This window comes from Streptococcus sp. Marseille-Q0941, from assembly GCF_943736975.1.
Lineage (GTDB): Bacteria > Bacillota > Bacilli > Lactobacillales > Streptococcaceae > Streptococcus.
The window spans coordinates 115,344-166,114 of the sequence record NZ_CALSFO010000007.1 but is presented as its reverse complement, the minus strand read 5'-3'; the positions used below and the strand labels follow the sequence as shown (position 1 = coordinate 166,114).

General features: G+C 37.5%; 47 protein-coding genes, 1 tRNA gene, 1 rRNA gene and 1 other annotated feature (1 of these 50 only partly in view). Of the genes, 3 read left to right on the top strand and 46 right to left on the bottom strand.

Annotation, left to right across the window (positions count from 1 at the left end; genetic code table 11):
- The 34 genes from NGI26_RS08180 to NGI26_RS08015 all read right to left on the bottom strand — a co-directional run.
- Positions 1-79 (bottom strand): 16S ribosomal RNA (locus NGI26_RS08180); the annotation flags it as partial.
- Positions 80-305: 226 nt separating this feature from the next.
- Positions 306-377, bottom strand: a tRNA-Glu gene (locus NGI26_RS08175).
- 110 nt (positions 378-487) lie between these two features.
- A complete protein-coding gene (gene nusG / locus NGI26_RS08170; RefSeq protein WP_016466132.1) occupies positions 488-1,024 on the bottom strand; it encodes a transcription termination/antitermination protein NusG in 537 nt (178 codons plus the stop codon).
- Between the two features lie 49 nt (positions 1,025-1,073).
- The gene (gene secE / locus NGI26_RS08165) at positions 1,074-1,250 is read right to left on the bottom strand and encodes a preprotein translocase subunit SecE (RefSeq protein ID WP_004254104.1); all 177 of its coding nucleotides are present in this window, start codon (positions 1,248-1,250) and stop codon (positions 1,074-1,076) included.
- A gap of 9 nt (positions 1,251-1,259) precedes the next feature.
- Complete coding sequence (rpmG, locus tag NGI26_RS08160) at positions 1,260-1,412, bottom strand: 50S ribosomal protein L33 (protein WP_001809375.1); 153 nt, start codon at positions 1,410-1,412, stop codon at positions 1,260-1,262.
- A gap of 120 nt (positions 1,413-1,532) precedes the next feature.
- Positions 1,533-2,225, bottom strand: coding sequence for a phosphoglycerate mutase (locus NGI26_RS08155; protein ID WP_251938606.1), 693 nt, complete (start codon positions 2,223-2,225; stop codon positions 1,533-1,535).
- A 131-nt stretch (positions 2,226-2,356) separates the two neighbouring features.
- Positions 2,357-2,725, bottom strand: a complete 369-nt coding sequence (locus tag NGI26_RS08150; RefSeq protein ID WP_251938604.1) for a hypothetical protein — start codon at positions 2,723-2,725, stop codon at positions 2,357-2,359.
- Between the two features lie 100 nt (positions 2,726-2,825).
- Positions 2,826-5,618 carry an isoleucine--tRNA ligase gene (gene ileS / locus NGI26_RS08145; RefSeq protein ID WP_251938603.1) on the bottom strand — a complete coding sequence of 931 codons (2,793 nt, stop codon included), beginning with the start codon at positions 5,616-5,618 and terminating at the stop codon, positions 2,826-2,828.
- A gap of 45 nt (positions 5,619-5,663) precedes the next feature.
- Positions 5,664-5,876, bottom strand: a binding site (T-box leader).
- A complete protein-coding gene (locus tag NGI26_RS08140) occupies positions 5,873-6,697 on the bottom strand; it encodes a DivIVA domain-containing protein (protein WP_251938601.1) in 825 nt (274 codons plus the stop codon). It overlaps the preceding feature by 4 nt.
- 16 nt (positions 6,698-6,713) lie before the next feature.
- On the bottom strand, positions 6,714-6,968 hold the full coding sequence (locus NGI26_RS08135) for a DivIVA domain-containing protein (protein WP_251938599.1): 255 nt from the start codon (positions 6,966-6,968) through the stop codon (positions 6,714-6,716).
- A gap of 8 nt (positions 6,969-6,976) precedes the next feature.
- Positions 6,977-7,762 carry a YlmH family RNA-binding protein gene (locus NGI26_RS08130; protein ID WP_251938596.1) on the bottom strand — a complete coding sequence of 262 codons (786 nt, stop codon included), beginning with the start codon at positions 7,760-7,762 and terminating at the stop codon, positions 6,977-6,979.
- Entirely contained in the window at positions 7,759-8,019 is a 261-nt protein-coding gene (locus NGI26_RS08125; protein ID WP_251938594.1) for a YggT family protein, read from the bottom strand. The genes NGI26_RS08130 and NGI26_RS08125 overlap by 4 nt, the downstream gene beginning before the upstream one ends.
- Positions 8,019-8,567 (bottom strand): cell division protein SepF, encoded by a 549-nt coding sequence (locus NGI26_RS08120; RefSeq protein WP_251938592.1) that lies wholly within the window; start codon positions 8,565-8,567, stop codon positions 8,019-8,021. Before NGI26_RS08120 ends, NGI26_RS08125 begins: the two co-directional genes overlap by 1 nt.
- A 9-nt stretch (positions 8,568-8,576) precedes the next feature.
- Positions 8,577-9,248 carry a YggS family pyridoxal phosphate-dependent enzyme gene (locus NGI26_RS08115; RefSeq protein WP_251938590.1) on the bottom strand — a complete coding sequence of 224 codons (672 nt, stop codon included), beginning with the start codon at positions 9,246-9,248 and terminating at the stop codon, positions 8,577-8,579.
- 5 nt (positions 9,249-9,253) lie between these two features.
- Positions 9,254-10,507, bottom strand: coding sequence for a cell division protein FtsZ (ftsZ, locus tag NGI26_RS08110; RefSeq protein ID WP_251938588.1), 1,254 nt, complete (start codon positions 10,505-10,507; stop codon positions 9,254-9,256).
- 16 nt (positions 10,508-10,523) lie between these two features.
- Positions 10,524-11,891, bottom strand: coding sequence for a cell division protein FtsA (gene ftsA, locus NGI26_RS08105; RefSeq protein WP_251938585.1), 1,368 nt, complete (start codon positions 11,889-11,891; stop codon positions 10,524-10,526).
- A 395-nt stretch (positions 11,892-12,286) separates the two neighbouring features.
- Positions 12,287-13,342 (bottom strand): glycosyltransferase, encoded by a 1,056-nt coding sequence (locus NGI26_RS08100; protein ID WP_251938583.1) that lies wholly within the window; start codon positions 13,340-13,342, stop codon positions 12,287-12,289.
- Between the two features lie 15 nt (positions 13,343-13,357).
- Positions 13,358-14,455, bottom strand: coding sequence for a UDP-galactopyranose mutase (gene glf / locus NGI26_RS08095; protein ID WP_251938581.1), 1,098 nt, complete (start codon positions 14,453-14,455; stop codon positions 13,358-13,360).
- A gap of 126 nt (positions 14,456-14,581) precedes the next feature.
- Positions 14,582-15,730: an O-antigen ligase family protein gene (locus NGI26_RS08090; RefSeq protein ID WP_251938579.1), complete on the bottom strand. Its 1,149-nt coding sequence runs from the start codon at positions 15,728-15,730 to the stop codon at positions 14,582-14,584.
- A gap of 217 nt (positions 15,731-15,947) precedes the next feature.
- Positions 15,948-17,363 carry a flippase gene (locus tag NGI26_RS08085; protein ID WP_251938578.1) on the bottom strand — a complete coding sequence of 472 codons (1,416 nt, stop codon included), beginning with the start codon at positions 17,361-17,363 and terminating at the stop codon, positions 15,948-15,950.
- A 6-nt stretch (positions 17,364-17,369) separates the two neighbouring features.
- Complete coding sequence (locus tag NGI26_RS08080; protein WP_251938577.1) at positions 17,370-18,335, bottom strand: glycosyltransferase family 2 protein; 966 nt, start codon at positions 18,333-18,335, stop codon at positions 17,370-17,372.
- Positions 18,336-18,340: 5 nt separating this feature from the next.
- On the bottom strand, positions 18,341-19,429 hold the full coding sequence (wecB, locus tag NGI26_RS08075) for a non-hydrolyzing UDP-N-acetylglucosamine 2-epimerase (protein ID WP_251938575.1): 1,089 nt from the start codon (positions 19,427-19,429) through the stop codon (positions 18,341-18,343).
- A 6-nt stretch (positions 19,430-19,435) separates the two neighbouring features.
- Positions 19,436-20,374, bottom strand: a complete 939-nt coding sequence (locus NGI26_RS08070; RefSeq protein WP_251938573.1) for a glycosyltransferase family 2 protein — start codon at positions 20,372-20,374, stop codon at positions 19,436-19,438.
- A 47-nt stretch (positions 20,375-20,421) separates the two neighbouring features.
- Complete coding sequence (locus NGI26_RS08065) at positions 20,422-21,492, bottom strand: glycosyltransferase family 4 protein (RefSeq protein WP_251938571.1); 1,071 nt, start codon at positions 21,490-21,492, stop codon at positions 20,422-20,424.
- The gene (locus NGI26_RS08060; RefSeq protein ID WP_251938616.1) at positions 21,467-22,189 is read right to left on the bottom strand and encodes a WecB/TagA/CpsF family glycosyltransferase; all 723 of its coding nucleotides are present in this window, start codon (positions 22,187-22,189) and stop codon (positions 21,467-21,469) included. Before NGI26_RS08060 ends, NGI26_RS08065 begins: the two co-directional genes overlap by 26 nt.
- 28 nt (positions 22,190-22,217) lie before the next feature.
- The gene (locus NGI26_RS08055; protein WP_251938569.1) at positions 22,218-22,994 is read right to left on the bottom strand and encodes a LicD family protein; all 777 of its coding nucleotides are present in this window, start codon (positions 22,992-22,994) and stop codon (positions 22,218-22,220) included.
- A gap of 4 nt (positions 22,995-22,998) precedes the next feature.
- Entirely contained in the window at positions 22,999-24,369 is a 1,371-nt protein-coding gene (locus NGI26_RS08050; protein WP_251938567.1) for a sugar transferase, read from the bottom strand.
- A 15-nt stretch (positions 24,370-24,384) separates the two neighbouring features.
- Complete coding sequence (locus NGI26_RS08045) at positions 24,385-25,086, bottom strand: tyrosine-protein kinase (RefSeq protein ID WP_251938566.1); 702 nt, start codon at positions 25,084-25,086, stop codon at positions 24,385-24,387.
- Between the two features lie 10 nt (positions 25,087-25,096).
- A complete protein-coding gene (locus tag NGI26_RS08040; protein WP_251938564.1) occupies positions 25,097-25,789 on the bottom strand; it encodes a CspC family polysaccharide chain length determinant protein in 693 nt (230 codons plus the stop codon).
- Between the two features lie 8 nt (positions 25,790-25,797).
- Positions 25,798-26,529: a capsular polysaccharide biosynthesis protein Cps4B gene (gene cps4B, locus NGI26_RS08035; RefSeq protein ID WP_251938562.1), complete on the bottom strand. Its 732-nt coding sequence runs from the start codon at positions 26,527-26,529 to the stop codon at positions 25,798-25,800.
- A 1-nt stretch (position 26,530) separates the two neighbouring features.
- Positions 26,531-27,979: an LCP family glycopolymer transferase CpsA gene (gene cpsA, locus NGI26_RS08030; protein ID WP_251938560.1), complete on the bottom strand. Its 1,449-nt coding sequence runs from the start codon at positions 27,977-27,979 to the stop codon at positions 26,531-26,533.
- Between the two features lie 195 nt (positions 27,980-28,174).
- On the bottom strand, positions 28,175-30,133 hold the full coding sequence (locus NGI26_RS08025) for a peptide ABC transporter substrate-binding protein (protein WP_251938558.1): 1,959 nt from the start codon (positions 30,131-30,133) through the stop codon (positions 28,175-28,177).
- Positions 30,134-30,293: 160 nt separating this feature from the next.
- Positions 30,294-32,261 carry a peptide ABC transporter substrate-binding protein gene (locus NGI26_RS08020; protein WP_251938556.1) on the bottom strand — a complete coding sequence of 656 codons (1,968 nt, stop codon included), beginning with the start codon at positions 32,259-32,261 and terminating at the stop codon, positions 30,294-30,296.
- 167 nt (positions 32,262-32,428) lie between these two features.
- Complete coding sequence (locus tag NGI26_RS08015; protein WP_251938555.1) at positions 32,429-34,039, bottom strand: glycoside hydrolase family 13 protein; 1,611 nt, start codon at positions 34,037-34,039, stop codon at positions 32,429-32,431.
- Between the two features lie 152 nt (positions 34,040-34,191).
- Here NGI26_RS08015 and NGI26_RS08010 point away from each other — a divergent pair, with 152 nt between their 5' ends.
- Together NGI26_RS08010 and NGI26_RS08005 are read left to right on the top strand one after the other, a co-directional pair.
- Entirely contained in the window at positions 34,192-35,676 is a 1,485-nt protein-coding gene (locus NGI26_RS08010; protein WP_251938553.1) for a DUF1846 domain-containing protein, read from the top strand.
- A gap of 150 nt (positions 35,677-35,826) precedes the next feature.
- Positions 35,827-37,302, top strand: coding sequence for an AcpB/EbpR/MafR family transcriptional regulator (locus tag NGI26_RS08005; RefSeq protein WP_251938551.1), 1,476 nt, complete (start codon positions 35,827-35,829; stop codon positions 37,300-37,302).
- 77 nt (positions 37,303-37,379) lie between these two features.
- On the opposite strand, the gene NGI26_RS08000 is transcribed toward NGI26_RS08005, so the two are convergent.
- The 11 genes from NGI26_RS08000 to pezA form a co-directional block, all read right to left on the bottom strand.
- A complete protein-coding gene (locus NGI26_RS08000; RefSeq protein WP_251938549.1) occupies positions 37,380-37,913 on the bottom strand; it encodes a hypothetical protein in 534 nt (177 codons plus the stop codon).
- A gap of 98 nt (positions 37,914-38,011) precedes the next feature.
- On the bottom strand, positions 38,012-39,820 hold the full coding sequence (gene glmS / locus NGI26_RS07995; RefSeq protein ID WP_251938547.1) for a glutamine--fructose-6-phosphate transaminase (isomerizing): 1,809 nt from the start codon (positions 39,818-39,820) through the stop codon (positions 38,012-38,014).
- Between the two features lie 499 nt (positions 39,821-40,319).
- A complete protein-coding gene (locus NGI26_RS07990) occupies positions 40,320-43,058 on the bottom strand; it encodes an N-6 DNA methylase (protein WP_251938545.1) in 2,739 nt (912 codons plus the stop codon).
- 8 nt (positions 43,059-43,066) lie between these two features.
- Entirely contained in the window at positions 43,067-43,882 is an 816-nt protein-coding gene (locus NGI26_RS07985; protein WP_251938543.1) for a DNA-methyltransferase, read from the bottom strand.
- A 79-nt stretch (positions 43,883-43,961) separates the two neighbouring features.
- On the bottom strand, positions 43,962-44,243 hold the full coding sequence (locus tag NGI26_RS07980) for a DUF5960 family protein (protein WP_251938542.1): 282 nt from the start codon (positions 44,241-44,243) through the stop codon (positions 43,962-43,964).
- Positions 44,236-44,598 (bottom strand): hypothetical protein, encoded by a 363-nt coding sequence (locus NGI26_RS07975; protein WP_251938540.1) that lies wholly within the window; start codon positions 44,596-44,598, stop codon positions 44,236-44,238. The genes NGI26_RS07980 and NGI26_RS07975 overlap by 8 nt, the downstream gene beginning before the upstream one ends.
- The gene (locus tag NGI26_RS07970) at positions 44,595-46,010 is read right to left on the bottom strand and encodes a Y-family DNA polymerase (RefSeq protein WP_251938538.1); all 1,416 of its coding nucleotides are present in this window, start codon (positions 46,008-46,010) and stop codon (positions 44,595-44,597) included. The genes NGI26_RS07975 and NGI26_RS07970 overlap by 4 nt, the downstream gene beginning before the upstream one ends.
- A 3-nt stretch (positions 46,011-46,013) precedes the next feature.
- Positions 46,014-46,700: an XRE family transcriptional regulator gene (locus tag NGI26_RS07965; RefSeq protein WP_251938536.1), complete on the bottom strand. Its 687-nt coding sequence runs from the start codon at positions 46,698-46,700 to the stop codon at positions 46,014-46,016.
- Positions 46,701-46,938: 238 nt separating this feature from the next.
- Positions 46,939-47,511: a DUF6287 domain-containing protein gene (locus NGI26_RS07960; protein WP_251938534.1), complete on the bottom strand. Its 573-nt coding sequence runs from the start codon at positions 47,509-47,511 to the stop codon at positions 46,939-46,941.
- A gap of 526 nt (positions 47,512-48,037) precedes the next feature.
- Complete coding sequence (gene pezT / locus NGI26_RS07955) at positions 48,038-48,805, bottom strand: type II toxin-antitoxin system toxin PezT (protein ID WP_251938532.1); 768 nt, start codon at positions 48,803-48,805, stop codon at positions 48,038-48,040.
- Complete coding sequence (gene pezA / locus NGI26_RS07950; protein ID WP_251938530.1) at positions 48,805-49,281, bottom strand: type II toxin-antitoxin system antitoxin PezA; 477 nt, start codon at positions 49,279-49,281, stop codon at positions 48,805-48,807. Before pezA ends, pezT begins: the two co-directional genes overlap by 1 nt.
- A gap of 240 nt (positions 49,282-49,521) precedes the next feature.
- On the opposite strand from pezA, the gene NGI26_RS07945 reads away from it, so the two are divergent.
- The gene (locus tag NGI26_RS07945) at positions 49,522-50,484 is read left to right on the top strand and encodes a glycosyltransferase family 2 protein (RefSeq protein WP_251938528.1); all 963 of its coding nucleotides are present in this window, start codon (positions 49,522-49,524) and stop codon (positions 50,482-50,484) included.
- Positions 50,485-50,692: 208 nt separating this feature from the next.
- On the opposite strand, the gene NGI26_RS07940 is transcribed toward NGI26_RS07945, so the two are convergent.
- Positions 50,693-50,771 carry the 3' portion of a hypothetical protein gene (locus tag NGI26_RS07940; protein ID WP_251938526.1) on the bottom strand. The gene runs 2,966 nt beyond the window's last position, so only the last 79 of its 3,045 coding nucleotides appear in the window; its start codon lies off the right edge, out of view; its stop codon occupies positions 50,693-50,695.

The window sequence follows — 50,771 nt, the reverse complement described above, 5'->3', positions numbered from 1 at the left end:
CCTTCCTTCAGCGTTCTACTTGCATGTATTAGGCACGCCGCCAGCGTTCGTCCTGAGCCAGGATCAAACTCTCATTAAAAGTTTGAGTTCTCACTCATTTCTGTCACTGACAGATTTATTGTTTTTTCATTGTTCAGTACTACAACCTTAGTTGTAGTGCCCTGCACATTGGTTCGTCTTGTTCAGTTTTCAAAGGTCTTTGTCGCGCTTGCGACAACTATATTAGTATATCACAGTCACTTTTCTCTGTCAACAGGTTTTTTTAACTTTTTTTAATCCTATTTCCATCAACCGCGATACACCCATAGTCCGTACGGGATTCGAACCCGTGTTGCCGCCGTGAAAAGGCGGTGTCTTAACCCCTTGACCAACGGACCTTGAGCTTTTCAACTCTTTCTATTATACCTACTTTTTCTACCTTGTCAACTAGTTTTTTTAAAAATTAGTCAACAGAATTCGAGATTTACAAGTAAATTAGTAACTGCTATTACAATTCAGCAATTTGGTTCAAGTTTACTTCAGCTACAGTATCATTCCCAAACATTGAAATAATCATTTTCACTTTGTTATTATCAATTTCAGTGATTTTTCCAGTGTAATCAGTAAAGGCACCATCAATGATTCGAACTGTTTGACCGACTTCGACATTGATATCAAATTCTTGTACAGTTTGTCCCATTGATACCAAGATATCTCTGATTTCTTGCTCCAAAAGCGGAGTTGGTTTAGATCTGTTACCATGTGACCCAACAAACCCTGTAACGTTTGGTGTATTACGAACTACAAACCAAGCTTCATCAGTCATGACCATTTCTACAAGGACGTAGCCTGGGAAGCGATTTTCTTCAACTTCTTTTTTCTTCCCATTTTTTTCAACTTGTACAGTTTGAGTTGGGATTTCAACACGCAAAATGTTATCTAACATATTGTATGTTTGTGCACGTTGCAAGAGATTTTCTTTAACTTTATTTTCATAACCAGAATATGTTTGTAGGACAAACCATCCTTTATCAAAACTATCCATCTTTTTTCCTTTCTTAACGATAAACTTCTTTCAGCCTATTTATACTATCTTAAAAAATGTTAATGAATCGGATTAATCCGCTAACAATTAATTGGTCAAAGATATAAATGATGACAACAAAGAAGGCAGTGTATTCCATGATAGATTTAAAATCTACCCAACTTTGTTTTCTTGTTGGCCAAGTTGTATCTTTAAGAAGTGTAAAGATATCCTTAATAAAACCCATTCTTTTCTCCTATCTCGTTTCTCTGTGTGTTGTGTATTTACCACAATGTTTACAAAATTTATTTACTTCTAAGCGAGTCGGTTTTGGATTCCCACTAATTTTAATTGAGTAGTTTCTTGAACCACAAACCGCACAGGCTAAACTTGCTTTTTTAAGTGCCATAGCGCCTCCATCTTATCTATTATAACAAGAATCCCTGTCTTTGACAAGTTAAATTACACTCTGTATTTTCCTATTTTTAAAATAAAAAAGCCTAGGAATAATCCTAGACTCTATTTTACATTATTTACCAAGGTAGTATTCTTTCACAACATTCAATTTTTCGTCAAATTCGAATACCAATGGTGGGAAGTTAGGGATTTCAACATTCATGATTTCGTCGTCTGACAAACCTTTGATGTGTTTTACAAGAGCGCGGATTGAGTTACCGTGTGCTCCTACGAATACATTTTTACCGTCTTTAAGTGCTGGAGCGATTTTATCTTCCCAGAATGGAAGGGCACGTTCCAAAGTAACTTTCAAGTTTTCAGCATCTGGAATTACTGAATCGTCAAGTGAAGCATAACGACGGTCAGTGTGAGCTGAGTATTCGTCATCACGAGGCATTGCAGGAGGCAATACATCGTATGAACGACGCCAGATGTGAACTTGCTCATCACCAAATTGTTCAGCAGCTTCAGCCTTGTTTTTACCAGTCAAACCACCGTAGTGACGTTCGTTCAAACGCCATGATTTTTCAACTGGAACCCAAAGTTGGTCAGATGCTTCAAGAGCAAGGTTAGTTGTTTTGATTGCACGTTTCAATACTGAAGTGTAAGCTTGGTCAAATTCAATACCAGCTTCTTTGATCAATTTACCAGCATCGATAGCTTGTTGAGTACCTTTTTCAGAAAGATCTACATCAGCCCAGCCTGTGAAAAGGTTAGCTTTGTTCCATTCAGACTCACCGTGGCGAGCGAAAACCAATTTTACCATTAGTTGGATTCTCCTTTTATTTTTTGAGGTTCCCCTCGTTTATCTATTCTATTTTACACAATTTTTAACAAAAAAGCTAGTTAAAATCAACGAAAAAGAGAAGAGCTATGTGACTCTTCCCAAAAAATATTTTATCCTTCAATTTTGAATTGTTTCAAGCTTGCCAGGTACAAAGCTCCACCGATGACAAGGACGATTCCACCGATCCATCCAAGAAAAGGAATCAAGGCAACTACAGAACCAACAATAAATAGAATTGATGGTGCTAATGAAATACGTTTATCATCCTTATAGTAGACTAGTGAGAGAATCCCAAGAATAAGTGTTGCAATCTTCACCAAAGTGAACACAATGAAAATAATACCCAATACAAATCCTGCTAAATCTTCATCTTCAGAAATGGCTGCAATAAAAAGAATAAAAATTGGCAAGAAAGCCAAAATAGCTCCTGCAATAATACCAATAAAGCCATCTACTTGTGCTAGTGTTTTTGTCTTCATAAATATCTCCTTTTATTTTAATAAGCTATATTATACCATACTTTTATTAAAATTTTTATTTTTTAAAAAATACAGGAGACTCTCCTGTATTTTTGTTCGATTATTTAGCTTCAAATCCTTCTGCTACTGCGTCTGCAAAGTTTTCTTCTACGATGCTTGCACAGTGGTCACAGATAGTTGCATTATAGCTACGTTCTGCTGTACTTGGAACAATACGACGGCAACGATCACAAACTTCACCTGCTGCACGTTCAACTGTAAAGGCTACATCCTCAAAGGCAACTGCACCCTCTGGAGCTGGTCCTTCTGCGATGGTCAATTCTGAGACAATCAAGAGTTGAGCAACATTGCTATCTACTGCCCCAAGAAGGGTCTTCACTACTTCATTTGGATAAACTGTCAAATGAGCTTCAAGAGATTTACCGATCACTTTTTCATTACGAGCTTCTTCCAAGGCTTTTTGAGTTTGACCACGGAATTCCATGAAAGCTGACCAAGTGTCCAAGATTTCTTCTTGGTTAGCAAAAGTTTCTGCTTCTGGCAATTCTGACAATTGAACGAAGTCTTCAGCTTCAAACTCAAGATAGGACCAGATTTCCTCTGCTGTGTGAGGAAGGATTGGTGTCAAGAGTTTGGTGATTTTAACAAGAATGTCATAGAAGACAGTCTGCATTTGACGGCGTTCGAGTGATTTGGCACCTTCAATGTATACAACATCTTTGGCAAAATCTAGGTAGAAGGCTGACAAGTCAACGTTGATAAAGTTCACCAAGGCCTTGTAGATGGTCAAAAATTCAAAGTTAGCATAAGCGTCACGAATGGTCTTGACAAGTTGGTTAAAGCGGATAGTCATGTACTTATCAACAGAACGAAGTTCTGGGTACGCTACAGCATCCTCAACTGGGTTAAAGTCAGATGTATTGGCAATCAAGAAACGAAGGGTGTTACGGATCTTACGGTATGTTTCAGAGACTTGGCTCAAGATATCCATAGAGATACGTACGTCGTTACTTGAGTCTACACTTGTTACCCAGAGGCGCAAGATTTCAGCACCAAATTGTTTTTCAACATCGCTTGGAGCAATGGTATTCCCAAGGGATTTAGACATCTTCTCACCTTTACCATCAAGGGTAAAACCTTGTGACAAGATTTGTTTGTAAGGAGCTACGCCATGGTTAGCAACAGATGTGATCAGTGATGAGTTGAACCAACCACGGTATTGGTCAGAGCCTTCAAGGTAAAGATCTGCTGGGTAAGTCAGATTTGGACGATTGACTAAAACACCATTCCATGATGAACCTGAGTCAAACCAAACGTCCATGATATCTGTTTCTTTCTTAAACTCACCATTTGGAGAACCTGGATGTGTAAATCCTTCTGGCAAGAGGTCTTTGGCATCACGTTCCCACCAGATAAGAGAGCCATGCTCTTCAAAGAGTTGAGCCACATGCTCGATGGTTTCAGCTGTCATGATTGGTGTTCCGTCTTCAGCATAGAAGATTGGAAGTGGAACACCCCAAGCACGTTGACGAGAGATAACCCAGTCGCCACGGTCACGAATCATGTTGTAAAGACGCACTTTACCCCATTCTGTATGGAATTTCACTTTTTCAATTTCGTCCAAGATTTCTTGGCGGAATTTTGATACAGAGGCAAACCATTGTGGAACAGCACGCCAGATGATTGGTTTTTTCGTACGCCAGTCAAATGGATATGAGTGAGAGATTTCTTCTTGAGCAAGGAGCAAATCGCCCAGTTTTTCGATAACAGTGGGTACAACCTTGTCATAGAATTGACCTTCAAAGTCAGAGCCAGCATTGGCCATCATAATACCGCGTTCGTTAACTGTTACAGCAACTTCAAGGCCGTTAGCAACACCGACATTGTAGTCGTCCTCACCAAAACCAGGGGCTGTATGGACGATACCTGTACCAGAGTCAGTCGTAACGTGGTCACCGAGGATCACCAACTCATCTACAGCTGTATCCCATGGGTGAGCTGTCACAATTTTATTCAATTCTTGACCACGGTAGGTCGCCAAGACCTGAACATCAGCCCAGCCAAATTTCTCAGAAAGACTATTCAACAATTCTGCAGCAACCACAAACTTACGAGATTCGCCAGCTGGTTGTACCAATACATAATCAATATCTGCTCCAACTGTCAAACCACGAGAAGCGGTGATGGTGAATGGAGTTGTTGTCCAGACAACGATGTAAGTATCTGTATCTAGTACACCTTTTCCATCTTTGACGCGGTTAGCATAGTAAAGGGAAGTTGAAAGCAAGTCATGGTATTCAATTTCTGCTTCAGCAAGGGCTGACTCAGATGACCATGACCAGTAAACAGGCTTAGCTCCACGGTAGATATAACCTTTATTAGCCATTTCACCGAAGACACGGATTTGGGCTGCTTCATAGTCTGGAGTTAAAGTCACATATAAATTTTCCCAGTCACCTGACATCCCCAAGCGCTTGAAATCATCACGTTGTTTATAAACTTGAGAAAGAGCGTACTCACGGCAAAGTTTTAAGTACTCAACCAAGTCCATTTCTTTGCGCTTAACACCTTGCTTTGCCAAAACTTGCTCGATTGGCAGACCATGAGTATCCCAACCTGGGATATAAGGTGCGTTAAAACCTGACATAGACTTGGAACGAATGATGATATCTTTTGAGATATGATTCATGGCATGTCCAACATGGATATTTCCGTTTGCGTATGGAGGGCCATCATGCAAGATAAAATGCGGTTTCCCTTCATTTAGTTCTTGACGACGTTGATAAAGTTTTGCTTCATCCCACTCTTTTTGCCATACTGGCTCTTTAGTTGGAAGTCCGGCACGCATTGGAAATTCTGTTTTCCCAAGGTTTAGTGTTTCTTTTAGTTTCATGATTACTCCTTAATGTAAATTGACAATATAAAAACCACGACTCGCAAAAAGGACGAAAATCGTGGTACCACCTTTGTTCGGAAAAGGACCTAGTCCTTCTCCCTCTTTTCCCGTAACGTGGGTAACGTCAAATCTTACTCATTTCAGACTTGATACTAAGAGAGGATACATTTACCAACAGGGATTGTAGGACTTCCACCATCTCCTACTCGCTAGAAATATGTTTGATAAACTCTTGTTCTCTAATAAGATTCTTATAAAATTAAAACTGACTCTTGTTGATTGTTTGGATCGTCTTGAGACTCTTCCTCTTGCGCTGGTTCAACAGGAGTTTCAGCAACTGGTTGAACTTCAACTTCAACTTCAGCTTCAGTTTCACTTGACTCTTCAGCAGCTTGTTCAGCCTCTAACAATTCTTTGTTAGCTGCTTCAATACGCGCTTGAAGTTCTGCAACTTCTTCTGGAGAAAATTGACGCGTCATGTCAATTGGCTCTTCTTCCTGGTATGAAGATACATCTTCACCTAGAACCTCTTGGACGACTTCCTTGAATGCTTCGTCGCTAGTTTGCAAATATGTTGCAGTCGGACGCAAAATTTCTTCCCAATCTGATGAATCAACAATAGCCAACTGACTTTCGATTGTTGATTTCAAACGTTGGTGGAAGATGCGGCTCTTATTCTTCAACTCTTCAGTTTCTACAGCAACTTTTTTAGCATTATCTGTAGCTTGACGCAAAATTTCATTGGCTTTATACTTAGCTTCATCAAGTAAGCGTTGGGCATCTTGCTCAGCCTGCTTAATGATATTATTAGAACGGTCATTCGCGGCTTGTTTTACACGTTCAGCTGTGTCTTGGGCAATCAAAACTGACTGACTCAACGAATCTTTGATTTCGTCAAAATAAGATAGACGCTCTTCTAAATTTTTAATGTGCTGTTCTTTTTCATGATTACTACGAACCAAATCTTCATAGTCACGAACAACAATATCTAAAAATTCATCAACTTCTTCACGGTTAAAACCTCTAAACTGAACACCAAAGGTTTTATCCTTAATTTCTAACGATGTAATTGGCATATTTTTCCTCACTTATTTAATAAAAAATAGAATCATTCATTGCTTCTGGTTCTTGCTCGTTTGTTACTGTTCTCTTAGGAATATCATTTGTATAATAGGAAAGACATTCTTCTAGTTTTTTGATATAGAGTTCAGTTTCATCTTTAGATCGAATCATTTCCTCTAATTCAAAATATATCTTATCTAGAAATAGGTCAATTTCTTCCTGATCGTAACCTCTGAATTTTCTTGAGAAAGCTTTATCACTAATTTCTTGTGGTGTAATCGACATATTTTTTCTCACTTGCTTAATAGTAGCCGGACTGTTAGTTTTTTCTTATCCTTTTTGGTTTGACCATTTTCTTTTAGTAAGATGATTCGGCCAAAGCGTCTGACGCTGATTAAATCACCAATTTTTACCGGATAGTCAGATTTTTCAATTATATGATAGTTGACTTGAACCATCTTTTTTTCAACCAGAGCCGAAGTTTGGGAACGAGATAATTTCAAGATACTTGATAAGAAGGTATCCAGACGAAGGCTTGAAACCAAGACTTCTTTTTCCTGATAGTCCTCTTTAGATTCTATCATATCTGAAAAAGGGCGCTCCACTAGATTTACAGGCAACTTGGAAATTTTTTGAATCCCATCCTGAAACAGGGTCGTAAATCTCTGATCGACAATTATTTGAGCTCTCTCATCTGTTACCAAGATGTCGCCAAATAACTTACGATCAATACCCAGTCGATTGAGAACTGTTCCCAATATCTTTGAATGGGTCAATTGCTGAAACTTGCTGGGATACAGAATCTCAAGCAAGGTCATTTCAAAATCTTCCAAATTTGGCGTAAAGTAATCTGGCGCTAAAATCACCCTAGCGTACTCTGAAGAGATATAACTCGTACTAGAGAAGACCTTTATCCCTCTATTGTTTCCCAACGTTTCCAAGATAAATACTTGGTGAGGATTGATAAAAGGAGATAAAATCGGTGCATAGTGCTCCTCGACTTGCCTCAACCATTCCAACCCTTTATCGATGAATGGAATATCCTTAGTTGCGAAATGTTGGTAAAGTTCCTTACTCATAATACGATCAGCAAATTGATGAGATAGCGACTAATCATTCGCAAGAGAATTAGGGCTATCCAAACCGAGAAATCCAAACCAGCGATTTGAAGGGGTAGACGTTTCAAAGGCTCAAGAATTGGTTTACACAAAGTCTCTAAGAACTTCCCCAACTGGGTGTTATAGGCATTGGGAAACCATGATAATAGAGCAAAAGCTACAAGTATCAGCGAATAGATATCTGTAGCATTTTGGATAAAACGAATTATTAGAAACATTAACGTACTCTATTTCTCTTCATGTCAAAGTCGTATTCTTCACTTTGAGCTTCTTCAGGTAAACGAATATCCTCAATGTTGACCACAACACCTACTGGTGTCAAAAGATACATTGTGTTCGCAACTTTTCTTAACTCACCAGCTAGGACATGACGTGCTCCATCCAAGTAGTCCAAACAACGACGAGCTTGAACTTCAGTCATATATTGGAAGTCAATCAAGATACTTTCATTCCCAGCCAACAAATCAACAATATCTGTTGCATCTTCGTAACGGCGTGGGTAACGAACATCAATGGTTACTTTTTCAGTACTACGATGACTTTCCATAGCTAGTTGTTGTTGACGAGTATGAAGCTTAGTAATGTTTTTCTCTTTTGTTTCAACCGGAGAAGATTCTTGAGCAGCGGCTTGCTGTGGTAATTCTCTTTTTTGAGGAACCGAAGCTAGTGAACGTTCAGGTTGTGCAGCTACAACTTCTGAAGCAACTTCATCTCCATCTTCTGTAAAGTAATCTATAAATTTATCAAATTTATCTTTTAATGACATGATTAATTCCTATTTAAAAAATGCTGTACCAATTCGAACAAAAGTCGAGCCAGATTGAATCGCTTCTTTATAGTCACGACTCATTCCCATACTTAGTTCTGTCATTGGCATATTGGGGAGTTGTTGTTCACGAATGTATTGTTGCAACTCTTGCGTTTCTTTAAAAATTTTTTGCAACTCTTCTGTTTGAGCTTCAAACGGAGCCATGGTCATGAGACCAACATACTCTATTTTATCCAAGCTAGACAAATCTTGTAAGACTGTCAATAGTTCTTCTTTTGAAAAACCATGCTTGCTTTCCTCGCCAGAAATATTGACCTGCAAAAAACATTTAACGGTTCGAACGGCACGTTTTTGAATCTCTTGGGCTAATTTCAAAGAATCTAAAGCATGAAAATAATCAACAAAAGGAATGACATCCTTAACTTTTCTTCTTTGTAAGCTACCAATTAAGTGCCAAGTAACATCTTTATCACTTAAAGCATGATACTTTTCAAGAAATTTGTCGACACGGTTTTCACCGATGTGTTTGACTCCTTGGTCAATCAAATTTGCTGCAGTTGCAATATCAACATATTTTGTTACGGCAATTACAGAAACCGAACCGTCTTCACGGCCGGTTTCTTGAACTGCTTTTGTAACCTGTTGAAATACCTGATTTGTATTTTCTTTTAAATCCATTTCTATTAACGGTTTTTGAAGAATGGTGGTGTTTCCAACTCATCTTCGTCAGAAGCTGGCGCTTCGAAACGCCCAACTGGTGATACGACTGATTCACCTTGACGAACAATTGAATCACGTCTCAAGTCCCAGTCACCAAAAGCTGATGCTTTAGGTGCTTCAGTATGACGTTGTGAAGAAGTTGGAAGTTCAGCTGTTTCTGCCAAATCAAAATGACGGTCATAAGTGTGAGTATGACCAGATTTTACTGGTTCACGGAATGACGCTTGTCTTGGTTGTGGCGCTACAACTTTGTCGACTGTATCTTGACGAACTCCAGTAGCAACAACCGTTACACGGATTTCATCTTTCATTGATTCATCAATAGAAGTACCGAGCCAGATGTTTACGCCATGTCCAGCAGCTTGATTGACGATTTCAGAAGCTTCTTCTGCTTCAATCAAAGTCATATCCAAACCACCAGTTACGTTAACGATAACATCTTCTGCTCCATCAATTGTTGTTTCAAGAAGTGGTGAGTAGATAGCTTTACGAGCCGCTTCAATAACGCGCTCTTCTCCACTACCAATACCAATACCCATAAGGGCATTTCCTTTGTTTGCCATTACTGTCTTCACGTCTGCGAAGTCCAAGTTGATCAAACCAGGATTTGTAATCAAATCTGTAATCCCTTGAACACCTTGGCGAAGAACGTTATCTGCTTCAGACAAAGCTTCAAGAAGTGGAGTTTTCTTGTCAACAATTTCTAACAAGTTGTTGTTTGAAATAATCAAGAGAGTATCAACATGCTCGCGAAGTTCGTTGATCCCTTCAACTGCGAATTGACCACGTTTGCTTCCTTCGAAACCAAATGGACGTGTCACAACACCAACAGTCAAAGCACCTAAACCTTTAGCGATACGAGCGATAACTGGTGCAGCACCTGTACCAGAACCACCACCCATACCAGCAGTGATGAAGACCATGTCTGCACCGCTGATAGCTTCAGTTAAAACTTCTTCGCTCTCTTCAGCAGCCTTACGACCAACTTCAGGCTGTCCTCCAGCACCCAGTCCGCGAGTTAATTTTGGACCAAGTTGGATAACTGTTTCAGCTTTTGTACTGCTCAAAGCTTGTACATCTGTGTTGGCTGCGATGAACTCAACACCTGAAACGCCTTCGTCAACCATGCGGTTAATGGCGTTTCCACCACCGCCACCAACACCAATTACTTTAATGATTGCACCTTGTGCTGCTGCTGTATCAAATGAAAATGTCATATTTTATTCCTCTATCCTATTCATCAAACATGCTTCCGATTAAGCTACGGAATCGTTCAGTCAATTTTGGTTTTTCTTCTGATTGATTTAAAGTTGTTGAATCAGCAGTATAAGTTGGTTCTGCTGTTTCAGCTGAAGTTGTACCAAATACTGAACGTTGAGAAGCTGCAGGTTTTTCCTGACTTGAAGTTCTGAAGTCAATTGGTTGATGACGTAATGTTTCATCACCTCTAATAGCACGTTGAGCTAGTACATTTACTTCAGTAAGGCTACCAGCGAATTCTGACAAGCTGATTACATGTGCAAATGCAGGATTGCGGATACCTACTTGGTTTGGAACATAAAGTTTCACACGAACTCCAAGTACTTCTTGGGCAAGCTCAACGATACCTGGTAGAATAGCATTTCCACCAATCAGAGCAATGCCACCTGGTAAGTCCAGCAAATGTCTTCTTTCCAAATCTTGCTTGATTTGTTCAAAGACATGTTTCAATCTAGCTGAAATAATTTGCGCAAGGTAGACTTCACTCACTTCTACTGGTTCAACTTCACCGATAACTTCAACTTGGAACGTTTCTTTGCTTGCAAGTTGTGGGTATGCTTCACCGTAGTTAAGTTTTAAGCTTTCTGCAATTTTCTTAGAAGTTTTAAGAACTTTTGAAATGTCTTTTGTGACGTAGTCGCCACCTTCTTGGTAAACGTTTGTGTATTGAAGCTCTTGATTACGGATAGTTGCTACACTTGTTTGGCCACCACCCATATCAATCACAGTCGCTCCAAATTCACGTTCGCCTTCGTTAAGAACAGAGTTTACAATTGCAAGTGGTGAAATAATCACGTTGTCAACTTGAACTCCGACACGTTCTACAGTTTTACGAAGGTTGTGAAGAATGGTTCTTGGACCTGTATAGAGAAGACCACGCATTTCCAAACGAACACCCATCATACCACGAGGGTCGCGAATGCCTTGGAAACCGTCCACTACAAACTCTTCTGGCACAAAAGTAATTACTTCGCGATCAGGTGTCATGCTCTTTGTCAAAGCCGATTTGACAACATTTTCGACATCTTGATCTGTAATTTCTTTCGTGTCTGATGTTACAGGAATCATCCCTTGAGTTGGTTCAACTTGCAACAAGTTTGCTGGAAGTCCAACGTTTACTGATTTGATTGAAATTCCTGCTTTTTCTTCTGCTTGAGAAATAGCAGATTTGATAGCCGTCGCTGCGGCCTCGATGTCAACGATAATCCCATCCTTGACACCTTTACTTTTGGCGTTACTAACACCGATTACATTTACTTCACCATCTACAAGCTCAGCAACTAACACTTTAATTGAGCTTGTTCCGATATCTAAGCCTGTAAAGAAACCATTTCTAGCCATTACATTGCGTCCTCTCTATCTTCCAAGTTTCACACTTTGATTTTTCAACAGCTACAAGAAGGCATAGCTATTCACAGAATATTATATCACAAAAATCCGATTCGTGCCTAATTTTTTGTGATTTTATCGAAGGTTTTTCATTAAATTTATTTTAATATTCCGTTACAAGTTCATCTTTTTTACTTTTTCTCTGATAAAGAGTGTAAAACAGTCAGAAAATCTTAAAATAGCTATGGAATTCATGTTTTTTTCAAAAATTTTTATGTTAAGCTATTCTCAATTCCACAATTGAATAGAAATCTTAATATTACCCCTAAAAATGAAACATTTATATTCATTTTTTTATACTCGATTTATTGTCTCTTTAACAAAAAAAGAAGTCTACAAAAGACTTCTTATTTCGTTAATTCTTTTAGAGCACTGGTTAGATAAAAACCATCTCTGATTTTCTTACCGATATGTTTGGCATTTTCGACTAAACTTCGATAATCGGATTCTGATAGATTCTCAATCGTAGTTTTTAAATCATGAAGTGACTCTACTGCAATCCCACAGCCATTCTCAAGCACAAAGTGAGACAAGGCTGACTGACTCCAAACTACTAAAGGAAAACCTGACGCCAAGTAAAGTGACGCCTTGTGAGAATTGTTGAAGCGAAGGTACTCACCAAAGACGCCACTACAGGTTTCCGCACTATCTCCGTCCCAGACGAGGCCAAAGCCACCTTCAAGTGCTACAGGAAGCTCATCCGGCAGGAAGGAGCCAAAGTAGGTCTCGTTGGCTAGAGCTCTACTCTCATCAAAACCAACACCATAAAGATTGTAGGTTGGTCTAGCAGGCAATTGATAAAGGTAACCAGCTTTTTCCTGGGCCAAATTACCAGCCACAATGATTGACAGATTCTTCGTCAGCCCTGTCTTCTCTTGGTAGTTTGGAATCAAATAGTCGAAAATGCCTAGGCTAACAATCTTATTTTCCGCAATCCCTTTATCCACTAAAACAGATTTCATGATTGGATTGTGGGCGATGATCCCATCAGCTATCTTCAACAGACTTGATTCTTGAAGATGAACCCGAATCTTATGCTTCAAAGGTACTGTATCCAAATTCGCATAGCGTAAAACTTCCAAATCATGGATAACAAAGTAGACTTTCACCCCTCTCCGCTGGATTTTTTTTACCAAATGAGTAGTAAAGAAGCTATGATGAAGCATAGGAAATTGAATTAACAGTTGATCTCCTGATTTCAACCGCGAAAAAGCTTGTGACAACGCTTTTGCTTTGTGTCGTTGGGCTTTAATCGTACTCATTTTGTACCAGTCCTCAATCGTCAATAACAATGGACTAAAACCCTCTTGTTTTACAATTTCCTCAACATCATTTCTGGCCTTATTACCAGCATTCCTTGCTCCAGAGTCTTTTAGAAACTCTTCTTTCAAATAATATTTCATGGATATCTATTTCTTTCAATCAAATTCATTTGCTACAACTTCTAAAGCACGCTCAATGACCACGTGCATGTCATAGTATTTATAGTCTGCTAGGCGTCCACAGAAGATAACCTTATCATTTTTGGCTGCTTCTTCTTGGTACTTGGCAAACATGGCGTTGTTCTTTTCATCATTGATTGGATAGTAGGGCTCATCCCCACGCTTCCAGTCGGCTGGATATTCACGCGTGATAACTGTCTTTGGCTGCGTTCCATATTCAAAATGTTTGTGTTCGATGATACGAGTATAAGGAATCTCACGCTCTGTATAGTTCACTACAGCATTCCCTTGATAATTTTCCTCGTTTAAAATTTCATGCTCAAAGCGAAGGCTACGATATTCCAATTCCCCATGTTTATAGTCAAAGTATTGGTCAATCATCCCTGTAAAGACAACTTTCTCAGCTGATGCTTCCAACTCTTCACGATTGGCAAAGAAATCAACTCCAAGCTCTACTTCTACATCTCCAAGCATATTTTCGATAATGACATTGTAGCCACCAATTGGAATCCCTTGGTAACGGTCGTTAAAGTAGTTGTTATCAAAGGTCAAACGCACTGGGAGGCGCTTGATGATAAACGGTGGAAGGTCTGTTGCAGAACGTCCCCATTGCTTTTCTGTATAGCCCTTGATCAATTTTTCATAGATGTCCGGACCAATCAACTTGATGGCTTGTTCTTCCAAGTTCTTGGGCTCAACATCTTTCATATCAGCCGTTTGCTGAGCAATCTTGTCCTTGACTTCTTGTGGTGTCTTAGTTCCCCACATAGCGTAGAAGGTGTTCATATTAAAGGGAAGATTGTAGAGATTCCCCTTGTAGTTAGCCACCGGTGAGTTTATATAGTTGTTAAACTCAGCAAACTGGTTGACATAATCCCAGACTTTTTTATTTGAAGTATGGAAAATGTGAGCGCCATACTTGTGGACATTGATGCCCTCAATATTTTCACAGTAGATATTTCCACCAATGTGATCACGCTTGTCAATCACTTTTACTTTTTTTCCACGTTTTGTAGCTTCGTGTGCAAAGATTGCTCCAGACAAACCTGCACCAACGATTAAATAGTCATACATATTAAAACTCCGTTAATAAACTCTACAATTTCTTATTAATGCCGACTTAGAATCAGCAAAAGTTAGTTGCTTTTTTAGAAAGGTACCCTATCATGTATTAGACCCGCCTAAAATTTAGTATTAAAGCTAAGTCTCATTTGGTGCAACAATATCATTTAATTCTTTTTTGCTAAAAGTATTTGTTGTAAATAGTAAAAACATGAATATATTATATGTGGGAACAAACCAAAAGGCTTCAATCATACAGTTAAAAGCAATCAATGATAAAATCGCAACTAATAAATATTGACCATCCTTATACTGTTGCTTTGAGGCGACAACATAAATTATGATCAATAGGACTACAGGCACTATTCCATATGTAAACAACATCTGCACATAAGAGGAATCTACATAGTTATACCCAATTACAGATTCCGTTTTTCCACCTGAGCCGATAAATTGAACGTTTCTTGTCCCAAATAAATGCACTCCAAATGTATCAAATGCATTCCTGCCTAAACCCAGCCTTCCCGTAATTAATTTGTTTATCGATACCAAAAATGGATCAGACCAAGAAAACTTGTATGACAAATAGGTAACAACTGATGCGAATACAACAGCCGAATATGGTAGCAAGGCAAATATTTTTAGTTTTTTCCCATTGCTGTAATAAAAATAAATGAAAATAACTGTCGCTAACAAGATTGACAAAGCATTTAAACGCGCATCACAGTATTTTATAATAAAGGCGGATAGCAGGACACCAAACAGAGTTCTAGTCCATATCAATTTATCTTTTAAAAGATAAGAAATTGCTAAAAACAGATAGAAGCAATGTGATGCAAAGTCCGTAGGATAAATAAACCCAAACGAATTTCGAATAACACCCGCACGATTATATTGCAAGTTAGGAACCATGCCAACCAGCGATAAAAGAAAAACTCCAACTACGAGAATACCAGCTACAATTACATAGTTCCTCAAAACTACTTTCATATCCACATTAACCAAGAGGACTAGTAGCATTGAATAGACTAGAAAATTAAGCCTATTCGTTTGAAAATACACTAAAACCCCCGAAAGCAACAATAGAATAGAAAGTATTAGATATTTGTATGAGACCCGCATTGTATACAAAAAACGAAGTCCTAAAAGCAATACAACTAAAAATAGGAAATTTACTTTGACTTGAAAAAAAGTCCTATCCAGCATCGTAGTTGATATGGTATTAAAAAACACCACTACAGATACAACAATGCTGACTAGTAGGTTTTCAAATTTAATTTTTATCATATTTTTTGAAAAGAATCATACAGGGTGAATTATAAGAAAAAGAAATATGGAATTGAATGAAAAAAAATAATATTCCTTTAATCTTCTAGTTCACTTATACTCTTCTATCCTCCCTTTCCTAACTATTTAATCAACCAAAGCGAATTTAATCTATACAAGAGTTTATTTTACAATAAGGCTATAAGCTACTGAAATTTCTTATTTATTCCATGCAATTTCACTTATTCGATAATTGTTGTTTCAACTCTTTTGGACTAATTACCTTTAAGAATAGTATTTGAGAAATGTAAAGCACCGCTCCTATTGCAGCAAATACCATAACATTTATAACCGGCGTAATATTCACTGTAGTTTTTACAACGAATAGTACACTGTACATGAGAGCTGATGCTCCTATAATTTTAACTGTCGAAGCAAGAAGAGGTACTTCCTTTAAATAGTTTCTTGTAAAATACAGTTGAATAGCCCATACTAAGGCTTCTGTTAATACAGAAACAATGGCTGCTCCGATGTAACCTAGTTTAGGTAGTAATAATAAATTTAAACCGACACTCACAATAGCTGGAATAGTTGTCGAAATCATAAATTCTTTATTTTTATTATGTGGAATCAAGATTTGAATACCCATAATATTTGTCCAGCCAATAAAGAACATTCTAAAAATCATAATTGCTATCGCATACTTAGCATCTTGGAAATCCTGACCTAAGAAAAATTGCACGAAATCATCATTAACAATCAACATCCCTGCAATGATAGGAAATATTACTAAATTGTATATTAAGAAAGACATCTGATGCATTTTGTTTACAGCCTTGTGATCTCCAGTTGATAGGAGATTGGCAACACGAGGAAGCATCACGCTTCCTAACGAAGTCACTAGTGTAAGCAAAATATTGACCAATTTTAAGGCTTGGTCATAAATTCCGACATCTTTAGTTGAGGCTAATGTTCCTAACATAGTACGATCCAAAGTAACATATAGCGAAATAGCAATCTGCGGTAGAAATAGCAAAATCACAGGCTTTAGATGGTACTTTGCGTATGATAAATCAAAATGAGGTTTACCAATAAATTCCCTTGCTGGCAACCACATACTCAACTGCCCCAGCAACTCAAATATAGTCAACAAAAAAACATATAAATATAAATCATTTGCTGATTTAACAAACAAGAAAATCGAAATAACACCAACAAGTTTGACAGTAATATTTCTAACTGTTATCTTGCGAAAATCCTCTAACCCTTGAAATAACCAAGAAATATCCATCCCCTTAGATACCAAACTCAATCCCAATATATAAGCAACAGGATTCTGCATAAATGCAAAGGAAAGACACATGATCATGTATAAGGTGATTGAAAGGATAGTGGCACCAAGTTGCAAGGTATATATGCCCCAAAAGTTTTTCCCGATATCCTTCCTATGGCCTGAAATTTCTTTTGTTCCGTAGTTAGCAACACCTAAAGTAGCTAAAAGAATAAAGTAGGTAACAATGGAATTGAAGTAACCATAAGTTCCTAAATCAGTTGAACTAAATACCCGGGTCACATAAGGTGTGGTTATAATAGGAAGAATTATCACTAGAAGTTGATAGGAAAGATTATACGCATAGTTTTTTAAGACTTTCATAAGTTTCTAACCAATCTTTCCTCTAACTTTTTTATATAATCTTGGTGATAGTAACAATAGCAAATACTTTAGTTTGTTTTTCTTTGTTATATTTGAATTAGGAATAATATCGTTAAAATATCTAATGTATTCTTTTCTGATTTTATTGACATCAGAATACATACCTGAACTAAGCATAGCATGTACAATATGCAGACCATTGAATACATATCGAACATTTAAAGCTCTTCTCATTTCCTGATCATTAGGATAATCTCGTTCGATATAACTTCTATTCCATTCCATGGCCTTATAAAAATCCAAGAGACGATCACTATACTTAGAATTTACAATACTTCCTGGTCTTCGATAGTATTTATAAAGATTTAAATCACTAACAGCAATATTTTCACAGGAAGCAATATGCTCATAAGCAAGAGCTAAATCTTCATACAACATTCCATTAGGATATGGAAACCTTAATAAGATTTCTTTCTTATATAGTTTACCACCTGAATGTGTCCCAACATAATTTCCATAAAACATTTGTTTTAAAGCTGTTCGACGATCTAATTTTCCAGAATATTTCTCTCTGAAATCTCCTAGGAAATCACTATTTTCATAGTTTCTAACTTCAATCACGGGAGTTGCTACAAGATCAACTCTATACTTATCTCTAAGTTCTACTAAATATTCAATGGCTCTATGGTCATAATAATCGTCTGAATCAATGAAAACAATCCAATCTGTTGAAGATTCTTTTACCCCAGTATTGCGGGCATTGGACAAGCCCCCATTTTCTATATGCAGAACTTTTATTCTGTCATCTTCTCGAGCATATTGGTCACAAATTTCTCCAGAACTATCCGTTGAACCATCATCTACTAGGATTATTTCAATACTTTTATAGGTCTGTTGTCGTAGACTATCTACACAATAACTCAGACAGTCTTCAACATTGTATACTGGTACAATAATAGAAACCTTATCCATTATCCCTATCCTTCCAAAATGATATCGACGATTCTTTCACAAGCCTTTCCATCTCCATACGGGTTGCTAGCCTTACTCATCTTGTTATATTCTGTTTCATCTTCCAAAAGCAGTTTAAAATTCCTATAAATATTTTCTTCTTCCGTGCCGACTAATTTTAATGTTCCAGCAGCAATCCCCTCTGGACGCTCTGTTGTGTCACGCATGACCAAAACTGGTTTCCCTAAGGATGGAGCTTCTTCTTGAACTCCACCAGAATCTGTCAAAATCATGTAGCTTTGGTTCATGAAATTATGGAAATCAATAACTTCTAAAGGTTCAATGATTTTCATGCGTTCATTATCCCCAAAGACTTTACTTGCCAATTCACGAACTTTAGGGTTTTTATGAATTGGGTAAACAACTTTTACATCTTCAAATTCATTTAAAATACGATTAACAGCATTAAACATATTTTCCATTGGTTGCCCAAGATTTTCACGTCTGTGAGCTGTCAACATAATTAATTTACTATCCTTAGCCCACTCTAAAATTGGGTGATTGTAATCATCCTGAACAGTTGTCTTCAAAGCATCAATAACCGTATTACCAGTTACAAAAATATTCTTTCTTCCTTCTTTTAAAAGATTTTCTTTGGCTACTTCAGTCGGTGCAAAATGGTAATCTGCTATAATTGAAGTCGTTTGACGGTTAAACTCCTCAGGGAATGGACTTTGAAGGTTGTAGGTTCTTAAACCCGCTTCCACATGTCCAACTTTTATTCCCATGTAAAAAGCTGCCAAGGCCGTTGCGAAAGTTGTCGTCGTGTCTCCGTGAACAAGCACAATATCTGGTTTTTCTTGTTCAAGAACCGCTTGAATTTTGTCTAGAATACTGGTCGTGATTGAAAATAGGGTTTGATTTGCCTTCATAATCCCCAAATCATAATCAGGAACGACTTTAAAGACATCCAAAACTTGCTCAAGCATCTCCTTATGTTGTCCAGTCACGCAGACAAGTGTCTTAATCGAGTCATTTTTCTTCAACTCATTTACTAAAGGACACATTTTTATTGCTTCTGGACGTGTCCCAAAAACCAACATTACTTTTTTCATTACACTTTAGTTCCTAAATACTTGTTTTTTTCTCACAATCCACCCCACTAGATATGGGGAGATAAGTAAAAGCTTAAATTGTATATACTTCATTGTGAATTTTGGTAACACGACGTTAATATATTTTTTGTTTCTTTTTAATTCATCAAGGAAGAATTCTCTTCCATTTGCTTTTTCAGCATATAACTGTCCAAGTAACCAAATCAAATAATTCATTTTTTCTTTTTTAAATTCGTCTTTATAGTTCTTATACAATGGATCAGATATTAATTTATCCCATACAGTTAAACCTGTTATCTTTTTTTCACTATTCCCAAAAGTACTAGTTGTAGGTTCAAAATAATTGTATAGATTTTCTTGGATAATTTTAGCACTATTTACATAATGAGCATACTGTAAATTGAAATATTTATCTTCCATAAACATCACATTATCCAAAAATTTAATATCGTTAGTTTGAATAATTTCTTTCCTATATATCTTATTCCATACATATCCAAAAACATTCAAATCATACAATATTTTATTTATATATGTCTCTTTATTTAATTTTATCTCTCCCCCATTTAATCTTGGATGAATTTTAGACATTACTCCACATACAATAATGTCTACTTCTTTACAATCATCCATCATTACAGCATAAAAATTTTCATTAACTGTATCATCAGAATCAATAAAACTAATCCAATCTCCCTTAGAAATCTGTAACCCCTTGTTGCGTGCTGTAGAAACACCTTTATTTTTTTGGTTTATTATTACTACACTATGATTACACACTGATATTTCTGAAAGAATATCTATAGTTTTGTCAGAAGAACCGTCATTTATAAATATAATTTCATAATTTTCTATAGAACTATGTTTTATAGACTTTATTACTGACTCATAACATTTTACAATCGTTTTTTCGCAATTATAGCACGGTATAATAACCGATAACATTGGACATCCTCCCCTTAAACATAACGGCATCTGTTTATTACTTTTAATTATAATTTCGTATAAAACTGCTTATAATTATTTATAAATGAAGAATAGCTGTATTTCGATTCATAATCTAATCTAGCTTTCTTTGCCAACTTTTCTCTAAATTTGACTTCCCCAGCAAGTTTATCAATTGCTTGTGCCATAGCATTCGGATTTTTAACTGGAACAAGAAGGCCGTTAGTTTCATTGACAATTTCATTGATACCAGGAATGTCTGTTGCAACTATTGTTTTACTATTCAAAAAAGTTTCAATTACACTCAATGCCAAACCTTCATATATAGAGGAGGAAACTAAAAAATCAAAGCTATTGATACACTCTACCACGTCGCTTCGGTAGCCCAAGAAATGAATTCTCTCTTCCAGGCCCAGCTTTTTGGTTTGATCTATCAAATCATTTTTCAATTCTCCATCACCGACAATGAACAAGGATACACTTGGATTTGTCACAAGTGACATGGCTTCAATCAGATAGGTTAGCCCCTTTTGTTCAGATAGCCGAGCAATACAGCCGATTTTTACACCAGGTGTTCGAACAATCTCAGAAACTGTGTCCTGACTTTCTTCCATGAGAACACCGTTATAAATAACCGTCGTGTCTTTTATGCCGACATCTGTTTTTAAATTCTCACTAACGGCTTCGCCAACAGCAATAGCATGAGCCTTCCCTAGGGCAAATTTGTACAGTGGCAATTTGTCTTTAAAAACATTATGGGCTGTATATACATGGATTAATTTCGGATGACGCAGTTGCAACAAACGAATATAGAAAGCAGCCATCCGGTGATGGGTATGGACGAGAGTGATTTCATTCTCTTTGATAATTCTGGAAAGACTAGCAAGAATCTTGAGTACAGTAGCTGGTTGTTTGCTATCAACGTCTAAAATTCGATGGTGTTGAATCCCATTCTCTGCTAGTTTTTCTTCCCACAATCCACCAGTCGAAGCGACATGAACCTGGTCAAATTCATCCTTGAGGTCTGTCGCCAATTGATAGACAATTCGCTCCGCCCCACCAATGTCCATGGTCCGCGAAATGTGAAGAATATTATTTTTTTGCTTTCCGTTTTTCATGTACTACTCTCTTAATAAAAGTGGCATTTCCCACAAAATAGCGTTTAAAGAGCCGTTTTGGTTCATTAGCCACACGAAACAACCATTCTAGATTAGCCTTTTGCATCCACATAGGTGCCCGCTTAATATGCCCTGAGAGGACGTCAAAGCTTCCTCCTACTCCCATAAAGACGGAGTTTACTCCATTGTCCATAAACTTCTGGATCAAGTACTCCTTTTTAGGAGAGGTAATGCCGACAAAAACAAAATCAGAATTTTTCTCCCGAATATCCTCTTGAATAGCCTCCTCCTCTTCAGCAGAGAAATAGCCATTACGATGACCCACTACTCGGAGATTCGGATAATCCTTTTTAAAAATGGCCAGCATATCGCTCAAGACTTCCTCTTTTGCGCCGAAGAAGTAGACAGAGTAGCCTTTTTCATTGGCCAAGCGAAGCAATTCCTGCATCAAATCAATGCCTGCCACGCGCTCCGGTACAGAATAGCCTAAATAGCGCGCAGCAAGAACAACTGAAGCTCCATCTGCGTTAATGATTTCAGAATCATTCACTATCTTTTTAATCGATTCATCTGTTAGACATTGATTAATTTTGTCTGCATTCACTCCCATTAAGTGGAGTGGACGTTGTTCAAGAACAAATTTTTCAACAGCTTGGACAGTTTCGTCCATTGTTAAGGGGTCAATTCTGACCCCCATTAATTCAAAACTATTCAATTTAATCTCCCTAAGCAGTTCCAAAATGACCCTTACGCTCAGCTTCTTTTGGTAGTTGCATGTAATCACCATATATTTTTGTCAAATATTCATCAGGGTTTGCATGACAACTAATTTTTAAGTTTTCAAACTCTAGTAATTGCGGTTCTCCGAACACTTCTTTTCTTGCGAGTTCTCGTTCGCGGTAGGAACCCAAGACATTTCCGACCATGGTACTCGTCTCGTAATCATATTGTTTAATGATACTTTGTAATTTTTTGTTAATTTTTGAAGTGTTTAAGAGTTTATTTAATTTTAAGGCTCTTGAAACTTTCACAATCGCATTTTCGAAAGAGCCTCTATCTCTCTCATGCAAACGATCGATAACAGAAATTTTAGACAAGGCACGATAGAATTTTATTTTATTCGTATGCAACCAGTAATGGATTCCGTCTTCTGGGTAACCATCTAAGGGAAAGATATCAATAAAAGGACTACACCATTCATTGCCAAATTGAATTTGGATTGAAGTATCCATAATCGAAGTATTACCTAGATTATCATCGTGAAGTCTTAAAATAACACTTTCAGGAAGCTCTTTCTCGCAGATTGACAAGAATTTTTCATAATCTTCTCTAGGCATTCCTAAATCCATATCGTCATCCCATGGGATAAATCCTTTATGACGAATGGCACCGAGTAATGTCCCACCCAAGGCGTAATAACGCAAATCATGTCTTTTACAAAGGTCGATATAACTTTCTAAAAGAGTTAACTCTCCTAATTGAATTTCTCTCACTTTATTCATAGAATCATTTTGCTCCATCTCTCATCAGCACTACTTTGATTGTTTTTAATAAAATTTCGAAGTCTTTCCAAATTGTCCAATCATCGATATAAGCGACATCTAGTTTGACAACATCGTCAAAGTTGGTAATGCCACTTCGACCACTAATTTGCCATAGCCCAGTAATGCCTGGTTTAAAGCTCAATCGACGTTTCTGCTCAGGCGTATACTTTTCATACTCATCCACTGTTGGAGGGCGAGTTCCTACTAGGCTCATGTCCCCAATCAGTACATTCCAAAACTGTGGCAACTCGTCAATACTAGTTTTTCGTATAAAGCGACCAATTTCTGTAACTCGAGGGTCATTATCCATTTTAAACATACCACCTTGCATGGTATTTTGATCCATCAATTGTTGCTTGATTTCTTCCGCATCTATCCTCATAGATCGGAACTTATAAAAAGTGAAATAGCGACCATTTTTACCGACTCGGGTTTGAGAAAAGATTGCTGGTCCACCATCTTTTCGAATCATTGGAACAAGGACTATACTTACTAGTCCACAAGTGATTAGGCCAACAATTGCCCCTAAAATATCAATAATTCGTTTGGCAATAATATGACTCGGTTTATATAAGTTTGTAGAAAAAGTTACTACATTCAATCCAGCCATCTCATGGATCTGTTTATTTCTACCTAAATTCTTATCAAAGGCATTTAAATTTACAGTAACATCAATTCCCATTGTTTCAAATTGTGAAATAATGCTACCGATATCATAATCCTCACTAGGTAGGTTCACAAAGACTTCGTCTACTACCTCATGAGTTGCATAATTAATAAGATTTTTAGGCGGAACAGACTTAACTTTATCATGTTTAAAATCAGGTTTATCTAGTACACTTACAGCTACTAACTTACCCGTAACATCATTAGCTGTTAAAAGACGATCTATTACCTTCTCAATACGAGTTGTCGCTGTTATCAAAAGAATCTTTCGGCTCCCTTTTAAATTATGGTTAAAATGGACCCAATATTTTTTGATAACAAAACTCAGAAAATAATTAAACATTCCGTACAAAGACAGGAAGTAAATCATACCCCTTCTAGAAATCACAAATTGATCTTTCAGAAAAAAACTAGAAAAACTAATCAGCAATGCAAAAAAGATGATGTATTTTACTATTTCTATCAATTCGGCGGATTGACTACGTTTAAAAAAATCCTTACCGTAGCCACTGATATAGAAGGCTGCAAAATGAAGAAAATACAGAACAAAAACCGTTTTTGCAACAATTTCTGTTTCAGATACAGAGATAAGTATATAAGCTAATATACTGACCAGTATACTCTGTAAAAACGCTAGAGTTACGTTATAGAAACCCCTTCCTTCCATATTTCCTCCCTAAACTTATTTTTTACCGTAGACACCGTAATTCCCATATCCACCATATGTACCATATGTACCATACTTTTCAAGATGGATGTTGAATTTATTCAAAATAACTCCTAGGAATGGTGTTCCTGTTTGTTCTAGCTGGTCTTTAGCTTTTTGAACTTCTCTCCGTTTTGTTGCAGAAGCTTCAGTCACCAAGATAGAAGCGTCGCATTTTTGTACAATAATCGCTGCATCAATAACAACTCCGATAGGGGCTGTATCTACAATGATATAGTCAAAGTATTTGCGTAAAGTCTCAATCATTGCTTCAAATTTTTCACTTTGAAGAAGAGCAGTTGGGTTTGGTGAAACAGCCCCTGATTGAATGACAAACAAGTTTTCTACGTTTGTTTCACACAAACCATGAGATAGATCTTTGGTTCCTGATAAGTAGTCTGTCAGACCTGTAATTTTTTCTCGAGACTTAAAAACACCGGACATGACTGAATTACGAATATCGGCATCGATAAGGAGCGTCTTGTAGCCTGCACGCGCAAAAGCCCAAGCTATATTGGTTGAAGTGGTTGACTTCCCTTCTCCAGGTCTAACTGAAGAAAGGGCAATCACTTTGAGACCATCTCCACTCAACTGGATATTGGTCCGTAGCGCGTTATAATACTCCTCAGCTTTTTTTACAGAGTTTAATCGTTGTTCTGATAATTCTAACTTTGCCATATTTCCCTCTTTACTTTAATTTCTCAAGATTTGGAATAACACCTAAAAGCGAGAGGTGCATCACTTCTTCGATATCTTCCGGACGCTTCACGCGATCATCCAACAATTCAACTAAAAGTACGATAACCGTAATGAATCCTATACCTGCTATAGTAGCCATCATTGTATTGCGACGAATGTTTGGTGAAGATGGCGATGTTGCTGGTCTTGCTTCCTCAAGTGTGGTTACATCCGATACTCTTGTTACAGAAATGATTTTCTGAGCCGCTACTTCTCTGAGCGCATTGGCGATCCGACTCGCTTCCTCAGGTTTACCATCTCGAACTGAGATGGATACGATACGCGTATCTGCAGGAACTGTTACTGAAACTTTTTTCCCAAGAGTTTTTGCATCAATTGTTAAACTTTGATCAGCCACCACTTTTTCAAGTACATCCTGGGAGAGAATAATCTCACGGTAGTCTTTTACCAGATAAGTACCAGCCTGCAAATCTTGATTGGTTAAACCAGGCTTATCTGCTTGATTACGATTAACAACATAGATGCGGGTAGTACTGGTATACTGAGGTTTGATCACAAACGAGCTATAGGCAAAAGCTACTAGACCTGCTATTATTGCAGTTAAGACGATGAGGAATTTTCGTTTCCAAAGCACTTTTACCAATTGAAATACATCAATTTCAAATTTTTCTTGTTCTTTCATCATTTCTCCTAAATTAGTTGGTCATTTATAATGTTTGATGGGTTTATTTCAAACAGTTCACGAGCTTTTTCTGCTCCGTATTTTTTAGCAATGAGTTCATAAGCTTCTCTCATATATGGTGGGCGATTATCCAAATTGTGCATATCGCTAGCCACTACATGTACTAGATCTTTGTCCAAGAAGTATCTAGCACGTTTTTTCATAAACTTGTAGGCATCACCAAATAGTCGTGGTTTTAATACACTCGAACTATTAATCTGCATATAGCAGCCCATATTGATGAGCTCTCTTACTTTTTTCTCATCGTTTTCCAAGGTGTGATAGCGCTCAATATGAGCAACCACAGGTGTAATCCCTAACATGAGAACTTTGGTCAAAGCGCTATGAATATCTCTGTAGGGTGTATTCATGCTAAACTCAATCAAAGCATAACGACTTCCATTGAGTTTTGGTATGATACCCTGTTCAAGTTTTTCTAAAACGTCACTTGAAAAATAAATTTCAGCCCCGTAAACGATCTTCAAATCCGGCGCAATTTCTTGCGCCAACCGTTTCACTTCGCTAAAATTAGCTGCAATTTTATCTTCTGGTGTTTCAAACATCCCTTTTCTACGATGAGAGGTCGAAACAATGGTTCGAACACCTTGTGCGTAAGCTTCCTCAAGAAGAGCCTTGCTCTCAGCTTTATTTTTAGGTCCATCGTCAACATCGAAAACAATATGTGAATGTATATCAATCATCTTATTTTCCTTCCATGGTATCTTTAATGGCCGTTTTAACAGTTTCCAAGCTTATTGGGTCAACTTCTAACATGTAAAGGTTGCTATCTGGCATAGCGTAAGACGGAAGACCCATACGGCCAGTCCCTTTCAGATCTTGATTGGTAACAGTATATTTCCCTCCACTTGCCAATTGAGTATTGACAAGACTTACCATTGTTTCTGGTGGCATATTAGTCTGAATTGAATCCTGCAAGCTTTGAATAATGCTATCATAGTTTTTTAGTGATTCTGCCGAGGTTAATTTCTGGATAATAGCCGCAATGACTTTTTGTTGGTTACGGCCACGATCACCATCACCATTCGCAAGTGAATAACGTTCACGCACAAATCCCAAAGCTTGTTCAGAATCTAAATGAACATTTCCGACTGGGAAATGGTATTGTCCATGACGCGATGTGAATTCCTGATCATTGTATACATCTACGCCTCCGAGAAGGTCAATCAACTTCAAGAAAGAAGTGAAATTGAGACGGGCATAGTAGTTCAAGTCGATACCATAAAGATTTTCTAAGGTATGGATAGAAGCATCTACACCATAGATACCCGCATGCGTCAACTTATCGTTTTGGTTGTTTCCACCATCAGCAATAGGGACATAGGCATCTCGAGGAGTTGTCGTCAAGAGAATCTTCTTAGTATCTTGATTCACTGTCATGATGATATTGACATCTGAACGCGAAACAGAACTGATAGGACCATAGGTGTCAATACCGCTGATATAGACATTAAAAGAATTTCCTGTAGCTACCTTAGGCGCTTCCACTTTCTTAGTCAAATCCTTGGTATAGATTTTCTTAATCTTCTTAGCGTGGTCAGGATATTCCTGCTCAATCAGATTTTCAAAAACGCCATTTAAGACAATTGCTTTGCTTTCTCCGTCTAACAAATTCTTATAGGCCGCTAGGTAAGAAGAAGCTTCCTCAACTGTCAATTCCTTGCTTTGAGTTGTCTTAATGTCATCTATCAATTTTTGGATATTCTCAGCATCTGTTCCTGTTGGAGCAGTTACACTGGATAATTGAGAAACATTATCGATCTCACTATCTGCAAGTACTGCCACACTCATAGAATAGCTTGAATAATTTGAAGTTGCATTGAATTGATTGGCAAGTCCAACAAATCGATTGACGGCTACTAATGCTACAGAACTAAGCAAGACTGAGACCAACAGAATTATCAGGGTAAGAACCTTAGCTTTTCGCTTGACTATCAACAACAGGGATAATAAAGCTACGAGTACTAAGACGACTGCCAAGATAATATTAAAATAGCTAACCGCTAAAATCTGATACCTAAAAATCAAAAACAATAAAAAAGAAGCAAGAACAACATAGATTAGTAACAAACCTACATTTAAACTTTGCTGAAATTTCCCAGATTTACTTTTTTTTATGCGTCTACTTTTCATGGAACACCTCTTCAAAACATTTTAACTTAATTATATCACAAAGTACCTCTAAAGACTATCTACATTAGTCAAGGAAACGTTTTATTTTGAAAATGTATTTAGTTAGTGTATATTTATTAGTATTTTTACTACATTTTATGTTTTTAAAGAACAACTAAAATAAAAATAGAGCTCTTAAAAAGCTCTATTTTTTAATTATTTAACATGACTTTCGAATTCTTTTTGACTCTTTTCGACTGAGTTTTTACGCTCTTGTTTCCATTTAGCTTTAGCTTCGTCAAATTGAACAGTTGTTACGACTTCGGTTTGCAATTTCATGTACTTATAGTTACTTCCAGTACCTTTGATTCCGACAAGTGAGTATGCACGTGTGAAAGGTGTGACACGAGTCACTGATGCTCCACCACCATTTGACACAACTGGAATTAGCAGTGAACTGTCAATCAACCAAGCTTGTGCATCTGCATAGTTTTCATAGCGTTTAGCAACGTCTATATTTTCTGCATCTGCTGTTTTTAATTTTTGAGTATATTGGTCCAAACCTAGACTAGTAATCTTAGCTGTGTCTTTGCTTGGATCAAGTCCCAAAATCTTGAGGTAGAAACCGTCCTCAGCATTAAAAGGATTGAGGTAAGTTGAAGGATCTTGGTAGTCAGCTGACCAGCCATCCAAGTTCAAATCATAATCATGATCTGCTGGAGTTGGAGCTTGAACTGTTGCATTTGTATAATCATCCGTCGACAATTGGATAACATCAACCACAACATTTTCAGAACCAAGTGTTGATTCAATTGATTGCTTGATTGAGTTTGTTCCTGCAAGCAAGGTCTTATTAACCTGATCCACTGGCAAGTCCAAATGAATTGGGAAAGTTACACCTTGGTCTTCTAATTCTTTTTTAGCTTCTGCGAACTTAACTTGCGCTTTTTCTTTGTTGAAGTAACCATCTTGGGCATCTTCAAGATTCATATTTGCCCACTGTGTACCATAGTTTACCAACTTAGATGAAACGTTCTCACCAAAGGTCTTGTCACCTACTTGCACGAAAGTTGGAGGCACAAGGGTGTTGCGAAGAGTGTTCTTAGCTGCTTCTTCTCCGTTTGATTGAGCTGAATAAGCTGTACGATCGATGGCGAAGTTGATTGCCTGGCGGAAGTTTTTATTCAAAACTGCAGCTTGAGTTGCTTGTTTTTGATCATCGCTTGTTTTCGCAGTGTGGTTATAAGCACCACGGTTGACGTTAAAGTTGTAGTACCAAGATGTCGCATCTTGCAAGCTATAAACGATATTATCCTTGTATTTTTCCTTGGTCTTAGCAAAGTTCGAACTGTTTGGATAAACACCTGCAGATGAGTAAGCACCACTTTCGAAGTTACGGATTGTCAAGTCTTGGTCTGAACCGTCAAAGTATGCCAATTTTACCTTTTCAATCGTTACTTTTTCTTGGTCGTAATAATGTGGATTCTTCACATACTCAATAGATGACTTAGATGTAAAATCTCTTAACAAATATGGTCCGCTATAAAGAATGCTATCAGGTTTCAAGGTTCCGAAGTCTTTACCTTTAGAAGCTAGGAATTCTTCATTAGCGGGGAAGAGGATGCTATTAGTTGTTTTAGAGTTCCAGAACGGCTCTGGACGTGTCAAAGTATATTGGACAGTGTAATCATCTATAGCTTTAACACCAACATTTGAAAAGTCCGTATTAGCACCTGTTACATAATCATCCAAACCCTTGATAGAGTTCTGAATCAAATCTAGAGCTTGTCCCTTGTTGTCAGCAGCGTATTTGATACCAGTTACAAAGTCTTGTGCTTTAAGGGGAGCGTATTCTTCGCCGTCAGCTGTAAACCATTTAGCATCTTGACGAAGTTTGTAAGTATAAATTAAACCATCCTTAGAAACACTCCATTCTTCTGCAAGAGCAGGAATAAGGTTTCCATAGTTATCATTTTCAAGCAAACCATCTACCAAGTTGGTTACAACAGCAGTGTTATCACCAGAATAATCCAAAAGGTAGTTGAAGGTTGTTGGATCTGCACCAAATGTTGACGAGTAGGTTTTAGCATCTGTTGCCGATTTCCCACATGCAGTCAATAAGACTGCAACAGCTAGCGTTAAGCCCGCTCCAATCAATCGTTTTTTGAGTTTCATGATTCGACTTCTCCTTATATGTTAGGTTTTATAACATAAGATTATTTTATCAAATTTTATCCTAAAAGTAAAGTTATTTAATTTTTTGCTACCCGTCACTAAGACGAAAAAAAGAAAGAAACCCCGCATAAAAACTGGATTTCTTTCAGTATTGTACAGATTATTTAACGTGGTTGGCTAACTCTTTTTGGTACTTGGCATTTGTTTCAATTTTCTCTTTTTGCCATTTCTTGAGAGCTTCTTCGTAGTCTTTAGCGGTTACAATATCATTTTGCAACTCTAAACCTTTGAACACAAATGGATCACCCTTGATCCCAACCTGAGAGTAGGCTTTTGTAAATGGCACTGTACGGCTCACGGTTGGAGAACCACCTGAAGAAGCAACTGGGATCAAGAGCGAACTATCCGATACCCAGGCTTGAGCTTTAGCGTATTTCTCATAACGCTTATTGAGGTCGCTTGTTTCAGATGCAGCATCATCCAAGAGTTTCTTGTATTCATCCAGACCAACTTGAGCCATCACTTCTGGATCTTTTCCGCGAGTGATACCCAAGTGTTTAAGGGCAGAACCCTTCTTAGCATCAAGAATGTTTAGGTAGGTAGCTGGGTCTTGATAGTCTGGTCCCCAACCAGTTCCGTTCAAGTCATAGTCTTTTTGTGCTGGAACCTTGGCTTGAGATGTAATGCTCATTTTCTCATTATCGGTCATTTGAAGGACATCGACAATGACATTCTCTGTACCAAGTGTTGACTCGATAGACTGCTTGAGTGAGTTAGTCTGTTGAACGGCAATGACATCGGTCTGTTCAACTGGAACATCCAAACGGATTGGGAAGGTCACACCCTTAGCCTGCAATTCTGCCTTGGCCTTAGCAAAGGCTGCCTTAGCTTTTTCAGGACTGTAAATCGTATCCTTGCCATCTGTAAGGGCTACATCTTTCCACTGATCTCCATATGAAACGAGCTCCGCCTGAGCTAACTCTCCAAAGGTCTTTTCACCCACTTGAACGTAGTCATGAGGTACTAGACTGTTACGGATAATCTTGTCCGCACCTTCTTCGCCATTCAACTGAGCCGTGTAAGAGTGACGGTCAAGGGCAAAGTTCAAGGCCTGACGGAAGTTCTTGTTGAGAAGAGCTTCTTTGGTTGATGTTTTTTGAGCTTCGTCTGTTTTAGCTGTTTTATTGTAAGACTGGCGGTTTACGTTAACAGTGAGATAGTAGCTTGTCGCTTCTTGTGGACTGTAGACAATCTTATCGCCGTACTCTTTCTTAGTTGACTCAAAGTTTGAGCTTGTTGGGAAGAGACGGGCTGTTGTATAGGCACCTTGTGTAAAGCTACGAATCAAGGATTCTTGGTCAGAACCATCATAGAAGGTTAGTTTGATGTTGTCAATCTTAACATTGTCCTTGTCCCAATAGTTTGGATTCTTTTCATACTCAATGACTGATTTTGAAGTCAATGATTTCAAGAAATAAGGTCCGTTATAAAGAATGCTTGATGGTACTGGCGCACCGTAGTCGCTCCCTTTAGAATTCAAAAATTCTTCATTTACTGGAAGCATGGTAGCAGTTGTAACTTTAGAGTTCCAGAAACTTTCTGGTTTATTGAGCGTGTATTCAACCGTATAATCATCAACAGCTTTCACTCCTACAGTAGAGAAATCATTGCTTTCTCCACTGATGTAGGCAGCCAAACCCTTGATAGAATCTTGAAGGAGAGAGAGGCCGTCTGATTTACCATCAGCTGCGTGTTTCAGACCAGTAACAAAGTCCTGGGCCTTGACTTCAGCATACTCTTCTCCTTCAGAAGTATACCATTTCACACCCTTACGAAGTTTGTAGGTATAGGTCAAGCCATCTTTAGAAACGGACCAGTCTTCTGCAAGCGACGGAATCAAGTTCCCGTATTTATCGTTTTCCAAGAGGCCATCGACAACGTTGGCTATAACGTCAGAAGTTGAGCTCTTGCTCGTCACGCTGTAGTCCAAAGATGATGGATCTATTGCATAGACATAAGAAAATGTCTTGGGAGCATCAGCCTTTTTTTCACTTTGTCCACAAGCGGTTAACAGAAGGGCCGCACTCAAAACAGCACCTGCTCCTAAGAGCCACTTTTTCGATTTCATAAGTAATCTCCTTAAAGATAGTGTTTTCACCATTATACCCTATTTTTTCATAAAAGCAAGGACTTTCGCCAGATTTTTTAGAAAATTCTAACAAATATTTTTTAAAGATTTTTCAATACAATCCTTGGCAAAAACCTCAAGCTTCAAAAGCTTGAGGTTTGCTCATTTTAGTCAGTCATTTCCACACAGAAAGCATCCCATGGAGCCAAGACCTGTTTTTCAACTGTTTCTTGAGCCACAGTGTTTTCAATCAAGACAGATTTAACTTTTCCTTCTACTGAAAAGTTTTGTTTTTCATTGGACAAATTAGCCACAACTAGGAAGCGGCGGTCACCGTCCTTACGGATATAGGCAAAGATCTTATCAGCTGTATCAAGCAATTCAAAATCAGCTCGAATCAACCAGCTGTTTTCTTTACGGATCTGGATGAGTTTCTGATAGGTATAGAAAATAGAATCTGGATTTGCCAGCGCTTCTTGAACGTTGATTTCTTCGTAGTTTGGATTAACTGCCAACCAAGGTTGGCCTGTTGAGAAACCAGCGTTTTTGCTTTCATCCCATTGCATAGGCGTACGGGCATTATCACGTCCGATGACACGGATACTATCCATAATTTCCTCTAGTGGAACGCCTTTTTCAAGAGCCTCACGCGCATAGTTGAGGGATTCAATATCTTCTACTTGGTCCAGTGTTTCAAATGGATAGTTGGTCATCCCAATCTCCTCACCTTGGTAGATATAAGGTGTTCCTCTCATCAAATGAAGCAAAATTGCAAAGGCTTTGGCAGATTTTTCACGGTATTCTTGGTCATTTCCCCAGATAGAGACAATACGAGGAAGGTCATGGTTGTTCCAGAAGAGGGAATTCCAGCCATCCTCAACTCCTAACTCTGTCTGCCATTTATTGAAAATCTCTTTTAACTTAGCAATATTCAGTTCTTTTTGATAGTGCCACTTAGGTTGCCCTTCCTGATACTGAAGACAGATATGTTCAAACTGGAAGACCATAGACAATTCTTGACCCTTCGGATCAGAGTAGAGCTTGGCAATTTCTGGCGTTGCCCCCCATGTTTCCCCTACTGTCAAAAGATCCTTATCCCCAAAAGTCGCCTGGTTCATCTCCTTGAGATAGGGATGGAGCATAGGACCATTGTTGACAATCTTCTGATCAGGAATCTTGCCAATCATATCGATGACGTCCATACGGAATCCACCAATCCCTTTATCAATCCAGAAATTCATCATTTCATAGATTTTATGACGGAGCTCTTCGTTTTCCCAATTGAGGTCTGGTTGTTTCTTACTGAAAAAGTGTAGGTAATATTGACCCGCCTTTTCGTCATATTGCCAGGCAGAACCACTGAAAATTGACTCCAATTCGTTAGGTTCATCACGCCAGATATAGTAGTCTCGCTCAGGACTACCAGGATTTTCACGCGCCTCGATAAACCAAGCGTGCTCATCCGAGGTATGATTGACCACCAAGTCCATAATAATCCGGATATCTCTTTTTTTAGCTTCAGCGATCAGCTCGTCCATGTCTTCCATGGTTCCAAAGATAGAAGCAATATCTTGATAATTGGCAATATCATAACCATTGTCATCCATAGGGCTATCGTAAACTGGTGAAAGCCAAATTGCTGTGATTCCCAGCTTAGCTAAATAATCTAACTTGCTCGTAATTCCAGGCAAATCACCAATACCATCTCCATTACTATCCTTAAAGCTTTTAGGGTAGACTTGATAGACAACTGCATTATGCCACCATTTTTCTTGCATCTTCTTACCTCATTATTTTAATAATCTATGGTCTATGATAGACTTTTTTTCTTGTTTGTGCAAGCGTTTGCTTTATCTTTTTTCTTACTTTTATGACTCTCTAGTTTCTTATCTTCTATTTTTTTTATATAATAGAAAATAGAGGTAAAAAAATGAAAAAACAAGCTTTTAGTTCTGAAAAATATTTAAATTTACAACGCGACCATATTTTGGAGCGTATTAACCAATTCGACGGCAAGCTCTACTTGGAGTTTGGGGGTAAGATGTTGGAGGACTTCCACGCTGCCCGTGTCCTTCCTGGTTATGAGCCAGATAACAAAATCAAACTTTTGCAAGAGTTGAAAGAACAAGTTGAGGTTGTAATTGCCATTAATGCTAGCAATATCGAGCACTCAAAAGCTCGTGGTGACTTGGGTATTTCTTACGACCAAGAAGTGCTTCGTTTGATTGATAAATTTAACGAATTGGGAATCTTTGTTGGTTCTGTTGTTATCACACAATACGCTGGTCAACCTGCAGCGGATGCCTTCCGTAACCAATTAGCTAAAAATGGGATTGACTCTTATCTTCACTACCCAATCAAGGGATATCCGACAGATATGGACCATATCATCTCGCCTGAAGGTATGGGTAAAAACGACTATATCAAAACTAGTCGCAATTTAATTGTCGTGACGGCTCCTGGACCTGGTTCAGGTAAGTTGGCAACTTGTATGTCTAACATGTACCACGACCAACTGAATGGTATCAAATCTGGTTATGCTAAGTTTGAAACCTTCCCAGTATGGAATCTACCTCTCCACCATCCGGTCAACTTAGCCTATGAGGCTGCTACGGCAGACCTTGACGATGTCAATATGATTGACCCATTCCATCTCCAAACTTACGGAGAAACTACCGTCAACTATAATCGTGATATCGAGATTTTCCCTGTCCTCAAGCGTATGCTCGAACGTATCTTGGGTGAATCTCCTTATGCATCTCCAACTGACATGGGTGTAAATATGGTTGGTTTTGCAATCACTGATAACGACGCTGCAGTTGAAGCATCAAAACAAGAAATTATTCGTCGCTACTACCAAACAGTTCTCGATTTTAAAGCTGAAAAAGTTGCTGAATCTGCTGTCAAGAAAATTGAACTTCTCATGAACGACCTTGGTATCACTCCAGCAGACCGCAAGGTAGCTGTAGCTGCGCGACAAAAAGCTGAAGAAACAGGTGGGTCTGCTCTAGCTCTTGAGTTGCCTTCTGGTGAAATCGTCACTGGGAAGAACTCAGAACTCTTTGGTCCAACAGCCGCTGCCTTGATCAATGCTATCAAGAAGTCAGCTAACATCGATGCCGAAATAAAATTGATTGAACCAGAAGTGGTGAAACCGATCCAAGGTTTGAAAATCAATCACTTAGGTAGTCACAATCCACGGCTTCATTCTAACGAGATTCTTATTGCTCTTGCAATTACAGCTATGGAAAATCCTGACGCTGCGCGTGCCATGGAAGAACTTGGTAATCTCAAAGGAAGTGAAGCCCACTCAACTATCATCTTGACCGATGAAGATAAGAATGTCCTTCGCAAATTAGGTATCAACATAACCTTTGATCCATACTACCAATACGATCGTTTGTATCGTAAATAGATTGAAGACTCGTAAGAACTACTTATTAAGTATCACCCCTCTTCGATAGATTTCAAATCTCTCTTATGACTTTTTTATGTACTATTTCTGACAATCTCCGACTATTTTCTTTTTTAATCATTCTAACATTACTTCGGGAGTTTATTTATAATGAGAGAATTACTCAGCCAAAAAGAGCAAAGGCAACTAAAGATTTTAGAGTATTTGTTCGAAAATCCTGATTGGATTTATCTTGATGATTTATCTAAAACCATTGGATACAACGCTCGCATCATTAAGAGTGATATTAAAGAATTACGTGAAATCTTCCCTGATTTTGATATCCGACACTCAACTGCGGGGATAATGATGGTAAATACGAAAAATAATGGTATCGAGCGAATTTACCAATATTTTTTACAAACATCTGATTATTTCCAAATTTTAAAAGCCTTCTTCCTTTTGGACAGTCCCTTTACCTATGAGCATCTTTCTGAATCTTTGGATATTTCCCTTCCTTCTTTGCGAAAGAAGGTTGCGGATATCAATAAGACACTCGATGGAACCTACCGCTTCAAGCTCAAGGTAACCCCAATATCTATCATTGGAGATGAAAAAGATATTCGTTTTTTCTTCTCCCAATTTTTCCACGAAGTTTATAATTTTCTGGATTGGCCTTTTGAGGAGATTAAGGAAGAAAATATAAATGATTTCGTCTCTTTCTTCATAAATTTAGCAAAATTCCCTGCAAAATATCAGAACCTCTATCAAATCAGAACACAGGCGACTGTTGATATACATCGAATGAAGAGAGGATATTTTGTTCGTTTCCCAAAACAAACCACTTCCTGGTTAAGCCCTATCTATGACCAGCTGCCTGATTTTCAGTCTCAGTTACAAGAATTGGCTCAAGGTCTGAACATCGAAGTCACTCCTGAAACCATCAATCAGATTTTCAGTCCTTTTGCTGAGCCTGGTCTTTTCTTCACAGTCGAAGATTTCCTAGCTGCTCGTCAGTCTTACGAACAAGTTGATCGTTCCTACCATGCTGCCCGAGACATCCTGGATAACTTGACTCGTAGATTTGGCGTTCAATTTTCAAATACAGATACCTTGATTTGGAACTTGCACAACACTGCCTTGCTTGAGAGAAGAGAAATCAACTCTGAATCAATCATTTCACAAAATAAAGATTATACTCTTGGAAAGATTAAAAAATTCTTCCCTAAATTTTATGAAGCAACGGTCTTTGAAATGATGCGATACAAGAATATTATGGGACAAAAAGACAAAACTCCTGCTCTCTCTCATCTGATCTACACCCTATTCACCCACGCTGAGGGCCTTACAGACCAGTTATTTGAGCACAAAAAGAAAGTCAAGGTCCTAGTCCTCAGTGAGTATGACTTTGCCCATACAGAGTTCTTGATTTCTCTCTATGAATTCCATACTTCAAATAATATCCAGTATGAAACATGGGATAAAGAAACCCTAAATATTGAAGAAATCATGGACAGTGACTACGATGCTATCATCTCTAACTTTGATATCAAAGATATTGAAGACAAGTTAGTGATTAATATCAGTCGCCTATCTATCTTGCAAGTTGTCAACGAACTCAATAAGATTTCCATGCAAGATTTATAATTTTAAAAACCTCCTAGAAAACATCTAGGAGGTTTTTATAAATCTCTGTTTTTCTCAAAAATCATGAGCCAATCACATTATTCAAAATCAAGTGTTTGATTTTTAACCACAAGCTTGGTATGAGCTGTTATATATTGTCGGTCAAGGGTTTTCGTGATTTCCCCTTCCTCATTTATAACATGCCAAACTCCATCTTTATGAACAACCATAGCAACTTCTTGTTTGTTTCTATCTTCATTCTTAACAGCTAGGGCATAGGCATTATCGACCCCTTCTAGCAGGAGTTCTTTTTTGCTACTGATTGTTACGAGATAATAGGCACCGTCTCGAACACCAATATTGTATTGTTGATTCACAAATATGGTTTTTTCATAGCTAGGTCCTGGTTCAGAAGTTCCTGATCCATTCCCAAGAATACTTTTAAAAGTATCCTTTTGTTTGTCTGACTCTGCCTGTTCTTGGGATTTGATAAATTCTTGAACTGCAGCAATCTTTTCACTCTCTTGTTTCTTTGAAGCTCTCATTTGATGAATCACGACAGTTCGAATCAAAAATGAACTGGCAAACAGAATCCCTATGATAGATGAAATTTTCCCCTTTTTTATTTCCACTCCAATCTCCTTATACTTCACTATTCACTAGTTTTCTATAGTATAACAAGATTTTGCTAGGTTAACAAGAAAAGTTGGAGTTTAGGAATAGAGTTTCCTTATTCTACTGTTACAGACTTAGCAAGATTCCGTGGTTTATCCACATCAAGTCCACGGTGGAGGGTTGCAAAGTAAGCGACCAATTGAGTTGGCACGACCATTGAGATTGGTGAGAGGTAAGGGTGTACGGTCGTAAGGACGATGTCGTCTGTATCTTTAGCAACATTTTCTTCTGCGATGGTGAGGACCTTAGCGCCACGGGCAGCAACTTCTTGGATATTCCCACGAGTGTGGTTAGCAAGAACTGGGTCTGACAAGAGGGCCAAAACAGGCGTTCCTTCTTCAATCAAGGCAATAGTCCCGTGCTTGAGTTCTCCTGCCGCAAAACCTTCACACTGAATGTAAGAAATCTCTTTGAGTTTGAGACTGGCCTCCATAGCTACATAGTAGTCTTGACCACGTCCAATGTAAAAGGCGTTGCGAGTTGTTTCAAGAAGCTCACGAACTTTAGCATCGATTGTTTCTTTATCAGAAAGAGTTGATTCGATAGACTGAGCCACGATAGACAACTCACGAATCAGATCAAAGGCTTGTGCTTTAGCATTGCCATTTGCTTCTCCGACTGCTTTTGCAAGAAAGGCAAGGGCTGCGATTTGCGCTGTATAAGCTTTAGTTGAAGCCACTGCGATTTCAGGACCCGCGTGAAGGAGCATGGTATGGTTAGCTTCACGTGAAAGAGTTGATCCTGGCACGTTTGTTACAGTTAAGCTAGGGATTCCCATTTCATTAGCCTTAACCAAAACCTGACGGCTATCAGCTGTTTCACCAGATTGACTGATAAAGATGAAAAGTGGTTTCTGGCTGAGAAGTGGCATACCATAGCCCCACTCAGATGAGATTCCCAGTTCAACTGGCGTATCTGTCAATTCTTCCAACATCTTCTTAGAAGCAAACCCTGCGTGGTAAGATGTCCCAGCTGCAAGGATGTAGATGCGGTCAGCCTCTTGAACAGCCTTGATGATGGCTGGATCTACCACTACTTGACCAGCCTCATCTGTGTAGGCTTGGATCAACTTACGCATCACCGTTGGTTGCTCGTCGATTTCCTTGAGCATGTAGTAAGGGTAAGTTCCCTTACCGATATCTGACAAGTCAAGTTCAGCAGTGTAGCTAGCACGCTCACGGCGATGTCCATCATAGTCTCGCACTTCAACACTATCAGCCTTGACGATCACCAACTCTTGGTCATGGATTTCCATGTATTGGTTGGTCTCACGAATCATAGCCATGGCATCAGAGCAGACCATGTTGTAGCCTTCCCCAAGACCAATCAAGAGTGGTGATTTGTTTTTTGCCACATAGATAACATCTGGATTTTCAGAGTCAATCAAGGCAAAGGCATAAGAACCACGGATGATGTGAAGAGCTTTTTTGAAGGCTTCAAGAACTGAGAGACCGTCTTCTTCGGTAAATTTCCCAATCAAATGTACGGCGATTTCTGTATCTGTTTGTCCCTTGAAGTGGTGACCCGCAAGGTATTCTTCCTTGATTTCAAGGTAGTTTTCAATCACCCCATTGTGCACCAAGACAAAACGTCCTGTCTCAGAGCGGTGTGGGTGAGCATTGTCTTCTGTTGGTTTTCCGTGAGTCGCCCAACGAGTATGCCCAATACCAGTTGTCCCCTCAACACCAGCAGTTTTAGCAGACAATTCGGCAATACGACCAACAGCTTTCACCAAATGGCTTTCAGCACCACCTAGGACAAAAATCCCCGCAGAATCATAACCACGGTATTCGAGCTTTTCAAGCCCTTGAATCAAAATATCTGTTGCATTTGTGTTTCCAACAACACCAACAATTCCACACATAGTATATACGACACAGATAGGCTGTGCTTTCTCCTTATCGAAATTGGTATAGTCTAATTCTCGCTTTACGGAATCAGCAAAAACAGTATATAATTGTTTCTTTAACTTGTCAAGAATAAAAATTGGTATAGCTCAATTTCTTTTAAACTACAAACAAAAAGCCATTCAAGAAATAGCTCTTGAATGGCTGGAAATTGACCTTATTTAGCTTATATCTATAAGCTATCTGGTACTCGATATCCTAGTTGATTTTTTCGCACTCCTCACGACCTATTATTTATTCGGTTAGAAGGGATAGGTGCTTTCAAAAGTTTCTACTATCTCTACTAAGCGATCATCCAAATAAGCCATAGCTTGGTTTTTGATCGGAGTCGGAATGCCATAGTAGGCTTGCGCAAGTCCTCCACAGATAGCCGCGATGGTGTCGCTGTCTCCACTATTGTGAATTATAAAATAGCGTATTTTTTTCTAATTTATTAACTAAAAAGCAATAATTAGTTCAATTTTTTACACTTGATCTCATTCTCACTGATTTCTCAAGTGTTGAAGCAATATCTCTCCACAAATCCTCCTTACCATATTCTTTAAGAATCAACTTATTAAATTCTATCCAATCATTATCATATAATTGATCTAGGATATTTGGTACTTCTTTTTCTGATAGTTTTCTCCATAAATTAATTATTTTTTCCTTAGCTTTGTAAGATAGCTGTTTTGGATCCAATATCAAGCCGTCTAATATTCCCTCTTTTGTTGTATCTAGAACGCCTAAACCTCTACCAAATCCTGTTGCTTCAATCATAAATTGACCAAAAAATGTGTTTAATAATGCATGAATTAATTCTTTATCAAGATTAGGATCTATCAACTTAAACACTGTCAATCTCTGGTTAATCAGTAAATCCGATGAGACACTTGACCAAAATAGTCTTTGATCTGGATTGAGAGATGTTACAAAATCCCCACTAACTTTTTTAGGGAATTTATACCAAAAGTCTAATTTCTGTTGAGAAGTAGTTTTAGGTATATTATCAAATTTTTCTATATAGTTTTGAGCACCGACTTTTACATTAGACCTTTCTTCTGTAACAACAAAAACATTTGAGTCAGCGAACGCAAAATATCCTTGTATTTTTGATGGACTCTTTAACAAGGGAAACAAATACTCTGTTTCAATTTTTTCTGATTCTAAAATATCATAGAAAAAGTCATCATTGGTTGATTTTGTTCCTCTTTTTCCTTCAAACATACTACTCATTGGGACTGTTACATCTAAAATACTATCAAACCATTTAATATCATGAAAAAGAATATTTAAAGACAAACCTGAACTAATATACCTTTGGATTTCACACTTCGTGTATTCCATGATATCAAGAAAATTATTATTATCATTTATCAGCAATGAATCTGAAACTTTGAGGATTTCTTCCTCTGATAATAGCTTAATATCAGTATTCAACTTAATAAATTTCGTATTTTGAGTACCTATTGTAGAATTCTTTTTCAGTACAAGTATTACTGTTACTACATCAGCATTACTAAACCAACGTCCGTTTGAAGATATTATTACTTTTTGCACTTCAAATAATTGAAATAAAATATTTATAAAATTATTTTTTCTTTTAGTTTTTAACCATGAGTTAGAAACTATAACAGCTGCGATTCCCCCGTTCTTCAATAGACGCTCAATCCCTAAAATGCCAAAGTAATACCAGTCAGATTTCAAACTTATTTCTTCTATCCCCTTATCACTTAAATACTTATTAACCGCATGTAAATGTTCTACTTCTATCACGTCCTTTTGTAATCTCTCATTCCTTATAAATGGTAAATTTGAGATTACATAATCAAACTCTGGTAATTGCTTCTCTATCACGCTACCATCTGAAGGGTCTATTATTTTTATAATTTCACCAGTCCGTAAGCTTAATAAATCCCTTTGGAATACTTGATTTGGTAAATTTAAACTATCTTTAGAAGACAAGGAGATATTTGCCACCTGTAAAGGTAATCGATACTTATCTGATGCCCAAAGATTGTTATGTGCTTTATTTAAGTCTCCACCTTCTGATAGTAACTTCAAAGCCGAACTAGCAATAGTACCCGAACCTACACATGGATCTAATACCTGTGAATCTATGTTCTCTACAGTTGAATTTACTAAGAGAGTAGCTAGCTTCTTTGGAGTAGTATACAATCCCATCAACTCTCTCTTAGACAAGTCAATAATAGATTCTAAAGTATCTTGAAATTCCTCTTGTTCAATATCTGCAAAATTCTTATTATACAAGAAAGAAGCGTACTGTCTAATAACCTTTTGTGACTCAGGTGATAAACATATATCTATATCCCGACAGCTTAAAATCGTGTAAAAATCAGACTCTTTTGTTGCCTTATTGAACATATTCTGAATATCAACAAATGTTTTGTCATCTAGTAGTAAAACTCGAAGCGCCTCAAAAACTATATTTTGATTGTTTTTCAGTAAATTGGCAAAGGTGATTCTATTTACCCAACTTAGCAAAATATTTTTTGCAAAAGCCCTTGTTTTCATCTCGTCGGAAATATTCTTACTATCTACAGCATTAAATTCCATTAATTCTGTATCATACCACTTTCTTATCTCTGCTAATAACTTCCTATCACCTAATTGTCTGTAGTAATCAGCCAACTCTTGAGAATACACCTCTGAGATATCTTTCGCAATACTCTCAGCTGATTTTAGAACTGGAACAGTAGTTACGATTTCATCTCTAAAAAGGGAATTAAGGTGAATAATTACATCTTTAAGCAATTCTTTCCATTGACTACGATTTTTTATCACATCGTCTCGTGTATGATTATCAATTAAATCATTCCAACTACCACTTTCTGACCAAGCATCTCCCGAATTTCTATAAAAGACTTTAACCTGTCTAAAATTCCAAAGTACAAAAGCATTTGTATTTAGTCTATCCGCCTTATCAACAGCATTTTTATAAAATTCATCATCATTAATATCTGTGTCTGGCATTTTTAACTCCCAGCCTAATGCCACCTGATTTTGGTACTTATCAGTGTAGTATAGTACATCGGGAAATAAAACATTAGCTCCCTTATCATCATTCCCATTTCTTCCTAAAGATTGCTCTCCTGATGCTTCTTTGAATATAAAATCATTATTTTCAAATAATGATTGAGATTCTTTTATTAACTCAATCGCTTCACTGCGTTCATTTGACCTTAAAAATCCCATAATTAGCCTCACTTAAGTATATTTTTTTTCAATATAGTTAATTTTTTTTCTTTATCCAATATCTTATACGCATCCTGAACTCTCTTAATTGATTCTTTAATATAATCTATATCTTTATTCTTAAATAGTTTAGAATGTTCATTTTTCTCAATACCAATAAAATTTCTCCCTTCCATTACAGCTGAAACCAAAAACGAACCACTACCAGAAGTATTATCTAAAACTACATCACCAGGATTTGAGTATGTCCTAACAAGATATCTTCCCAATTCAACAGGCTTTTGAGTTGGATGTATAACCTTCCCTTCTGATTCCGCTGTTTTAAAATACACTACGTCTGTTGGGTATCTATCACCATCACTTTTTACATGTATAGGATCGAAATCTCCATATGAACCTGTCAATTGTTTTTTTCTAGTTCCCTTGTCATAGGCTTCTCCTTGTCGCATTTGAGGATTATATGTTGGCTGCTTCCGATAAAAAACCAGTATCTCCTCAAATTTTCTCAGAGGCTGCTTTTTAGCATTTAAAAAATTAGTAGCTTTAGATTTTTCCCAAATTATTTTATACTTATATTCTTTTGGATTTGAAAGCATTAAGTTAGCAGAAAATAGACCCGATGCGGTAAAAATCATCGCGCCATCAATTTTTACTATTCGCCTGTATTCTTTCCATAATTTGTTTAATGGAATTATACTATCCCATTTATTTTGTGTCGTACCATAAGGTAAATCTACTAACAACATATCTACTGAATCATCTGGTAACTTAGACATAATCTCCAATGTATCACCCTCAATGATACTATTTATAAATTCATTCATTTTATGCTTATCTCACTACTTTTTCATATTTCTTATTATAGAATAACATTTTTTTCAAATAAATATCATCCTATGCTAGCTATTTTTTATTTTTATATTTAAATTCTCTTATTTTTGAATCTTCTGAATCCATCCTGACCCTAAAATAAAACCGATGCTCCCTGCCATCCTTGGCATTTTCCTTATTCAAGACAAAGTAGTTCTTTTGGTTGATAGCCATGGTTCGCAGAATGTCGTCAATCAGAAAAGTCAGGGGTACATTCATGGCAGAGTATTTTTGAAAATCTTCCTCAAAACGAATGTAGTCGTTCGAAAAATAATCCATCTGCAATTTGTTTTCATAGAGCTCTTTTCTAGTCATCAACTTCCTCCTGATAAAGTTGGATTGTGAGAATGTCATCTACCCTTATTAGGCGATAGCCTTCATCAGTTCTAAGAGAGATTTCTTCGGTAGATAATTCTCTTACTTCACCCAATATCGTGCTTTTATGATTTTTCTCCTTGACCACAAAAGAACCTTTTAGTCGCCCGACGTAGAGCTGGGAAAGTAGCAACAACTTTTCGACTTGATTCAAATCGGTCGACAAATCAACACGTTTTTTTTCTTCACCGAGTGAGCTCGTATGCTCCGATAAGAAAAAGCCCATCCACTTCTGCATGCCTGGATCCTGATAGTCCCTTGCGGATTGGAAGGGCAAATAAGAGCGATCAATCATTTTAATCCATCTAATCCTCCAGCAGAGTGCCCTCCGATGAGCTTGCTTCTGGCAATACTTCTCGACGCATCCTCTAAAGCAGTCGCCTTCAAGAGAGAAGTAAAGCCGAATTGCTCTCGTATGGAATCAATGGCGGTCTGGAGCCTTTCTTCTTTTTCTAGCTTATCCACATCATCAAAAAGAGAAATTAAACCAAAGGATTCGTCCACAAATCCTGAATAACTAACAGCAACACTTCTGACGGCCCCAGAAGTGTATTTGCTATGAAATAATTTCAATACATAGCTGACCAACAGACTGGTATTATTGGTCGGCTCCACCTTCATCTGGGTATGGATGGAGCGTTTTTGTTCCTGCTTTGAAAATCCAAGATGGATAGACACCACCGTCGTCTTATTTCTAGCCCGTCGAAGTCTGATAGCCACCTGCTCAGCCATCTCTCGAAGGATAATTTCGATATCTCGCTGTTTGATATAGTCTCTCGGTAAAATTTGCGAATTCCCCAAGCCATGAGATTTGGCTTTATAGGATTTATGAACATTACTCTCGTCAATCCCATTGGCATGAAACCACAAGCGAAGTCCAGCTTGGCCAAGTTCCTTCTTCAGGTCATCAGGATTGCTATTAGCCAGCTCTTTAATCGAATAGATTCCCAAACTATTCAAGCGCTTCTCCATCCGATGCCCAATCCCCCAAAAGTCAGTCATCTTTGGGATGGACCAGACCTTCTCTTCCACATCCTGATAAGACCAATTGGCTCGCATAGTCGGTGTGTGCTTGGCTTCATTATCCAAGGCCAACTTAGCAAGCAGGGGATTGGCATTCGACATACCGACTGTAGAGTAAATCCCGGTCTGCCGCCAGATATCCCTCTGGATACGAGCAGAAAGCATGTCCAACTTATCTTTACGAGAAATCTGCTGGTCTGGGACAAAATAATTGAGCGAACTGGTCAGGTCAATAAATCCTTCATCAATTGAATAAGGATAAATATCATCTGGACTGCCATAGTTCTGAAAGATTCCTTGGATTTCCATATTAACTGCGATATACTTATCCATCCGAGGAGGAACAATGACAGTCACCCGAGCCCAATCTTCGATAAATTTCACATAGGTTGGGTCTGTCCGTAAGCCCTGCTTCTTAGCATTATAGTAGGAAAATTTGCGCGTCTTGATATCAAAGGGCAGGTCATAGGCACGACCAACATTTGCTTTACCAAAGACCTTTTTGAACATAGGCGAGGAGGAAAGGATAAGCCCAACAGAATTATCCGCCCGACTCATGACACAAAGGGAGGTTTTGAGGGGATGAAGTCCTCTTTCTACACACTCAACACTGGCATAAAAGGACTTCATATCGACAAAGGCAATATCACTTTTGGGCTCTCTGGAATAATCAAAGTAGCCCATAGACTATCCCTCCATGGGTACAAAGTTACCTACGATAATACCCACAATCCGTGGATCTTCCTCGTAAGAGATAAAAATATCCTTGTATTGGGGATTGATAGAGACCAGACGCAACCCATCCTCTTCTCGGTAGACCCGTTTGATATAGGTCTGGTTATTGCAAACCACTGCATAGACCGCGCCGTCGTAATCAAATCCGGTCTCTCGAATCAGAGCCACTGAACCATTTTGATATTTGGGCTCCATAGAATCCCCTGATACCCAGGATGCAAAATCATGAGCCAGTTCTTCATTGAAATAAACCGTATCAAAGTTTCGATCATCATAAACCGAAGCCCCAATCCCCGCTGACATGCATTCATAGACATGATACTCGAAAAGTTTTTCTGGCATGGCTGTCACCTTCTTGGCTTGTTCTTCTTGAGCCAGATTACGAGCATAAACCACAACCTTCTCTTTTCCTTGATTAGAGAGGCTGTTATAGAGACGGACAATTTCGATCTGGGTGAAATAACCTTTTGGTACTTTTAAAATCTTCTCTAACTGAGCAACCTTCTCTTTAGAAGGCTCCTTGACTCCACGTTCCCAAGCTGAATAAGCCTGAAAACTAATCCCAAGCTGCTCTGCAATCTCTTTTTGTGTTAATTTCAGCTCTTTTCTCCTAGCCTTAAGTTTTTCTGGTTGGTACATGGTTTACCTCCTAGTATGATTCTTTAATTGGGAATATTTCCTTAGAAAGTTTAATTGACAGTTGAGTTTGTTTTTTAAACTAAACCATTTTGGTTTAGTTTTATTATATAAAAAAAGTAGACAAATGTCTAGTGGAAAAATCTAATGTTAAAGCATGCTTGCTTCATCTTCATAACATGATCATGACTTACAAATAAAGAAGAAAACCATCTCAAATTTGATGAGATGGTTGGAATATTTAATCTACTTTATAAAAAACTTGTTCCGAACTCGTTGGAGCAGCTTGACCAGCAATAAGCCTATTTTTACTTGGATCAGAATCAACCCATTTCATAGTAGTCCCCGCAGGATAAATAATCATACCAAATCCTGTATTACCAGTTCTAACACTAAAGTTAATACTTCCATCGTTACCTATGCTCGATTTTTCAATGTTTCCACTGTTTACTAATCCATTTTTATCGAATGTAAACTCTTGGCCCAAACCATTTCTCCATGTTCCAACTAGAGTTGAGAAATCACCATTTAGAATGGCTTGCTCATCTATTTTTTGTGATTTAGCATGCGCTTGCTCTTCTTGTGTCGAAAGTTTTTCCTCCGTAGTCGTCACACTATCTTGAGAAGTCGTTGAACTAGTGGTTGTCGTACTAATCGTTGTCGCACTAGTAGTAGAAACCTGTTCTGTTGTAGTACTTACCGCTTCTGCATCTTGCTTCTTATGATTAAAGAAGAACAAAGAACTTATCAGCGCTATAGCAATTAAGCAACTCAACAGAATCAAAATCCAATTGATGCCTTTTCCTATTTTCATTTATAACTCCTTTATATTATTCGTATTTAATTATATCATACTGAACTTATACTAGGAAGAATTTGTATAAGACAAATACTATTGGGGTGAATTTTGGGGTGAACTTTGATTTTTTGAAACAAAAAAGACATCCAAGAGATAATTCTTGAATGTCTGTAAACGTTGATATAATCGTATTGATTAACGTTTTGAGAATTGTGATGCTTTACGAGCTTTCTTAAGACCTGGTTGGAAACATTTTTATTTGAATAGATTTCAATATCCGCTTAAAATCAATGTTTTCCAACATTTACAGAAAACAGAATTTCATCTAATTTGAATCAATTTCAGTTGAATGGTGTGAATTTTACCCTAAAAATACACGAATTGAGCTAGATTTTACCAAAAAATTCACACCATTTCAAATGTTGTCATAAGTTCAGTTGTTTTCGTTATTTTTCCCTTGGATTCAATCTGTAAAAAATCCATTGCTGATGATTCATCGAAATAAATTGCTTTTTTAATGTACTCATAAATTATCCCTTCGTCACTTATCAATTTCCCCCAGCTCTCTCAACCGTTCCTGTCCCAACTTCAACATCTCTTCCTCCACCTTACTCCATTTTCCGAAGAGGCATTCTTGTAGAACTTCTGCTGCTGAGGTTCCGTCTACTTGCGAATCATAAACACACGATTGATCTCTTTGATAAATTTGAATTTGTCTAAAAAGTTTAGCCTTTTCTAACTCCCGTAAGTTATCAACCAAATGTTCTACAATTCCATCATGGTGCTCTTTGGGAGTCGCTCTCGCTTGACTAGGATCTATGGCGTAGAGCTCCTCATAACGTATCAAAGTACTGAGATAGGACAATTCTGGCTTAGTTGCAATTAGTGCAAGTGAGACTTGATAGTCTCTAGTTGTCAATAATTGTGCTGTTTTCCGAGGAACTTCGGTTGTTCTCAAGGTACCCTCGATTAATAAATGATAACCTTGCTTACTCAACTCATCTACAAGATATTCAACCATTTGTCCCGCGAATACTTTGGTATAATCCACACTATCTTTACCATACTTTTCCTGTAGACCAAGGTAGTTCGGATGAAAAGAGCGATAACTATCTCCATCAATGATAATGATATTTCCTTGAAATTCCCTTTGTTTAATACGATGAATCGTTGTCTTACCAGCACCACTCTGTCCACCAAGCAAAATAGCCTTGGGCTGAGATGAAGTTGTTTTTCCACGAGTTAAAGAACGAACGAGTCGATTAGAGGCTTTAATAAAGTCATCCTGGCTAAATTTATCTAATTTCATTAAGCCACCACTAGATGACTAGCTTGTTCTAGCACACGTTCAATGCCATCCAAATAACCATTATATCGCTCTACATCCTCAAAAGTTGCAACAAGATAAATCTTCGTGTTAATCAAATCAGAAAGATCATAGCTCATTAGAACCCAAGGATTAGAACTATCATCAAATGCAATTCCTTGTTCATCTTGAAAACGATAAAGTTGCGCTAAGATATTCGCTCCTCGTTCCTTTATCAATTCTATTTTTAATGTTAACTGATAATCTTCTACTGGTGTGAGCATTTTCTCCTCCCCTACAATATCGATATAGGAAACATTAAATTTTTTGCAGATACAATCTATTAATTCTGTCGAAACTGAACTTGTCCCATTTTCATAACGACTCAGACTATTTCTAGAGATACCAACAATCTTTGCAAACTCAGGCTGCGTTAATTTATGTATTTTACGTAACGTTTTTATATTTTCTCCAATCATGTAACTCCTCCTTTTATTTATTTCTATTATAACATAAAAAAGATAAATGCACCATTTTTGGTGCGTCATTGCTGATGGATATAATACCACACATTTAGTTATTGAAGAAAAAGTTCTATGAGTCTGTTCAAAAAGTTTTTGAGAATATAAAAAAGTAAGAAAAGTATAATCGAAAACATATGGGAGATATGAATCTATGGTATACTAGTGATAATAAATAGTTATCATTAGGAGAAAGTTATGGATATTACAATTATTATTCCAATGAAAGATACCGAAGATCAAATAATGAAATGTTTAGATTCTATCAAAATCAATACGCTTTCTAGGGATAGGTATGAAATCATCATTATTGACGATGCATCAAAGCAACCTTCAGAATTTTTATCAGAAAAATATGATATTCATTATTTTTATTCTAAGAAAAGTTTAGGAGCAGGGGGAGCCCGAAATTTAGGAATAAGGATGGCTCGTGGGAAATACATATGCTTTATAGATAGTGATGACTGGATTTCCTACGATTATTTAGAAAAAGGTCTAACGTATATGGAGCAATGTGCATCTGAAATTGGAATGTTTACTTTAAAACGTGAATACGACGACATAAAGGATATAATCTACAAGTGTAAGTATAATACTTTGCTACAATTAGGGCCTGAAGAGAGTATAAAGGTAATGGCAAAAGAGTATAACTTTGATGTAAACATAGTTCCATCAACAACTAATAAAATCTACCTACGTCAATTTTTAATTGACAATAATATATTTTTTCCTGAGAATCGTAAATTTGAAGATTTACTATTCAGTATTAAGACGATGCTTGTAGCCTCTAAATTAATTTGTATTCCTGATGCAACTTACTTTCATTATCGACGTAAGGGGTCAATTGTCCAATCTTTTGAACACAAAAATAGCGAAGATATGTTATTCATTTTGAAAGAAATTAAAGTGTATTTAGAAAACAATAATTGTTTTGAAATTTATAAGAAAAGCTTCTATCTTTTTTGTGAACATTTTATGAACTTAATCATTAGACAAATTAATGAATTTTGTAGTGATGAAAATATTAAAAAAGCTGAAATGACTTTTATTGTTAAAAATTTATTACAGCAAATTAACTTAGATGAGTATCTTGCCTCTATTTCAGCAGAAAAACTTAGAATGCATATTCAACCTTACATCATTGATACAAATATACTATAAACATAAATTGTTCTACATGTTCTATTAAATTAATCCTAATATCAGGAAAGTATTTTGTAAATATATTGTAATTTTTGTATTTAAAAATTGAAATGATAAAATCTGTTTATTTAGGTATATTAAAAATTATCAATGACTACGCTAGAATAGGTCTACGGAGTATTCGAACGTAATCACTTTACTTTACTGTATTAATAATTAGACTCCCTTACCATATTGAACGAGGATCAAAATAAAACGTATTATCTTTCAGCTCACCACCCAAATAAAATTCAACATGAGCTGGT

Bases quoted from the DNA above. Each gene is read 5' to 3' on its own strand.
- NGI26_RS08050 (WP_251938567.1), bottom strand. From the start codon at position 24,369: ATGGAAGGAAGGGGTTTCTATAACGTAACTCTAGCGTTTTTACAGAGT.
- NGI26_RS07975 (WP_251938540.1), bottom strand. From the start codon at position 44,598: ATGATTGATCGCTCTTATTTGCCCTTCCAATCCGCAAGGGACTATCAG.
- ileS (WP_251938603.1), bottom strand. From the start codon at position 5,618: ATGAAACTAAAAGAAACACTAAACCTTGGGAAAACAGAATTTCCAATG.
- NGI26_RS08070 (WP_251938573.1), bottom strand. From the start codon at position 20,374: ATGTTATCGGTTATTATACCGTGCTATAATTGCGAAAAAACGATTGTA.
- NGI26_RS07970 (WP_251938538.1), bottom strand. From the start codon at position 46,010: ATGGGCTACTTTGATTATTCCAGAGAGCCCAAAAGTGATATTGCCTTT.
- NGI26_RS08060 (WP_251938616.1), bottom strand. From the start codon at position 22,189: ATGGGGGTCAGAATTGACCCCTTAACAATGGACGAAACTGTCCAAGCT.
- NGI26_RS08120 (WP_251938592.1), bottom strand. From the start codon at position 8,567: ATGTCATTAAAAGATAAATTTGATAAATTTATAGATTACTTTACAGAA.
- NGI26_RS08040 (WP_251938564.1), bottom strand. From the start codon at position 25,789: ATGAAAGAACAAGAAAAATTTGAAATTGATGTATTTCAATTGGTAAAA.
- nusG (WP_016466132.1), bottom strand. From the start codon at position 1,024: ATGGATAGTTTTGATAAAGGATGGTTTGTCCTACAAACATATTCTGGT.
- ftsA (WP_251938585.1), bottom strand. From the start codon at position 11,891: ATGGCTAGAAATGGTTTCTTTACAGGCTTAGATATCGGAACAAGCTCA.
- wecB (WP_251938575.1), bottom strand. From the start codon at position 19,429: ATGAAAAAAGTAATGTTGGTTTTTGGGACACGTCCAGAAGCAATAAAA.
- NGI26_RS07985 (WP_251938543.1), bottom strand. From the start codon at position 43,882: ATGAATGAATTTATAAATAGTATCATTGAGGGTGATACATTGGAGATT.
- cpsA (WP_251938560.1), bottom strand. From the start codon at position 27,979: ATGAAAAGTAGACGCATAAAAAAAAGTAAATCTGGGAAATTTCAGCAA.
- NGI26_RS08135 (WP_251938599.1), bottom strand. From the start codon at position 6,968: ATGTCGATTACACCACAAGAAATTAGTGATAAAGCTTTCTCAAGAAAA.
- NGI26_RS07945 (WP_251938528.1), top strand. From the start codon at position 49,522: ATGGATATTACAATTATTATTCCAATGAAAGATACCGAAGATCAAATA.
- glf (WP_251938581.1), bottom strand. From the start codon at position 14,455: ATGTATGACTATTTAATCGTTGGTGCAGGTTTGTCTGGAGCAATCTTT.
- NGI26_RS07990 (WP_251938545.1), bottom strand. From the start codon at position 43,058: ATGGGATTTTTAAGGTCAAATGAACGCAGTGAAGCGATTGAGTTAATA.
- NGI26_RS08065 (WP_251938571.1), bottom strand. From the start codon at position 21,492: ATGAAAAACGGAAAGCAAAAAAATAATATTCTTCACATTTCGCGGACC.
- cps4B (WP_251938562.1), bottom strand. From the start codon at position 26,529: ATGATTGATATACATTCACATATTGTTTTCGATGTTGACGATGGACCT.
- NGI26_RS07980 (WP_251938542.1), bottom strand. From the start codon at position 44,243: ATGACTAGAAAAGAGCTCTATGAAAACAAATTGCAGATGGATTATTTT.
- NGI26_RS08125 (WP_251938594.1), bottom strand. From the start codon at position 8,019: ATGTTTCTAATAATTCGTTTTATCCAAAATGCTACAGATATCTATTCG.
- NGI26_RS07965 (WP_251938536.1), bottom strand. From the start codon at position 46,700: ATGTACCAACCAGAAAAACTTAAGGCTAGGAGAAAAGAGCTGAAATTA.
- NGI26_RS08055 (WP_251938569.1), bottom strand. From the start codon at position 22,994: ATGAATAAAGTGAGAGAAATTCAATTAGGAGAGTTAACTCTTTTAGAA.
- NGI26_RS08155 (WP_251938606.1), bottom strand. From the start codon at position 2,225: ATGGTAAAATTGGTTTTCGCTCGCCACGGTGAGTCTGAATGGAACAAA.
- NGI26_RS08080 (WP_251938577.1), bottom strand. From the start codon at position 18,335: ATGGATAAGGTTTCTATTATTGTACCAGTATACAATGTTGAAGACTGT.
- pezT (WP_251938532.1), bottom strand. From the start codon at position 48,805: ATGAAATTAGATAAATTTAGCCAGGATGACTTTATTAAAGCCTCTAAT.
- NGI26_RS08020 (WP_251938556.1), bottom strand. From the start codon at position 32,261: ATGAAATCGAAAAAGTGGCTCTTAGGAGCAGGTGCTGTTTTGAGTGCG.
- NGI26_RS08130 (WP_251938596.1), bottom strand. From the start codon at position 7,762: ATGAGTAAGGAACTTTACCAACATTTCGCAACTAAGGATATTCCATTC.
- pezA (WP_251938530.1), bottom strand. From the start codon at position 49,281: ATGATTGGAGAAAATATAAAAACGTTACGTAAAATACATAAATTAACG.
- NGI26_RS08085 (WP_251938578.1), bottom strand. From the start codon at position 17,363: ATGAAAGTCTTAAAAAACTATGCGTATAATCTTTCCTATCAACTTCTA.
- NGI26_RS08005 (WP_251938551.1), top strand. From the start codon at position 35,827: ATGAGAGAATTACTCAGCCAAAAAGAGCAAAGGCAACTAAAGATTTTA.
- NGI26_RS08015 (WP_251938555.1), bottom strand. From the start codon at position 34,039: ATGCAAGAAAAATGGTGGCATAATGCAGTTGTCTATCAAGTCTACCCT.
- NGI26_RS08010 (WP_251938553.1), top strand. From the start codon at position 34,192: ATGAAAAAACAAGCTTTTAGTTCTGAAAAATATTTAAATTTACAACGC.
- NGI26_RS07960 (WP_251938534.1), bottom strand. From the start codon at position 47,511: ATGAAAATAGGAAAAGGCATCAATTGGATTTTGATTCTGTTGAGTTGC.
- NGI26_RS08115 (WP_251938590.1), bottom strand. From the start codon at position 9,248: ATGGATTTAAAAGAAAATACAAATCAGGTATTTCAACAGGTTACAAAA.
- NGI26_RS08140 (WP_251938601.1), bottom strand. From the start codon at position 6,697: ATGCCAATTACATCGTTAGAAATTAAGGATAAAACCTTTGGTGTTCAG.
- rpmG (WP_001809375.1), bottom strand. From the start codon at position 1,412: ATGGCACTTAAAAAAGCAAGTTTAGCCTGTGCGGTTTGTGGTTCAAGA.
- NGI26_RS08100 (WP_251938583.1), bottom strand. From the start codon at position 13,342: ATGAAATATTATTTGAAAGAAGAGTTTCTAAAAGACTCTGGAGCAAGG.
- secE (WP_004254104.1), bottom strand. From the start codon at position 1,250: ATGGGTTTTATTAAGGATATCTTTACACTTCTTAAAGATACAACTTGG.
- NGI26_RS08150 (WP_251938604.1), bottom strand. From the start codon at position 2,725: ATGAAGACAAAAACACTAGCACAAGTAGATGGCTTTATTGGTATTATT.
- NGI26_RS08025 (WP_251938558.1), bottom strand. From the start codon at position 30,133: ATGAAACTCAAAAAACGATTGATTGGAGCGGGCTTAACGCTAGCTGTT.
- ftsZ (WP_251938588.1), bottom strand. From the start codon at position 10,507: ATGACATTTTCATTTGATACAGCAGCAGCACAAGGTGCAATCATTAAA.
- glmS (WP_251938547.1), bottom strand. From the start codon at position 39,820: ATGTGTGGAATTGTTGGTGTTGTTGGAAACACAAATGCAACAGATATT.
- NGI26_RS08090 (WP_251938579.1), bottom strand. From the start codon at position 15,730: ATGATAAAAATTAAATTTGAAAACCTACTAGTCAGCATTGTTGTATCT.
- NGI26_RS08045 (WP_251938566.1), bottom strand. From the start codon at position 25,086: ATGGCAAAGTTAGAATTATCAGAACAACGATTAAACTCTGTAAAAAAA.